We start from the raw sequence: 52,983 nt of genomic DNA on the forward strand, positions 1-52,983 counted from the left end.
TCAAAACCCCCACGAGATCAGTATCGTGGATAGCCTTAATCGTAACTTTAGCCATAGTCGAACACCGCCTCCCTAAGTCCCAGATAAGATAATCCTACTAAAAATAAAAAATAATAAGCCTTGCACATAATTACAGCCGAAAACCTCGCCTCACCCCTTTAGGGCGAGGATGTTGTCGATGCTTAATCTTTGATGTTAGCACTATAGCTAGGTGATGAGTAGCTATAAGCATGACAACCAAGCCCCCCGGATGACCATAGATGGGGGCTAACAACAATAGCCCCGAGCCCCCGAGAGGGGATAGGGGTAACACGCCCAAGACTGGGCGTAGGGCTAAACCAGGCAATAACATAGAATGATATAGAATGATCTATTATAGAATTGAAAGGGGAGGAGGTCAGCCTTCTAGCGCGAGGGAAAAAGATTGACTATCTCTAGATGCTGATCATATTTGAAATCGCTATTTGAAATATGCATATTGGAAGTATACTTGGAGGCCGCTTGGATATACAAATATACCTTCTAGCGATGACGATGCTGCGAAGAACTGTTTCTGTGTGTAGAGGAATATCCATGGTGCGTCTCTCCATATTATCTCTATAGCCTTTCTATATAGCTCTAATCTTCTTGTCTCGTTAAGCTCTCTTGAAGCCTCTCTAATTAGCTGATCTACCTGGGGATTGCAATACCTAGCCACATTAATCCCCTTAGGCGGTATCTGATCGCAGGTGAACTGGCTATTCAATGTGAAATACGCATCGGCAACAGGCGGGCCCACACCAACTAGGGCTGCATCCCATTCAAGCTGATCTGTGGGTTTTAGAAGTGATGCAATATAGTATGGCCAGTCACCTGTTTTAAGCTCAACCTGGATCCCTATCCTAGAGAGATATGCCTGGATAGCCTCTGCCTGTTGTTTATCCTGCACATACCCAGATCCTCCTATGGAGTGTAGAAGCACTATTTTGAAGCCATTGGGATAGCCGGCTTCTGCCAAGAGCTTCTTAGCCTTATCAGGATCATATGTATATGGCTCCATTGGGGAGTAGCCGAAGAAGTGGGGTGGGATGGGAGCATCAGCAGGTATGCCGAGGCCGAAGAGTACATTATCTATGATGGCCTTCTTATCTATGGCATAGTTGAGAGCCTGTCTAACCCTAGGATCTGCTAGGGGGCCCTTGGGAGCTAAAGCTACAAACATGATTAGATTACTTGCCGGCGTGATTATCTTTACCCTAGGATCTGTAGATAGCCTTGGAAGATCTGGTGCTGGAGCTGCATATATGAAATCCACATCACCTGCCAATAATGCTGCTAGTCTTGTAGATGCTTCTGGTATTACTAGCCACTCGATCCTCTTTATAGGTGGTTTTGGCCCCCAATAATCATCGTTCCTCTCCAAAACAACTCTCTTACCCTTCTCCCAAGAGACAAACTTATAAGGCCCAGTACCTACAACCTCAGTTATAGTCTGATTACCAAACCTCTTAATAACATCTAGACTAGTTATTAGCAGATAGCTCGTAAGGGCCCTCAGGAATGGCGCAAATGGCTCCTTCAGATAGATCTTAACGGTATATCTATCTACAACCTCCGCCCTCTCAACCGGGCCCAGCTGGCTTCTAAGAGGCACTCTTACCGTTGGATCTATCCACCTATCTATATTCGCCTTCACAACAGTCGCGTTAAATTCAGAGCCATCGTGGAATTTAACGCCCTTTCTAAGGTAGAATGTATATACCAACCCATCTGGCGATACCTCCCACCTCTCAGCAAGCCACGGAATAACATTACCCTTATCATCGAACCATACTAGAGTTTCATACACGTGTCTTAGAACATTGTGAACAGTGATCGACGTTTGTCCGTGAGGATCTACTGTGTCTAGATCTGTTCCTATTGCTATTTTGAGTATATCTTTTTTAGAGGTTATTGTCTGCTGAGGTGTTGTTATTATCTGTGTAGCTCCTCTAGCCTCTGTTCTAGCTGTTGTCTGAACCCCCGCACCAGCCTGTCCAGGGGCTTGCTGTAGCATGATTATAGATGCTGCTACAGCTATAACAACAACAGCTATTACAATCCCTGCAAGGGCAAGCCTCGATAGACCAGACACCATAGAGGAACCCGCAGATAGTATAGCTTAAAAGAATTAAAAGCAATTGAAATCCCTATTTTTCAAAACCGGCATTGTCGGTGCATCTGATAATCAGATATATACAACTATCAATCATATTCCTTAGCCTGTGGCTAGCGATGGAAACGATAAAAAGTATCTATAACATAACATGTATTCAGATCATGTGGAGACTAAGTAGGAGGGGGTTTAGTATCAGGATCGGTCTCGAGTGATCTATGCTTGCTGGATTTCTTACTGGGCTTATTAGCGGTGGGTCGTTAGGGGTTTTACAGGACTTTTTCCTAGCTTTGGCAATAAATATTATACTTATTATACTTAAATAAATATAATATAATTAATGTCTTCTCCCAATAGCAGGGCCCCTTATAATCTGGTATATATTAATGCCACTATTCAAAGGACTTATAGGAACATCAGCCCCGGTCTTCTCGGTGGTGGATATTGTGATATTTTCTTTCAATTATATTGTAGATCATCCCAGGCTCTCGTCTGGCCTAACCCTATGCTCGGTTTTAGGCGTGTTACCCCTATCCCCGTATAACACAGGGCCCGGGGTTATGGCTTTCTTCTTAGCTAGTGTCACGCTCTGGTGTTGGCGGGCATAGAGATACGGGGTCAGCGCTACATGCTAATCGCTAGGGGTTAGCCCGCCAACGCCCAGAAGAAATGGGAACAAAAGGATATAAATAACAAATATTCCCGCCCTAAAGAAGGGGGCTTTCAGTTGCAATTGCTCTTATGGTGCTATGGTATAGAATATGAGATATAATAAGCGATATTAACCCCCTTTATCGGATTATATAAAGCATAGGGAGCATTATAAAATAGTTATGGAGAAAATACCATGTCTCGGATGAGTGAGGAAGATGAGGTCCTTGTTGTAGATGGTGATTCAAAGGATAGATTTGATCTAGGTGATGTTTTGAATAGGGTTATTCATGGTGATTGCCTTGAGGTGTTGAGGAGGCTCCCCTCGGAAATTGTGGATATGGTTTTCTTCGATCCTCCATATTTTCTCCAGCTTCCTAGGAAGAGGCTTGTTAGGTGGGAGGTTAGGACTGTTGTTGAGAGTCCTGAGGAGCCTTGGGATTACTTCGATTCTTGGGATGAGTATGATTCCTTCATAGCGGGGGTTTTGAAGGAGGTTAGGAGGCTTATGAAGCCTAATGCAACTATATGGGCTATTGGGACCTATCATAATATCTATAGGATTGGGAAGATCATGCAGGATCTAGGCTTCTGGATATTGAACGATGTGATATGGTTTAAAACAAATCCAATGCCCAACTGGCTAGGGGTTAGAATGACAAACGCAACAGAAACACTCATATGGGCTGTCAAGGATAGAGGTGTTAAGAACTATACATTCAACATAGAGGAGGCAAGAAGATACAGCCTAAAGGACTGGGGCAACAAGCTAGCCTATAACGTCTGGAGAATACCCATATGCTCTGGAGAGGAGAGGCTGAAAGATGAAAAGGGAAAAAGGCTTCACCCAACACAGAAGCCAGAGGAGCTCCTAGAGAGAATAATACTAATATCAACAAAGCCAGGAGACATAATCCTAGACCCAATGGCGGGTACAGGAACAACAGGTGCTGTGGCTATGAGGCTAGGAAGAAGATTCATATTAATCGAGAAGGAGGAGAAATATGTTAAAGCTATAAGAGAGAGATTAAAAAGGGTCGAGATGGAGAGTATATCTGGGATATATTAGAATAGCATCTAAAAATCTGGTATGAGAGTCTTAAACCATTTTTGAGAAAAGAGTTAAAGGCAGGAGGGATTCAGAGGTTTAGAAGGATCATAGAGCTAAGATCAAAAGTCTCTATTGATCTAATATCATCTAGTTACCCAGCTGCTTTGGCTTCTAACCGTGATCATCGCATAGATCATGAGTGGGTATGTTATGAATAACCCCACAGCTCCTATTGCTAGTAGCTCTTTTAGCGATATCCTCCATAGCCCTAGCACGGCTCTCCTGATATAGCTTACTAGGGAGCTCCCAATTACTGCTAGGGCTATTGATAATGCGATATTGTTGATCCCCAGTATACTGTAGATCGACGGTGCTAGGATCGTGTCATGTATAATGGCTATTGTGAATGATATGGGCGATAGATAGTAGAGGAATAGGTGGAGGATATATAGAGGCCTCATCCCCAGGAAGGTGCCTGTATATATTTCTCTTATGAAGAATAGATAGCCGCTTCTAGCCCATCTCAACTGCTGCCCTATAAAAGCCCTCATCGTGGGCGGGCTCGCCGTTATGGCCACTGCGTTAGGCTGATATGCTGTGAGGTATCCCCTCCTATGTGCTAGCCATGTTAGCAGCCTATCATCCCCTATAGATGTTGATACACCAAGGAATCTATCTTCCAGGAATTCCTCTAGAACCTCGAGGAGATATTTCCTTCTCCAAGCATTGAATCTTCCATCCACTACTATTAAACCCCTACCCAGCGATCTACATACCAGATCTCTGCCCGAAATCCAAAGCAAGATCAGATGGGGAAACGCTTATAAACCCTTAAGAAAAATACTCTCAGAACAAAAATTGTAGACCCCAAACCACCCAGTTAGTAGCTGGGTGGGGGGAGATTGAAAGGTTCTGAATACCATGTTCCTACCCTGTACACCAACAACCCTGGGGTTGTCGAAGGGCTTCACAATCTCCTCGATAGCCCTTTCTGTGAGGATCGTGTCGCTGTCAACATGGACAACTATATCGCCTGAAGCTTCTCTCCAACCTATAGCTAATGCCCTTTTCTTCCCAACCCTCCCCTTAAGCGTTATCACCTTCGCCCCATATCTCCTCGCTATCATAGCTATCTCTTCAGATCCATCGTCATGAACGATTATAGCCTCATCTGGCTTATTCATAGCCACAGATCTCATGACCCTTTCAAAGATCTCTGGCTTCTCACCATACTCAGCTATGACGACGCTGACCCTCACATCCCCCCTTCTAAGGGATCTATATTCTATTGGCTTCCTAGACGTTGCAAGAGCTATCGATGTATGAAGTATAACGAATATAAGGAAGTGTATAGGGAGGTAGTAGAGGCCCTTACCTGTTATGGTTTCATATAGCTCTATAGTCTCTACTATCATCCTCGAGCTCCTCGTTAGATGCTAGGGCTGTTTTTAAAATGCTACTCCTCAAAGGCGAGACTCTGGCGAGATGCGCTAGATCCTTTGGAAGGCATTTACCGTTGAAAGGCCTTCCAGCAAGCTCAGGCTTCCTCCCCCACATTCCACCCTCTAGCCTATCTAGAATATCTGATGGTGATAGGATCTCGAAGACCTTTCTATAGTCAGCCCCAAATCTCCTAGCGATCATATATAGCTCGTTGTAAAAAGCTATAGCCACGGCCCTCAAGGCGTTTGTTCCCAGTTTCACAAGCTCAGCCTCCTCATAGCCTAGACAATATATCTCAGCCCCAGATTTTCTAGCCCATCTATATGCTAGTATATATCCCCATCCACTGGGGCATCTACCGTCTCTAGTACCTATAACTATCCTCCCAGGAGATCTCAGATCATCCTCCACATGCCTCTCCCTAAAGAAAAGGGGCATATAGATCACATCTCTTCCAAGCCCCCTAGTAGATCCTGGGGGCATGGTGCTATGGATCACCACATAGGATCCCTCTGGGATCTTCTTAACAACGCTGGGCACAGCGTCTTCGGGGACGCATATATGGTATATGTCAAAGCCGGAGACCCCATTCGCTCTACGTCCTATAGCGAGATCCTTGCTAGGATCTATGTCATAATAGTATGGCTCAACATCCATTAGATCGCTTATAAGGATAGATACAGCTCTACCACAGGATCCAGCCCCAATTATTAAAACCCTCTTGTCAGATAGATCTAGATAATCCCCAGCAAGGCCCTCTTCAACCCTTCTAAAGAGATACTGATCCCCCTCCTCAACCCGGTGAATAGGTAGATACTCAGCATTAGATCTATCCGTCATAGGGCTTCACATAGATAGGTGGCCAGCTAGATGCTTAGCTATAGGGTTTTAACATCCGTGGAACTCGTGAGAAACAGATCCCAAGGATCTATGTGCTTTAGAAGGGCAGAATTTGAACAGAGATGAACAACCTGTGAACGGGATAGAGGAACAAAACGCTGTCTAGCCCGTCGAGAATATCCTTGATAGGGATTCGAATACCCCTTCAACATAGCCCGCTGATAGTGGATATAGAGCTGTCCCCAGCAGTATGAATAATATATATGGCACACCCCATGTTACATAGATCCTCTCATCCCCTCTTAAGAGCCCCTTTTCAATTAGCTCCCTAACATTTCCTCTATATATGCTGGGATCCTCGTTTATATCGAATGACTCTCTACACCTCCATATAATAGATCCGTTTTCAAGGCTTGGATATATCAGGGGGTATAGAAATCTAGTAGCTATGAACCTCTCAGCCTTGATTGGGAAGCCTGTCATATGTACTATAACAGCTTTATAGAGGCTTCTACAGTGTCTCCTTATCTCCCCCATACTCCATAGATTCAGGATCGATATGGGGATCACTAAACCCACAACCATTAAGATCGTTGAGATGGCTAGGATTACAAGGGATGGGGGTAGAACTAGAGATCCTGGGGGCTTCGGTATTAGAAGTGCCACGATAGCCATCGCTATTGGATCTGCTAGACCCATCATCCCTATAAGGCTCATTGCTAGGAGAACCGCTGGTGAGATCATGCTTATAGCTATGTAGAGAGGTGTTGTCCCTGGATCGAGCTGATATCTATATATAGCTAGGGCTATTCCAATAGCTATGAATGGAAGCCATATCCTCGGATCTATCTCCCTCGTCCTCACATCTATATAGGAGGTTATCGCGAGCATTGTTATAGCTGTTGCATATCCTATATAGAATATCGCATCTAGATCCATCTAGAGCACCGTAGAAGATGTTATATTGGTGGAAATATATAGGTTTATTGCCTATTGAGAATGCCAAGCTTATATCTCTATATAGGGTTTAGACATATGGTGTATCTAACGTCTAGGGGTGGGAGCACCTCTATCTGGGCATGGCTCTTCACAGATATCTACCTCCCATCGATCATAGCTGCCATAGCTAGGGGCATGCTCTCCATATCCCTCCCACTATTTCTAATAGCAAGCAACCTAGATCCAATATATGTTGGCTTAGGAGCCGCTGCAGTCTCTATAGGCAATATGGCTATGGATATGCCTGGAGGGTATCTCCTAAGGGTTTTAGGTGAGAAGCGCCTAATGAGGATCTCCCTAGCTGTAGTGGCACTCTCGTCCCTCGGCATGGCATTGCTATCCAACCCATGGGCCGTGATCCTCTTTGCTACATTCTTCGGCGCTGGGAGGAGTATGTGGCTTCTCTCGAGGAGATATGTTATAACATATTACATCCCCTACAGCTATAGGGGAAGGGCATCATCCTTCATAGGGATGAGCGAGAGGCTTGGAAGCTTCATCGGGCCAGCCATAGTCTCTATGATCGTTGGCTATGGATATCAAATGGTCTTCATAGCATGCTCCATCCTAGCCTCCATAGCGGTTATACCAAATATATTTTCTAGGGAATACCACCCAGAGGCGGTTAACAATAGAGAAGCCCCTAGAATAGATGTTAAAAGCCATGGAAAGGAGGGTGGCGAGCCCGGGATCTTGTTCCTCGCAACAGCATCGATAGCGAATATAGCTATCCAGGGGGTGAGATCTAGTAGAAATATACTTCTAGCCTTAGTAGGAAAACACCTCTCTCTAAGCGATAGCAGTGTGAGCATAGCATCGAGCCTCTCAGGGGCATTAGATGTTATAGGTTCATACCCAGCAGGGGTTATAATGGATAGGAGGGGGAGGGATGCTGCTGTTGCGATAAGCTTCTCAATAATGGCTATAGGCTTCGCCCTCCTAGCATTCTCGAGCAGCGAATATATGTTCCTCATAGCATCCCTAGTAGTAGGCCTTGGAAACGGCTTCGGATCGGGTGTGTTGATAACAGTTGGAGCCGATATAGGGTCTAGGATGGAGAGTGGTAGAGGAGCCCTATTCCTAGCTATATGGCAGTTCATAGGAGATCTAGGGAGCGCTGTGTTCCCAGTATCAATAGGGCTTATATCATCCCTCCTAGGTGCTAGAGCCTCGTCGATAATCATAGCATCTATATCCACTCTCATCCCACCCATGTTTAGAAGAGTTGGTAAGGGGCTTGAGAATCGCCCACGATCTTTCTAGGCTATAAAATATATACCTTGGAGTATTACGATCTTTGGGGGCCGATGAGGTTCTCCATAGACTATAACGATCGAAAACCCCTGGGGAGAACCGGAGAGACGGTCCCGGCTATAGGGGTTGGGACTTGGAGGATAAATGACTATTCAAGGGCTGAGGCAGCCCTTATAAGGGCTGTCGAGCTTGGGATGAATATGATAGATACAGCTGAGATGTACGCTAATGGAGAGGCTGAGAGGCTCGTTGGAAGGGTTATAAAGGCTGTTGGTAGGGAGAATGTGTTTGTGATTACAAAGATACTCCCAGATAGATTCTCGGATCAGTCTAAGGTGCTCAGAGCATTAGAGGCCAGCCTTAGAAGGCTTGACACCTCCTACGTGGATCTAGTGCTTATCCACTGGCCAAGACCTGGAATACCTATTGAGAAACAGATCCAATATCTAGAGGCAACTGTTGAGACCGGGATGGCGAGGTATATGGGTGTAAGCAACTTCGGCCCAGAAAGCATTATGAGAGCCCTCAACGCTGTTAAGAAGCACGAGATAGTGGCTAACCAGGTTAAATACAGCGTTCTGGATAAACAGGTTGAGAGGGATCTCCTGGATATCTCTATAAAGAATGGGATCTTGATCCAAGCGTATACCCCTCTAGAGTGGGGAGGGGTTGCGAGGAACGATGTTGTGGTTAGGATAGCATCTAAATACGGCAAGACACCGGTGCAGGTGGCCCTCAACTACCTGATCTCGAGGCCCATGGTAACGGCTATACCTAAGTCTGAGAGGGTTGAGAGGATAGAGGAGTTCAGAGGAGCTATGGGGTGGAGGCTAAGCAAGGAGGATATAGAGGCTCTCGAGAATATATAGCTATATCAACAGCCTTATCCTAAGACCCCTCATCCTAGTGATCTCATGCACCTCGCTATATAGCTCAACACATGTGCTTGGCCTAGAACACTCTATAGATCCAACAGCTCTGAGAAGACCCCCAGGCTGTGGGAGAACCCCCCTTTCAAGGGGCTCTGAGAAAGCTACTCTAATCATCTCACTAGATCCTCCCCATACTAGTGAAGAGGATGTGAGTAGCGAGGCCCCTCCCCACCTACCCCTGATCCTCTTATCGAGATCCGATAGGAGATCCACCAGCTCCTGCGGTATGTTGAATAGTATCTCGAAGGATATTCTGAAGATCCCCTGCCCCCCTTGATCCTTGATATGCATCTCTAGAACACCTTATAGCCCTTTTCAATGAGCTTCTTAACCATCGCAGATCCCATATCCCTTGTGGGGACCTCGACTAGAAGATCTACTACTGCTCTTCCAGGGGGTATCTCTCTACCCCCTCTCCTATGTGTTATCTCCACAATGTTACCCCTATACTCGTAGATCACCTCTAAAACCCTCTTAAGCTCCCCCGGTGCGTCTAGGAGCTCTATCGATAGCTCCACCATCCTCCCCTCCGCTGTCAGGCCTCTAACAATGATCCTATATAGATCTGTTAGATCCACATTACCACCGCTTATAACAATAACACACCTCTTACCCCTTATATCAACCTTACCCTCTAGAAGGGCTGCGAGCCCTACAGCCCCAGCACCCTCCGCGATAACCTTGTTCCTCTGCATAAGGAGATACACAGCCCTGGCTATCGAGTCCTCTGAAACGGTTACTATATCATCAACATATCTCCTCACAAAATCAAAGGTTATATCTCCGGGCCTCTTAGCTAGAAGCCCATCGGCTAGGGAGGGTCTAACATCTACATCAACTATCCTGCCTGCTCTGAGGGATTCAAAGAATTTCGGGGCTGCCTCGGGCTCAACACCTACTACTCTCACCCTCCTCCCAGCCTCCTTCAGCACAGATGCTATTCCAGAGATGAGCCCTCCACCACCTACAGGTACTAGGATTACATCGAATTCCCCTAGCTGCTCCATAAGCTCAATAGATATTGTTCCCTGCCCAGCTATTATATCTAGATCGTTGAACGCATGTACAAGGGGGACCCCTTTCTCCTCAGAGTATCTCACAGCCTCTCGATATGCCTCATCGAATAGCCTGCCCCTAAGGATAACCCTAGCCCCATAGCTCTTCGTAGCCTCTATCTTCGCTATAGAGGCTGTCTCAGGCATATATATAGTTGCTTCAACACCATAGATAGAGGCTGCATATGCAACGCCCTGGGCATGGTTTCCAGAGGATGCTGCGACAACTTCTCTAACCCCTTGAGAGGCTAGCTTTCCTATCTTGTAGAGAGCCCCCCTAGCCTTGAAGGATCCTGATTTCTGTAGATTCTCATATTTCAGATAGACTTCACCGCCAAACATCTTCGAGAATGTGGTGCTCTTATCAAGAGGTGTTCTATGTATATAGCTGCTGATCATCTTAATAGCCTCTAGAGACCTCTGATACATCGATTCACCCGCCACAATAGCCACCCATGGATATCTCCTAGCCATGCTTATTTTTAGCGATGCATCGGAGACCGATTATAGATCCATTAGATATTATATGGCGACGCCATAGTATATCGCGATAGATATGGAGGATAGGCCTCTGCTGATCCTTGGAAGCGATCTACCGGTATCCATCCTCGTTAGAGAGCTATGTCTAGAGGGTATCACCAGGATCCTTGTTGTGGATGCCCATATAGAGCCCGGTGGATATCTAGGCACACAATATGGTGTGGGGTTTAGATATGAGAAGCTACCCCTCCTAATCCCAGAGGGATCCTCAAAGGCTTTTGAGAGGCATGGCTTTGAGATGGTGTGTAGAGATATAAGGGTTTGGATAGCTAAGCATGGAGATCATGTCTCCAAGGCTATGTGCTGGAAGAAATCAGATCTAAAGCCCTGGTGGTACCCCGAGCTAGGTGGGAGGCTCTGCTACCCTAGAAGGGGGTGGGGATCTGCGATAAGATCTATTGTTTCTAGTAGATGCTCCGAATATACATTCTACCTCCCCAGAAGAATTGATATAGCTAGGAGGATAGCTGTTCTTAGAAATGGAAGGGTTATAAGGTATAGGCTCTTAGTATCATCACTCCCACTACCGATCCTCCTAGAATCCCTATATAGCGAGGAAAAAGAGAAAGAGATCCAGGGGCTATTGCAGAGCCTAGACTGGGTTGATATGCTCAATGTATCGCTGGGGGTGAGGGGGAGATCACCTGAATATGAGATCGTTCTACACGGTACTAGAGCCTCTAGAACCCATACATTCTATATATGGTCAAACATAGATCCAACATCGTCTCCGCCAGAGCACTATCTCGTTGAGATGCTTATGAGCTATTGCAGAGAAAACCCACCCCCAACAGATCAGGTTTCAAGGGGTTTTGCAGAGGCTAGATGGGCGAAGCTGGTTTCTTCGAAGGAGTCTGTGGTATCTGAGAGAGTATATACAATACCATATATACAGCCCATCAAAGCCGATAAAGATCTCCTCAGAAGCTTGTCCGAATATCTCAGATCACAAGGCATATATCTAACAGGGGTTGGGGGAACCTGGGAGAATCTATCTCCAGAGAAGCAGTTAGAGCAGGGCCTCGAAATATCAAGGGAGATACTCTCACACAGCTAGCTACTAAGGTGTTTGTTAATAAGATGCCGACGCAATAATATAATGATGATCTTTGGGTAAATATAGGCTAGACCCCGAGTGGTGTGGGAAAGCCGATGTATTCCTTGAAGATGCTGCTAGACATCTCAGTGAGGGCCACTATTGGCTAGCTTGCTTTGAGGCGCATCAGGCCGCGGAGATTTATCTCAAATCCCTAATACTATCTTTAACAGCTTCACACCCATATACACATGATCTTGGAGAGCTCCTCGAGATCTTGGGGAAAATAGGGATCTCTATTGACGAGTCTCTAATGATCGCTGCAGATCTGCTGACGCCTCATTACACCCTATCTAGATATCCAAGTAGAAGATCTATTAGATATGATAGGGAGAGGGCTAGCAGATGTGTAGAGTCTGGTAGAAGGATTGTGGAGTGGGTTAGGAGGCTTGCAGATCCATGATCGACTATAGGGATAGATATTATAGAGAATTACGTAGGCATGTGGAGAAGTGGGAGGAGAGCTTTAGAGAGTTTATTGAGAACGTCTGTAGAAGCGGTTTTATAAAGACACTCCTGCTTGTAGGTTCTAGGGCTAGGGGTGATTATAGGGATTCAAGTGACTTCGATGTTATAGCCATTGTAGGGGATGATGAAGATGCTATAGAGATCATAACTAGGTTGAGGAGACTTGTTAAAGATAGGTTTCCCCTAGATCTTATAGCAATCCCAGAATCAGATCTTGGGGATCCTCTTTATAGAGAGATGCTAAAAGACTCTATAGATCTCTGTAAAGAGGAGAGGGATATAGATACTATGTTGAGATCTAAGATGATGGTATGAGGATCAGGATCTTCTTAATGGCTTTCCTAAGCCTATAGGATAGATTTGACTTTGGTATCCCCAGCTTCTCTGAGAGCTCTGAAAGCGATATCCTCCTAGGAGACTCGTAGAGACCTCTAGCCATCTTCAGAAGCATATTCTCCTCCTCCGTAAGCACCGGGCTCATAGGAAGCTCTTCAACAGAGGCTTTACACCTCCCCGAAATACTGCGTAGAAAGCCGTTGATCTCACTCTCCGGAACAGCTACGATCGCCACAACCCCTTCCCTCGTAACCCTTATAGAGTTAACATAGAAGTTGGTGAGGATATCCCTTAACACACACCCCCTTGACCTCAAAATAGTATATCCTCCTCTACGATACCTCCTCAGCCTTATGCCATGGGCACGATAAATATTTATAGCCTGTGTATTGTCTCCTCTATTCTGTTTTTCACCAGCTCTACCCATTAATATATGGATCATCTCGTTTCTAGATAATCTGAAACCAACATGATCATGATCCCTTAGGATCTCGCTCATAGTAGGGCATAGAGGGATCACAACTTTATAGAATTTCATTATAACCCTAACCAATGATTCTCTATCAAGGGTAAAAATGATATTAAAGATAATATTTATGTGCGATCTACCATGTCTTTGAGGCTTCTAGCTATAATGATCCTTCGAGATTATCTATGATCTTGTGTATATATAGATGTATGCAGATATACACATCCATATAGCATTAAACTCCAATGCATTATTGAACATGTTCAATCCACCTCTATCTTGCCACACACGGAATCATTTTAAGGTGATATAGGTGAGGAAACAGGTATTTGCAGAGCTCCTCGATAACCTATGGTTCTGGGGGGCTCTAGCACTAGCTATACTGGTGATCTATGGTGTGTGGGCTCTTCTAGAGGCTACCGGTATGCATGGCATGCCAGGGATTATTCCGAGGGGGTGGGGCTAGGTGGTTCTAACACCTAGAAGTCTGGAGGAGTGGTATAAGCCCTTTTCAAAGGAGGAGAAGATATGGTTCATACTAGCTATAGCAGTTGCCCTTACACTTGCAGCAACAACTCTCTCATGGCATATAGTAGATCCCTATCACCAGGTTCCAACAACAGCTATGGAGATCTCTCCGAGGGAGTTCTCCCAGAGGGCATCGGCCTTCATGGCTAACTACTCTGGGAAGGTTGTGCCAGAGGGTGTTGATATATATCTAGCAGCATCGCAATGGATTTGGAGACCATCTGAGATAAGGCTGAAGGCGGGTGTCACATATAGGATCTGGGTTTCGAGTACAGATGTGCTCCACGGCCTCTCAATAGTTGGCGAGGATGGGAGGGTTGTGTATAACATAATGGTTATGCCTGGCATGGCATATGCTATCCACATTAGATTCGACAAGCCCGGCACATATGAGATAATATGTAATGAATACTGTGGGATCGGGCATCAAGATATGCGTGGAAAGATCGTTGTTGTGGGGTGATATAGATGCATGCTCCACAGGCTATCCAGGGATTCAGAACATGCCCTGTAACAGGGCTTCTATGCCATATAGCAACTCTAAGGCTTATAACAGCTAACTATGCTATGGCCCTAATATCGATAGTCATAGGTGGGATCGCAGCTATATTCGTAGGCCTCTCAAGATCCTCTCTAGTCCTGCTAAGAGATCCAGGATCCTATTATCTATGGCTCACAGCCCATGGAGTCAACATGCTTATCTTCTGGATACTATGGTTCGAGGTGGCACTGCTATACTTCGTAGGCACGGTTCTCCTCAACGCACCAATATATAGTGTTAGAGCTGGGTGGACAGCCTTTGGGCTTATGCTGGTTGGCTGGATCTTGATCGAGTACACAGTGTTCTCTGGAAGGGCATCAGTGCTCTTCACAGCATATCCACCGCTAGCAGCAGATCCTCTATTCTATGCTGGGTACATCGTATATGTTCTAGGAGCAGGTTTTGCTGTGGTAACATTCTTCCTAACACTCTATAGAGCTAGGGTTGAGGGTAGATACAAAGGAAGCCTTCCCCTCGTAACATGGGGGGCTGCGGTTGCAGCGATTATAGCTGTTACAGTTGTTGTCCACGGCTTGATCGCTCTAGCATATACTGCAGCCTGGCTATCAGGATCTATACCTATGAATGTAATGATCTATAGGTGGTTCTTCTGGGGCCTGGGACATGATGCCCAATATGTTAATGTCACAGCTATGGTGGCTGTGTGGTATGCATTGCTAGCACTCTCAACAGGTTTAGCGGCAGCCAAATTCGTTAACGAGAGATATGCTAAGATAGCATTCGCAATGTATGTACTCTTCGTAGTCCCTGGTATAGGGCATCACATCCTAGTAGATCCTGGGTTCTCAACAGCCCTTAAACAGGCTAGCGGGAGCGTGGGGTCCCACTTCCTATCAATACCATCGATGCTCCACGCACTAGCCCTACTCGGAGGCCTCGAAGCCCTTTTAAGGGCCTCGGGATATTCTAGGGGTCTCTTCAGCTGGTTCAAAGCTATACCATGGAGGAATCCCGGGACAGCTGGTCTCCTCCTATCAATGCTCCTATTCGGCATCGGAGGAATTATAGCCCAGCCCCAAACAACCCTCCAGCCTAATCTGCTATTCCACAACACCATGTGGGTTCCAGCGCATTTCCACCTAACGGTGGTTGGGGGTACAACACTTGCGTTTATGGCTATATCCTACTATCTAATCCCACTAATAACTCTTAGAAGGCTTTTCAGCGTTTCAATAGCTAGGATCCAGATCTATCTGGCCTTCATAGGGATCCTCATCATGACGATCTCGATGAGCATACTAGGATGGCTCGGAGCACCCAGAAGAACCCTTATCCTACCAGAGGAATTCGCTGAACACCCATACTGGGTGGCACCAGCAACAGCCCTAGGGATAGGAGCTATTATCTTCATAGCATCCGGCGTGTTATATGTTCTCAACGCAATACTAACAATCCTAGCGGGGAGAAGAACAACTGACCCAAAGATCCTTATGGACGGACTGATAACCCCATACGAGGTTAAGGATCCATCTGCTGCGAGGAAAACAGGCTCCCTAGTAATAGTAATTATAATCCTAGTCATCGTATTGCTGGGCCTCTACTTCGCATCATTTATAAGGCTAGCATCGCTCCCACCGATATGGTAGTTTCGCATAGATCCATATTTCAATAGGGTTTTTTATTCTATATTTGATACAATAAAAATCTAATATCTAAGTTGAGCTGAATGAAGCGTTTCCCATTAGTAGCATTAGAACTCTCATATTAAATTCCACTATACATGGTTTCTGCATAGCTAGGCTATAGGGTAGATTATTGGAAAGCAATGTGAAACCATAATAAAGATAACAGGAAGATCCGCAAGATCTGTGATAAACTTTCCATATAAATCGTATAGTTGAGAACAATTCCTCAGAGTTCTGGTCGAATCTACTACTGTGTCGAGTGTCGCTCCCCATCTATTGACGGGAATAGGTGCCCATGCTATTCTATGTATTTTTAATAATTTTCCATGGTAGTCTCCCTAAGATGAAACCCATAGAGGTGGGAACCGTTAGAGGATAAGAATATACTCATTGCATAGAGGATAGGGTATCTAATCCCCTAGGTATAACATAGTAGGTTGACCTCCTCCCCGCCCTAGAAGGGTGAGGCTTTCAGCGGTAACAGATTCTCTCAGCTTAATATCCATATGTAGTCTTGGTCGCTTATCATAATATGGATTATGTATTGTTGGAGCTTTGCTTATGGATGATTTCCGGGTACTATGACCCCTATTGAGGATAAGTGGGTTTATATATTGTAAGTGGGACTATAATCTTAGGTGGGCTGTATGGAGGTTGTGGTGAGGGTTGATAGGAAGGGTCGTGTTTTGATCCCTAAACGTGTTAGAGAGGTTCTTGGAATAGATGAGGGGTCTACCCTGAAACTTAGGGTAGAGGAGGGTAGAATTGTGCTAGAGCCTATTGGGAGTATTGCTAGCAGGTTCTACGGGGTTTTCAAGGTAGAGAGGTGGCCTGAGGATCTAGATGAGTTCATTGTTGAGGCTGTGAGGAGTTGGTGGAGAGGAGGTACGTAGATGTTAATGTATTCGTTTATTGGCTTTCAGCTCATCCCATCTTCGGTGAGAGTGCTAGAAGGTGGGTTAACGAGATTGAGAAAGCCAAAGCCGGGGAGTATATTACATCGACCTTAACAGTATACGAGACTCTAGTTATCCTAGCTGGTTTAACCGGTAGGAGTCTAAAGGATGATGAGTATGTTGGCGTGGTGATGGAAGCTATAACAGGTCTAAGCAAGCTCGCCATAGAACCCTTAACCCTAGACGACATTGTTAGAGCGGTGGAGCATATGAAGACTTATAACTTGGACTACGAGGATGCCCTACACCTAGCTGTAGCATTAAGGAGTGGAGCTTCAAAGATAGTCTCGAATGATAGGGATTTCGATAAAACACCTCTCAAAAGGATCTTCTAGATGACCTTGGATAGCCTTTCAACTCCATATATCGATACTTCATCATAGATAGCGTCGCCTTAGCTTGTTTCGATCTGACCTCCTTCCCGCACTAGAAGGGTGAGGCTTTCAGCTATAGAAAGTCCTAATATCGAGTCTTATGCGAGACGAGCGTTGGTGATGGGCTAGAGACCTGGCGCGGGGCTAAACCCTTTTAAAGGGTATGTAGACCTAACCTCCTAGCATTTTAAGATGGGAAGAAGGTCGGGGAGATCTTCTTGACCATCTCTGCCTTCACACCAACAAGGCTGAGAAGATCATGGGCTCCTATATTGCTGGAAACAACATATATTACAGTTATTACATTAGATGGAGAGGCTCCGGAGGATTTATAATCATGGTTGGGTATTCTAGGTTGAGGTGCTAGAATGTCTTTGAAAGGCTATGGGGATCTGGTTTCCCGCGTTGATAGCTATAGAGGGTTTATCGTGAAGTTCCTCGAGGAGATCGTGGCTATACCAACTGTCTCGCCTTGGGGAGATGGCTATGGGGATTTTGCTAGGGTTGCTAAGGAGTTGCTGGAGAGTGTTGGGGTTTCAGTTGAGATCCATAGGGTTCCACAGGATTATGTAGATCCTAGGGTTCCTCCTGAGGGGAGGGGCAAGGCTAGATATATAGTGTTTGCCAGGGTAGGCTCTAGAGATAATGTTGTTATTCACTTCAACGGCCACTACGATGTGGTTCCAGGTGGGCCTGGCTGGAGGGTTACCGAGCCCTTCAAACCGAGGATCGTGGATAACAGGCTCTTCGGAAGGGGATCAACTGATATGAAGGGAGGCATAGCAGCGATAGCTGGTGCGTTGGCCTCCCTATCTAGCTATGCAGATCGCCTGGGAATCGGGGTTGAAGCAGCCTTCGTACCGGACGAGGAGATCGGTGGGAGCACGGGTACTGGATATATAGTTGAGAATAGACTTGTGAGGGGTAGATACGTGGTTATCGCCGAGCCAAGCAGCCTCTCACAGATCTATATAGGGCATAAGGGGGCTGTATGGGGTGAGGTAGTTGTGAAGGGGAAAACAGGCCATGGATCTACACCATGGCTAGGGGTAAATGCTTTTGAAAAAGCCGTGGCAATAGCTAAGGAGATGTTCGAGAAGCTCGTACCATCTATAGAGGCTAAGAGGAGCAGATATACATATGATCTTGAGGAGGGTAATAGGGGCACAATAATGATCGGGGGGTATCTAAGAGGTGGTGAGAAGATAAACCAGATACCAGGGGAGGTTGTCTTCAGCTTCGACAGAAGACTTATAGTGGAGGAGAGGGTTGAAGAGGCATGGAAAGAGATCAAGGAGTTCGTTGAGAACACAGCTAGAAGGGTGGGAGCCGAGGTAGAGGTAAGGCTAGTCCACACGATGGAGCCGGTGATAGTTGATCCAGAGGCAAGGATCTTCAAAGCGATAGAGGAGGCCTCAAAGATGGTAATAGGTTCAACACCGAGGAAAATAGTATGTATAGGAGGCCTCGACATGAGATACTATGTAGCAAAGGGCATAGAAACAGCAACATACGGCCCAGGAGTACTGGGGATGGCCCACGCACCAGATGAATATGTTGAGATAGATGATGTGGTTAGAGCAGCAAAGATCTACACCATCCTCCCCACAATACTCCATAGCAAAACATAGATCCAAAGCTATCTCTTATCAAGCCTCAAAACGGTTTCTAGAAGAACCCTGAGGCCATTGATCATATCCTCATCCCTAGTATATTCATCCCTACTATGGCTTCTACCACCAACAGATGGTACAAAGATCATACCTGTCTTCGAAATCCTAGCCATATGCTGAGCATCATGACCAGCCCAGCTCCACATCTTCTTATAGCGAAGCCCGAGGCTTCTACATGCATCCTCAATCGCAGAGACCACATCATCGTCAAACCTAACACCCCTTATCGTGAAAGCCTCTCTAAACTCGAACTCGATGCCCTCCTCATCAGCTATCGCAGCTCCCTGCCTACCCACAAACCCCTCGAAATCCTCTAAATATCTATCCTCGGGGCTCCTAGCCTCTAGGCTGAACCTAACCTCTCCCGGGATCACATTGTGTATCCCAGGATATACATCTACCCTCCCAACAGTAGCTCTCACAAGTTTTCTCCTCAAAGCATACTCTCTAACCCTCTGGACAAGCTTTGAAAACCCTATCAGCGGATCCCTCCTAGCCTCCATAGGAGTTGTGCCCGCATGATTGCTCTCTCCTCTGAACACGCACTCCCAATTTCTTATCGATACAATCCCCAGTGGGATCCCTATCTGATATCCCTCAGAATCTAGCTCGGGGCCCTGCTCTATGTGAAGCTCTAGATAATACTTGGGAGGCCTATTCACGAGGTTATTCCTTCTATCCCCCTTAAAACCAGATCTCTCCAACGCCTCTCCAAAGCTAATCCCATCTCGATCCCTTCTAGAATATATGTAATTAATATCATAGACTCCTGTGGATAGGCCTGAACCCATTAGAGAGGGGGTCCATCTAGAACCTTCTTCATTGGTAAAATCTATAAGCATGATCCTATGCCTAGTCTTGAGGCGAGAGAGACTTATTATTCTCAGAATCTCTAGCCCAGCTATAACCCCAAGAGCACCATCATATTTCCCACCGCCTGGTACAGAGTCTAGATGCGATCCTATTGCAATCACCTCATCCCCCTCTCTTATTTCTGCGATTATGTTCCCTGCTTCATCATATGATATGGAGGCTCCTATGGATCTTAGGATCTCTATTAAAAGCCTCCTAGCCCTTAGATCGCTTTCACTCAGAGAAAGCCTATACATACCCCTCTCACTATCCCACCCTATTTCGGAGAATCTTCTGAACGTTTCGAGAAACCTCTGCGGATCTAGGAGATCTTGGGGCAAGGAATCACCAACCCATCATATCCGAGGAGAAATATATCTCTGGATCTAGAAGCAATTTAAGTGGGATCAAATCCTTTCTCGTCAGATCGTTAAACCCTATAGAGGGGCTGCCATTAGATATGCATCCTCACCATCTAGATAGTAGCCCCTGAGGATCCTTACGACCTTGAAGCCAAGGGATCTATATAGGTTTATCGCAGGCTCATTACTGACCCTAACCTCTAGCACAACCTCTTGAGCGTTGTAGAGATTCTTCATCCTAGACATGCCCTCAATCATCAAGGCCCTACCAATACCCCTCCTCCTATAGTTCTCGAGAACAGCTATGCTGACAACATGCCCCCTCCTCACAAAATCCCCTTTGAAGAACCCCTCATCCTCCTCAATCCTATTCATCATATACCCAACAACCTCACCACCAACCTCAGCAACAAGGAAGATCCTGCCCCATTCAATTAGATGCTGCTCCCAGAAATACCTTGGATAATGCTCTGGAAGGCTCCTAAGATTGATCTCTATTATCCTATCAAGATCGCTCATCATAGCCTCCCTAATCCTATACCCAGAACTCGAAACATTTTTAGAAAACATCGAACCCCCAAGCAAATGGATATATGGAGAGTAAAAAATAAGATAGAGGTATCAGCATAAACCAGATAACATGGGGTATATAGGCTACAAACATAGGAACATAACCTCTATAAGCTCGATATATAGATATATTATTTGGGCGGGGGTGCCCGAGCCAGGTCAAAGGGGTCGGGCTCAGGACCCGATGGCGCAGGCCTGCGTGGGTTCAAATCCCACCCCCCGCACCTCATAACCTATATTCTTTATCTAGATCGACCAGCACACCCCACCAATGCTTAATAATGCCCTATAGAGCACAACTCGCTGGCCTACAGTGCTGGGGCTATCTGAACTCATTATGAGAATATCCTATTTCTTCTCAATATCCTTTGTAGATGATACAAGCCCATGGTATATCTTATAGCTTGGAGCCACTGTCTTTGGATGATTAGCCCTTACAGCATCTAGCCTTGATACTGATGTGTTTCTAGGTGATCCCTTTAATACAGAGGGATCTTTATATGCCTTCTCAGCTATTCTGTTTAAAGCCTCTGCATATATATCTATAACCTCTCTAGGCTCTGTCTCTGTAAACTCTATCATTAGGGCTTCGCCAACTATTAGTGGGAAGTATATTGTTGGTGCGTGGAGCCCCTCATCTAGAAGGGCCTTAGCTATATCCTCAGCCGTAACCCCCGTCTCCCTAGCTATCTTCGAGGCGCTTATCACAACCTCGTGCTTCCTAGGCTTCTCAGGGTTATATGGGATCTCGTAGTAGGGTTTCTCCAACAGCTTCTTTATAAAGTAGTTAGTGTTGATCACAGAGATCTCAGAGACCTCTCTAAGGCCTTGGGGGCCGAGCATGGATATATAGATAAATGTCCTTATAACAGGAACTATATTTCCATAGAATGCCTTTACCATCCCTATACACCTCTTACACTCATAATCCCAGAAATATCTATCGCCCTGCCTAGCTATGAGGGGCCTTGGGAGATAGTCAACAAGCTCTCCCCTAGCACATACAACCCCTCCCCCAGGACCTCCACTCCCATGAGGCGTTGCGAATGTCTTGTGCAGGTTTAGATGAACAATATCGAAGCCCATATCACCTGGCCTCGCAACCCCTAGGATACCGTTTAGATTCGCACCATCATAGTATAGAAGGCCTCCATAGCTGTGAACAAGATCAGATATCTCGAGGATCCTGCTCTCAAAGATCCCAAGGGTGTTTGGGTTTGTAAGCATGATCCCAGCTGTTCTAGGGCCTAACGCGGCCTTAAGAGCCTCCATAGATACCTCACCATCATCACCAGTTGGGATCCTAACCACCTTGAAGCCCGCCATTGCGGCGCTAGCAGAGTTAGATCCATGTGCTGAGTCTGGGATCAGCATCTCATCCCTATCCTCCCCCCTATCTAGGTGGTACTTCCTAATCATTATAGCCCCTGCAAGCTCGCCAGCAGATCCTGCTGGGGGTTGGAAGGAGCATCTATCCATCCCCGTTATCTCTGAGAGCCACCTCTCGGTAGTATATATTATCTCTAGAAGACCTTGAACCGTCTCTTCATCCTGGAGAGGATGTAGATCTGTGATCCTTGGGTCTAGGGCTATGAGATCCATGATCTTCGGGTTATACTTCATAGTACATGAGCCCAGGGGTACAGGGCCAACATCAACCCCGTAGGACATCTGTGATAGCCTTGTATAGTGCCTCACAACCTCGACCTCGGATAGAGATGGTATTGATGGTGGCTTCGCCCTAGCTATTTTGCCCGGGATCTCGATCTCTATATCCGTGAACTGATCCTCATAGGGTATCGAGGGCCCTTGGGAGGTATACCTCTCCATCTCTAGGATCAGCTTTTCATCCCATCTAGCCTGCCTCCACATCTCAAGCCACCTCTGCTAGCGCCTGGACAAGCCTATCTATATCATCCCTACTATGGATCTCTGAGAAGCAGTAGAGAGCACAATCCTCAAACCCCTTTAAAAGCCCTTTCAACCATAGCCCACCATGGATCCCTCTCTCGAGAAGATCCCTATGGATCTCACCATAGCTTTTCCCATGGAACCTCAGGGGGATCTCTCTATAGAATAGCCTGCTCCTCAAAGCTATTGAAACCTTTCCAGATAGTCTCCTCCTAATACTCTCTACAGCGTATTGTGTTCTCCTAAGAATCGATTCACCCAGCCTTCTAATTCCGTTACCCCCTAGATAGGCTATGTAGATCGTGGCCATTATAGCCATGAGCGAGGAGTTAGTAGTTATGTTACTCGTAGCCTTCTCCCTCCTTATATGCTGCTCCCTAGCCTGGAGGATCAACATATATCCCCTCCTACCATCAGCATCTACAGTAGCTCCCACAAGCCTCCCGGGTAGCTGTTTCAAGAGCTCCTGATCCATCCTTATCCCCAGAATCCCGAGACCTGGACCACCATAGTTAAGACCGAGCCCTAGGCTCTGGCCATCGCCAACAACTATGTCAGCCCCATATTCCCCGGGGGGTCTGAGGATCCCTAGGCTTGTTGGCTCTGAATATACTATGAATAGAGCCCTCTTCTTCCTAGCTATCTCCCCAACAGCCTCTGGATCCTCTATTATATTCCCCAGAAACCCTGGGTTCTCTAGATAGATCGCCGCTGTATTATCATCTACCCTCCCATATATATCCCCGAGATCTGGATCTCCCTTCTCATCAACCCTATACTCCTCCAGAACACCTCTAACAGGTGATAGCCATGTAGATGCAACAGATCTGTAGAAGGGGTTCATAGTGGCTGGAACAAGGATCTTACTCCTCTTAGTAGCCCTCATAGCGAGTCTGAAGGCCTCCGCAACAGCTGTAGATCCATCGTACATAGAGGCGTTAACAACATCAACACCATATAGCTCAGCCATTATACTCTGGTACTCGAATATAGCCTGGAGCACCCCCTGGTTGATCTCGGGCTGGTATGGAGTGTAAGAGGTATAGATCTCTCCTCTGAGGGCTAGAAACCTAACTATAGATGGTACATAGCCAGCACAGACCCCACCACCTATGAAGGGCGGGGGATCTCTGAAAACCCTGTTCCTAGATAAAATCCTATCAACAATCCTATAGACCTCATACTCAGAAAGCGGCCTGCCAAACCCAACCTTTAGAGGCTCTCTAAGCCTTATACTCTCCGGAATATCCCCAAAGAGATCCTCAACATCCTTGCCAATGAATCTCAGCATCTCCCTCTTAACAATGGGATCCGAATTCGGTATCCAGCTATGATACATATGGCTTCCACATAACTTCATCACAGCAAAAGCTAATAAAAAGCCTATGACAAGAGATCTTCAGCCCATGGGATCAGCCCCGGCCTCCTCCTAGCTAGCTTATAGATCCCCTATCACAACATGGATCAATAGATCTAATACCCCACTAGAAGGCCCCCACATCAACCCCCAATCCCCACCAACCTATTTAACACCACCTCATAGACATCATTACTTAGACCCCCGGCTTTCAAGACCTTTTACCCTATGATAGCATATAGCCTCCATATATTTTGATAAATCACCTATATCCTGATCTCTGAGCTCCCCACCGATTCTTGATCTGAGAACATAGATCGAGCCATACATGGCCCCATAGGCTTCATAGATACCATCAGCCAGCTTAATTGGTGAGAAGTATGTGAATACACAGAGCAGAATAGGGTTGAGGAGAAATGATAGTGGAAGAGCCCTGCCCCTAACCAGGTATATGGTAGAGCTCTTACCACTCGATGTATGCACGATCTCTCCAAGCACATCAACCCGCTTATCTCCAGCATATACATATTTCCTCCCAAAATATGACGTCTGGGGACATCCACGTATTCTATAGTATAGATACCCTGAAAGCACCATTATGAGATGGATGAGGAGGGGGATCAATATGATCACTAGCCAAATACTTAAGTAGATAGAAGCCACTATAAGGATTAGCGATACTGGGATGGTTAGCGAGAGCACCTTCGCAGAGCTCCACATACCCACTAATTAATTCCAAAGAACCTATATCTCTTTTGCAGAATCGATCTACGTATAGGGAAACATCATACCATAGACTAGGTAGCGATCCTCAACCAAGCCCTTCTAAGTAGGTTGGTTTTAATCATGCTATTCCTAGTTTCACGTTACCCTTCTAAATTTTATAGATGCTAGCCCACCGCTTAATTCGATCTCTGTGTCAACAATGCCCTTGGGGTTCTGCTGCACCATGAGCTCTCTATCGATATCTACCCTAGCCCAGCCACCTACTTTATCCAATCTATATATAACTCCAACACCGCTCGGGACCCTAGCCTCTAGATCTAGGATTCCGCCGGAGAGATCGATGCTCACCTTCGATTTCCCTTCAAATGCCGTGTAGCCTAGATCTATATCTATCTTTCCCCCAGCAACATCTATAGACAACTCTGAATCTCTTAAACCATCGATTCTAGTGTTTACTAGTCCACCTGAGAAGGATCCTCTGAATCTCTTGACACCATGTTGAATCTCTATAGAGATTTGAGCCCCGCTAGAATCTAAGAAAAGCTCGTCCAGCACTTTGCTAGGTGTTTTAACAGTAACGCTACATCCCGAAGCGCTGATCTTTAGAGTATTACTTCTCATAGAAACATCATAATCACATCTATTATCCCCATATATAGATACCTCAGCCTCCGAACCCTCTCCATCCTTTATCTCAATCCTCGCCCCGCTGAGGTCTAGATGTACGGAGTTGACACCCTGATACTTCTCTCTATATATCAGGGTCTGATCCTTGGATATGGATCTCGATATAGATGATGTAACAGCATTGAGTATGCTCGGCACTATGGAAGATATGGTGGAGCTAACAGCCTCGATCACCTGTGACACCATTTCAGCCGAGGCTATTCTAGATGCTCCCGTCTTTATGGATACAACATTCCTTGCCTTGGCCTGGACTATAGATCTTAGTTTCTCGGGGACGGTTAGGGATATCACATTGCTTATTTCCTCAACAACCTCGTTAAAGAGATCTGGATCGATGTCTTCGGCAACCTCAACCCTTAGAGCGTCTTTTACTAGAAGCCTCTTCCCCCTAGATCTTATACTCTCTAGAAGGCCTCTATCTATAATAAGCCTGAGAGCATCGCCCAGTATAACTAGATCGTTGCCCTTCCCAGTCTTTGCCACCGCCTCCACAGCCTCTCCAGGCTTTGAAGGCTCTCTAGATGTTGCCTCTTCCCCCCTAATCATCTTGATCGCGTTATAAGCCTTTCTACCGAGATCCGTTAGCTCGTAGAGCCCCTTCTCATTCTTCCTTATAAATCCAGCCATTTTTCTTAGATGAAAAGTCATTGTCCCAGTATCCCTTACATCTGCATCGTCCATAAGCTCGGTAAAGCTTCTAGGGCCCTTCTCGGCTATGCTCTCTATAATAGCCCTTCTAATTCTATGGCTTATCACCTCGAATATCTTCTCTGTATCGTCGCTCGACATGATATCTCCACTATATAGGGGTGGCTCGTCAAGCTTATAGATTATGCAGAGCCGTCTCGGCATAGGATTTGGATTGTATTTGCAGAGTCTTCTCCGCATCAGCCTTATAGATGACGATTTTGATCAAAAAGCGTGGTGAAACCATTGGAGGCCGTGGTCGCCGAGTCCCTTGCAAAGCAATATGAAAACAATGTATGGGGAGCTAGGGATATCAGCTTCACAGCAGGCTATGGAGAGGTAACAGTGCTTCTAGGACCCAACGGCGCTGGGAAAACAACCACTATCAAGATGCTCACAACCATTATAAGGCCTACCAGGGGTAGGGGCTTTGTAGCGGGTTATGATATATATAGGGATTGGAGGAAGATCAGAAGAAACATAGCCCTTATGCCCCAGAACAGCGATCCAGACCCCAACTGGACCCCATACGAGGCTGTTAAATGGTATCTCGTTACAAGGGGTTTTTCTATATCAGATGCGGGTAGAGAGGCTAGGCATTGGCTTGAGGAGCTAGGGCTCTGGGATCAGAGGAATAGGTCTCTCTGGGGGCTGAGCGGTGGTCAGGGGAGAAGGGTTCTCGCAGCAATGGTTCTAGCGAGTGGAGCACAGATTGTTTTTCTTGATGAGCCGAGCTCTGGACTGGATGTCGAGGCTAAATATAAGATCTGGGGGTCTATTAGAAGGGCTTGCAGATATGGGAGGGCTATAATATATACTACTCACGAAATGAGAGAGGCCGAGATCCTAGCCGATAAGGTGGTTATAATAAGCAATGGGGTTGTAAGAGCCATCGGAGATCCTCGAAAGCTTGTGGAGACCCTACCATATAGATATAAAATATTGGTGAGAGACGGCGGTGAAGCCCCTAACCCTGTTGCCAAAGCGAGGGTTGGAGATGTTCTCATAGCATATTATGCAAATAGATCTGACGCCCTCTCAGCTATCGAGGCCTCCTCAGCTGATAGGATCTCTATAGAGCCTGTTAGCCTCGAGGATGCCTATCTATACTATATAGGGGTGGTGGGGAGTGATTAGAATTTTAAAAGCCATTAGATCGGTTATCGGCATAGCTAGGCTGGTTATGGCTTTCTCTATAAGGCAGCCTGCATGGATTATCCAGAGCATCTTCATACAAATCTCTATAGCTATAATACTCTGGATCTGGGGAGGTTCTCGGGGTTTTGAGTATTTCATAACGGGTGGCACAATCATGACAGCATTTGGCTATGGAATCAACATAGTAGGCCAGGTGATTGGATGGCACAAGGTGGCGAGGATACTCGAGCTATTCATAGTATCACCAACATCGCTAAGGCTATACACCATCGGCATCTTCCTAGGCGGCATATTGTTTGTGATCCCAAGCCTCCTGGTCTTCATAGGCCTGGGAGTTGTGGTTGGCTATACATGGCTTGCAATTATATCTATAGTAACATCGATCCCTGTTATGATGGTATCAGCATTGATAGGGGTTGCCATAGCACTAAGTATCAGAAAACCTGGGAATGTATCGGCCATAACAAATCCAATAGCATCTGTATTATCATTCCTCCCACCCGTACTATACCCAGCAACAACCCTCCCAGAATACCTCAGATACCCATCGCTACTAATACCAACCGTGGCTGGAGCCGAGCTTGCGAGGAGCATAGGAGGCTTGGGAGCAGCTGCAGATCCACAGATTCTAGTAGGAATCCTATTAATATGGATCACCATAATTCTAGTTATAATAAATAGATTAGGTGTGAAGACCCTTTAGCTGCATCGGTTAAAAGGAGGCACATTGCTAGAGCCATCTATAATCCACTCTATACAATCAATATCCACTTCGATCTATGTTTATATATCTCTCTTCTTAACATATGAATATGGCGATGCATCTGGAAAATGATCGAATCGAAAAAAGATAGTAGAGGATCTAAAGGCGGTGTTAAGACCTTGGGTAGGTATTTGATGATGAGTGGTGAGCATCTAGAGAAGCTTTTAGATGGGAGGAAGAAGACAACGATAAGGCTTGGAAGAATAGTTCCTAAGTATAAGGAAATCATCATCCATAGCAGGGGTAGGCCAGCATGTATCGCAGAGATCATAGGCTATAGATTTAAAAGGGTATCCGAGCTAAGTGATGATGATGCCCAGAGAGACGGGTTCAGATCTCTGGAGGAGCTGATTAGAGAGCTGAGGAGGAGATATGGAGACATTTCTCTTGAGGATGAGGTAACAATCATAGAGCTCAGGGTATTGAATAAGATCCCTTCAGAGGCTGTTAGAGATCCATATAGAGGTTTAAAACCCCATGTGATAGCTAGGCTAGCGCTGGAGAGATATAGAGATGAGCTAGATGCGGAGGAGATCAGGGTGTTGGAGGAGATTTTGAGGAGCAGGAGTATTCGGAGGGCTTCTATAAGGCTATATGGCTCTATAGAGGCTAGGAGGAGGATTAGGCGTATTCTTAGGAGGATGGCGGAGAGGATCTCAAGAGATGGTGCTTTAATGGAGAAGCGTTCTAAAGCATCCTAGGATAATCTGTCCTTCCCATTGTTGGGGCTATATCGGTAGGTTCATAGATGCAAGAGCTGTTTCCACAGCTATTGCTATTAGGAAGCCCAGGAATATTGAGAACCAGAATTTCACCGGATCCCCCCTCAGCTGACCCATGGCCGAGAGGTTCATGTTAAACACAGAATATATTATCGAGGCCGCTGCAGATGTCATAGCAACATCTATTATAAGCTCGTTGGGAGGTGCTGATGATAGTATTAGGGCTCCAACAGCTGTTGGTCCACCAGCTATGAGGCCCAGGATCAGGAGCTTCGTAACAAGCCCCCTAGATGTTATAGCTATCGCCTGCTCACCATTTGGGAGCGTCTTTGCCAGCCTCACAGCTAGGAGGGGTGATGAGATCGCGAACCCCTCTGTCACATTATGTATCGCGAATCCTATGGAGAGCAGTATTGCTAGCCCTAGATCTGCTATGGATAGAGCCGAGCCTATCCCTAGCCCCTCACCCAGGTTATGTATTCCAAGGCCTATGGAGAGTAGGAGGCTCAGAGTCCATGGATCCATTCTGAGGCCGAGCTTAGCCCACTCCTTCGCCGCTGCACTCCTCGTCTTAAGCCTCCTCTCGATATACGCTAGGATCAGGAGGGTTGCTATCAATGCTATACTAGTTGTTACAGCATATACTGTGTAATCCAACCACCTACCCTCCCTAGCCATCTCCTCAGGCTTCTCAACAAGCTCCACAGAGATCTCTGCAAAGAGATATCCCAGAAGACCCCCGGCCATGGCGTTTAGCATTCCCAGCCTCTCCCTACTTATATTCCTAATAGCGAGGATTGCGAAGCCCAGATATACCGTTAGCCCTGCGTAGAGGCCCATCGCAACTCCTAGGAGGTTCAAATACTCTCCCAATGATTAAAGCTGTTATGGGGCTAATATTTACTACTCCGAGGATCAGTAACCATTACCCATTGATCCCAGCTATTCTCTGCCCTTGAGGATATCCTCTATAGACATTACATGCCTCTTACCATCCCTACCCTGTAGAACCACCTCATTACCTGAGACGCTTTCAACTATATATGGGTTGCCCCCCACCTTTATATACATCCCCTCCCTCAGATCCGCTATTCTGAGGCTTATAACCAGCTTAGACCTCTTATTACCCCTCATACCACCTCTAATCTCGCCCTCCTCAGATGTCTTGATAACCCCTCCCAACTCCTTCCTAATGGTATTTGCTATTGAGTGCGCAGCCTGTCTAGATGCGAGCTTAAGATCTATCCCCTCTCTAGATGATTTGAACTCAACCACCATAGATCTTATTGCCTCTGGCATGCCAGCGATTATATTCTCAACCCTCCTCCTAAGATCCTCACCCATCGATGGATGCCCTCTGATCTGGAGGATAGCCTGGTAACCCCCACCCCTAGCCATATGACATACAGGGCATAGCCTCCTAACCCTGGAGAGTCTAAGTCTTCTAGACAGCGTATAGATCCTACCTCTGATAGATACCCTCAGCCTAGCCTCCATAGCCTCTCCATATTCAGTGCTATATACCCTGAGATCCTCCACCTCAGCTGATTCAAAACCCTCTGGCATGGATATGCTCTCCTCAACAATATATGCTAGCAAAACCCTCTCCTCACCCCCAATATCTATAGGGGCTATCCATCTATCGCCAATCCTATAGCTACCACATGATGGGCATTGAACAAGATCAATAGATCTGGGCACTAGATCGACTCCATAGAGCTCGAGATAGCATTCAACACATAGATGTCTAACCATGGGGATAACAGACTCCTCCCTCCCACATCGAGAGCAGAACCTCATCCACAGAGCTCCATATGTATACAGATATGAGAGGATATATCTTTCCAAAACATAGATAACATGGATGATTAGAGAACCCGGACCTGAGGAGTGATGAGGTCCCGCATATATGACTAAGGCTATTCACAGCTCTACAGCTCTATAGTTATCATCACAATCATATCTATTATCAATAATGTTTTTACAGCATCAAGGGCTAGGACCCTGTGCTTTTAGAAGTAGAGGTTGGAACTCACACAATAGAATCTATATTCTTTTCAGAAATAGGATTGCTCCTTATCGTATGCATTTTTATATGCCTTCTTATATTATATAGGATCCTCTCGATACCTGCTATGCTTCTAAATAGCTCCACAGCGTTCTTTATATGATCGCCGAGCTCAATCCTCTGGATGAATATCTCATAGGGTGCTCCATCCCTCTCCTCAACTCTATAGAGATCTGCTACTATGTTAAGCGGGTTCTCCATACACCATATCACCAGCTTTCTATCGCCTATAATAGCTTCTAGATAGCTGTGACCATAGTTGATCCCTGCTATTTTTTCTAATAGCCTCTCCACCTCTCTATATAGATCTGTGCAGGGGCTGGGCATCGCTTCACCCCTAGCCCTGCTAGCGACCCTCGGGTCTCTGTGGATTTGTTATCAATAACTCATCTGTTATCTTCATAGCCTTCGATGCACCCCTTATAAGGGATTTTTCTCTTGGGATCTATATTTATGTCTTTCCCCTAATGAGCCCTTCTAACCTCTTTCGCTTCAGGCCTAAACATCTCTATTGATCCATACTATTTCTGCCTTAGATTTGGCTATGCCATGTATATTATGGGATGGGGCTGGAGGGGCTTATAGAGATCTCTAGGAGGATTCTTAAGAGCTATTCTCTATGTGATAGGTGTTTGGGTAGGCTATATGCTCGTCTCGGCTATGGATGGGATAATGCTGAGAGGGGCTCTGCTGTTAAGACAATGCTTGTGATGAGATATCACCAGGCTATAGAGATGGGGGATGCTGGTGCTAGGGAGGAGTTTCTCGAGATGGCTCCTAGGATTGGTGTTAGGGCCTCTGGCCTATATAGAAGGCTGACAGGCTCTGATCTATCCCTTGTTCCATGCTCGATATGCGGTGGATCCCTGGATCTATTTATAGAGGAAGCAGCTAGAAAGGCTATGGATCTTCTGAGGAGCTGGGATATCTCGAGATTCCTAGTAGGGGTTGTTGTTGAGGAGCCTGTAAAGTCTATCGAGGCTGAGATCATCAGGGCCTCTGGATCTATCTATTATGAGGAGCTCAAGGATGAGATAAGCAGGGAGATAGGCAAGAGGGTAGAAGCCCTCGGAGGGTTTACAGCTGATTTAAGGGATCCTGAGGCAACCATTGTTGTGAGATATCCTAGCGGAGGGATCGATATAGAGGTTAGAAGCATATTGATAAGGGCTAGGTATTGGAAGAAGTGGAGGATGATAAGCCAGTCAACCATATTGAAGAACGGAAACCCCAAGTACTTCTCGGTACAGGAGGCATCGAAACCCCTGGCAGAGCTCTTCAGAGGATCCGAGGTAGTTGTGCATGCCTTCGGGAGGGAGGATATAGATGCTAGGATGCTTGGAACCGGTAGGGGAGCTGTGATCGAGGTTAGATCTCCTAGGAGGAGAAGAGCCAGCCTAGAAGAAGTTCAGGAAGCCCTAAACAGATATAGAGAACTAGTGGAGTTCAAGGTAGAGGGATGGGGCAGGAAAGGCGAGGTAAGGATAAACAAGAGGAGATCCAGCATTGCAAGGAAGATCTATAGAATCCTAGTGCTAGCCGAAAGAGAAGTGGGGGAAGAGGAGATCAGGAGACTCGAGAAGGAGATGAGAAACAGAACAATAAGGCAGAGAACACCAACAAGAGCACTCCACAGGAGAAAAGATATAGAGAGGATAAAACACGTATACCAAGTAAAATGCACCAAGATAGCCGATAACCTCCTCGAATGCCTAGTAGAAGCCTCAGGAGGACTATATATAAAGGAGCTGGTAAGCGGTGACGACGGAAGAACAAAGCCCAGCTTCGCAGAAATATTAGGGACAGATGTAACATGTATAGAGCTAGATGTGGTTTGGACGGAACTCTAAAACCTATTCAGATCGACTAAGCCAACAACAAAAACTATTAAAGCTATATTATTTATTAAATATATTTATAAGGTATCAACGAGGTCAAGCTAGTATATGGTGTGAACGGAAAAGCCTCAATGAAAGAAGGGCATTGATAAAGCATTACTTAGGTATATCCTCTTAACCAAGAATAGCTCGAGAGGAGAGGGATACTAAGTGAGATATTATCATAGGAAGTCCTAGAATACTTTGAATACCTTGGAGACTTGCTGGCTTTAGAATGCTTTTAGTTATTGGCTCAAAGATTGATGTATAGGGTATTTGTGGTTTATAGGGGTGGCTACGATAATAGCCTGGGAGAAGGATCTTGATCTCTGTGGGGGGTTCTGAGAGTTTCTTGGCTACGGCCTATGAGTTTCTATCTAAACTCCCTGGGAAAATAGGTCTAGGAGATATATGCTCAGTAGTGGTCTTCGGTTCAGCTGCAAGACCCTCTGACTTTGTGCCAGGGGTCAGCGATATCGATGTTCTAGTTCTGGTGGAGAAAGCTCCGGAGAAGCGCTTCCACTTCTTAGAGTTTATGGGTACTAGAGTCAACATAGTTGTCTTCACTCCAGAGGATCTGAATCTCTTGATCGAGAAGGGTGATCCCCTGGGCTTCATGCTTAGATACTCCATAGTCCTACTAGATCGTGGATGCCTTGCTCTGATAAAGTCTAGGCCCAGAATAACCCAGTATACTATAAGGACTCTGAGGAAATCAATTTTCGCGGCTCTAGGGCTAGCAGTAGAAAGTTACTATCTAGAAACGCCTAAAGAATCTGTCTCATACCTCTACCACTCGGTGAGGCATCTAGCTAGATATCTCTACTCGCTCAAAGGCGATGAAGAGGGCTTTCCAGTCTCTGATGAGGAGCTGCTATCCAGAAGCCCAGAGGATCTGAGGGAGCTCCTCAAAAAGCTCATCGAAATGAGAAGAAGAGAAACCAGGACAGAAGAACTTAGAAAAGCTATAGAAGAGTCGATAGAGTTGATAGCAAGAAAGCTAGGCCTAGAGAAGACGGGGATCGAAGTGCTTGACAGCCTTGCAGACAAGCTATTAGCAGTAGTAGCCTGTGAAGAGGATACATGGCTTGTATTCCGTGTTGAGTTAATGAGCACTACAGGTTTAAAGAGACTGAGGCTCAGAGGATCCGAGGCTACAGAGGTAGAGGATATCTTATGCAATCAAAATTAACGTGTTCAACACAAATGCCTCCAGATCCGATAGGCTATAAAGAGAACCATCTAAGTTAGAATGCTCCCGACGTAATTAACATACTATATAGCCCTATAAAACATTTATAGGGGGAATTATTTGACAGAGCAATGCGACATTCTCATAAAGAATGCGCGTATAAGGGGCTATCCAAGTGACAAGATGTTTAACATAGCGGTTTCTGGAGACAAGATAATCTATATAGGTGAGACTATACCCTGCAGAGCATCTATCGAGATAGATGCTAGAGGAAACCTAGTTACTGAATCTCTTGCAAATCCACATATACATCTATGCAAGGTATATACTCTTGATTTCGTAGGGGATGAGGCTCTTAAGCGTTATCAGAGCAATATGATGGAGGATTCATTGTTGGCAATCGAAATTGCTAGTCGCGTAAAAGAGAGATATAGAGAGGATTGGATCTATAGAAATGCTAGAAGAGCTATAGCTGAGATGATCAGATATGGAGTTCTGCATGTGAGAGCCTTTGCTGATACAGATAGCAAAGCCAGGTTAGAAGCTGTAAAAGCCCTTCTAAAGCTTAGAGAGGAGTTAAGGGGTATAGTAGATCTTCAGGTAGTGGCATTTCCCCAGGAAGGCCTTGTAAGGGATGAAATGGCTTATGAATATGTAGCTAAAGCCTTAGAGATGGGGGCAGATGTCGTAGGAGGGATCCCATGGATAGAGTTCGAGGAAGATGTGGAAGAACATATAGAGAGAGCCTTTACCCTTGCGAAGAGTTTCAATAGAGATATAGCTATGCTTACAGATGATGCGGGAGATCCGGGCCTTAGAACAACTGCTAAGCTGGCTAGAGCTACTATAAGGAATCAGTGGTTTGGAAGGGTATCAGCATACCATGCCAGGGCTCTAGCACTGTATCCAAAGCCCTATTTACACAAGGTGATCGAGCTGTCTAAGCTTGCAGGCATCTCATATGTTATAGCCCCACATACAGGGCCCCTCTATGCCCCATACAGATCTATGTTGGCCTCAGGGATCAACGTTGCGTTAGGGCAGGACGATATTGAAGACGCATATTACCCTTATGGCAGGGGCAACATGCTCGAAATAGCATTCCTGGCTAGCCATATAACAAGGTCTATGGGGATGAGCGATATAGAAATTCTCATGGACATGATAACATGGAGGGCCAAGGCGGCAATGAATCTAGGTAGATGCGGTCTTAACGTGGGATGCGAAGCCCTAATCGTAGTCCATAGGGCTAAGAACACGCGCGAAGCCATATCAAGGCACGATGCACCACTATACGTTATAAGAGGCAGTAAAATAGTTGCCGAAAATGAAGAGATATCTAGATTATATATAAAAGGTTGGACTTCATAGAGGCTAATGCATTTTGATATTAGACCTCTGCCTTTACCTCTTACAGTCCTCACCCCTTCCATCGGGATCCTTTAGCGATCTAGCAAAGACTCCGCAGGAGTATATAGAGTACTCAGAAAGAGGCTTCTATATGGTAGATCTTGCCTCGAGAAGCCCTATGCATCAGCATGTATGATCATATGAGATAGCTGGGCATGGAATACACAGCAAGGTATCTGACCTCCTCCCTGCCTCGAAGGGCTGGTTTCCCTTGGGGCGGTTCACTGGTTTGTGGTTTACCGCTATCGTTCTCATTAGCTTAGCTAGATGATATCCTGGTTTAAGCTATTAGCTTGAGCTTAAAGTCATAACCTAGCTCTTTATCCATTGTGGCTAGCTCTTCTCTAAGCCTTATTGCTAAGCTGCTATGATAAGGTCTGTTGCTTGTTGAGGTTTGCCTTTCTCTATTAGTTTTAGCTATAGCCTGCGGGCTAAAATACAGTCTTCTCCCACTGGAAACTTTATGCTACCTTTAAATTTCCTGTAATAGATTCAATAGATTATCTTCGGGTATTCGACTAGCGTTATGGCTGTTATATCTCCATCTATGGATTCCCCCTTTCTAGCTCTATCCATTACTACATATTTATCGTATATGCTCAAGGCTTGTACGGACTCTTCAACCTCTCCTTTCCCTCAAGCTCCATCCAATCAATGGCTCTAGTCGATCCACATGCAGAACCTTCTATAGCCTATTATGATCAGCTAGCCCTGTGATCCTTGCTAGTTATCATTCTCAGCCTATTCAGAAGCCCCCTAAGATCTTCTCTAGCTACTGCTTTCCTAGATCCAACGCTACCCTGACAATTCCCGAGGATATCTTCCTTTGGCGATCATCTAGGATGTTTCTGGCTCTCCTATGGTATGCTCTGAATCTGTTGAGTATATCCTTTCTCCTCCTCTAAGCCTGTGTCAGGCGATGAGTACTTGGCTTGCAGAGCCTCAGCCAACAGGACGTATCTATATGCTCTCTCGATCCCAGTATTCATTTCAAATGTATGTTCTCATCCCCATAAACGATTTTCCTCTCATTAAAATCCATTGCAGTGGCATCCTTGGAGATACACTCAGATTGTTTCGGGATCCTCTTTGAGATCCAGAGGATCATCTTTCTATCTTTATAGACAAGCATTGCCTCCCCGTTCTCATACTGATCGTATCTCCTGTCCCAGCCGATGAGCTTAAGCCCCCCTACCCACGATCTCCACATAGCCATCCTCAACCCTATAGCTAGATCCCGGGCGAAGCATCATCGATAGCTCCTTAACTCTTGGTTTCTTTCCCCTCTAGGCTTCCTCTACCAAGACATGGCTATTGCCAGTGCATCCCTATAGCAGTCCAAAGCCATTTTCAATGGTAATCCGAAGACCTCCTTTGATCTCTCTGTAGAAGGCTCTGTAGACATATCCCTAAGTGTTTTTAAGTTTGAGCTCAGGATCTTATAGAGGACATACTTCAGGGCCACCCTGTATCTCTCAAGGAGCTCCACAGTCCCCAGCTCTGGACTACCCTCACACCTATTGAAAAGGATTAGCCTCCTCAACACTAGAGACCATAGAGCATCTAGAAGGAAATCTTAGAAGCCTTAGAAGCATCTATCCCTGTCATAAATGTCAGGGCTTCCAGTTATAATTGAGTCGATCGAGGATAGACCCTTCGTCGAGACGCTAGAGTTTGAGTATAGGAACAAGAATAGGCTAATTGCTATTTCTTTCCAGTAATAAAATTAGCTGGTATATAGCTATGGAAGAGGTATCCATAGAATTTTCTATAGTCTCTTAATTTCATGAAGTGATTGTGCTCATTTTCTCATTAATATCACTCCTATATGTCACTATTGCAACCTCAAACCCCATTAACCACTTTAATAACTTCTAAGCGCAATACATAAAAATATGTAGAAAGCAGCATATAATTCTCATAATATATATTATATAATTTGTATATTATATAATTATTAATGGTCAAGGCGTTAACTATAGAATCAACTATGAAGTGATTATAAAGTACTCACCACAAGAGCCAGGTCTATTGGGGTGCCACTGTTACAGGGAACTAATATTGTGGCCAAGCAAATCTAGGTCTCATGAGTCTCGGAACTTCAGGTTCGCTACTAGCACTAGGTTTTAGATGCCCAACTATAACTAAACACAAGTTCACAGTATTAGTGTATTGTAATTATTTAGAGTATAGGATCTTATATTAAGGCATTTTATCTAGCGTGCCTCTAAGATCTGACCCTTCTGCTCATTATCTCCTTAAGATCTCCGTGGTACTTCAGTAAGGTTTGATACTCGTTCTCGTAATATATCTCAATAGATCTAGATGTGTACTTCTTGGCTATCTCTAAAACAAATCTAGATGCTGGTTCTAAGGAGCTTAAATCTGTTACCCCCGTAGCAGATCCAGGTATAACGCTCTCAGAAGTTATTGCAACACCCATCACTGGTGTATCTGTATATAGCCATGGTTGTAGAATGCTGTTAATATGTTTCACAGGTGTTGAAAAGGGGACTATATCTTGCATAGTTATAGGCACAAGGATCGGGGGCCTACCAGCTATCCAGCTATATATCTCAAGCACCTCTTCAGTAGGCCTCAAGATCCACCCCCTGACAACCACAGGTGTTATGGCGAACCCCCTTATCTTTATAACCTTATTCCCCTTGGTGGCATCGATCGAGATATGGGCGTCGACACTCTCATCGACTTCCCTCATTAACAGCTGATCTAGATCCACCGGTGAATCCATCATGGGAGCAGGCTTCTCGGGCCTTATAGGCGAGTTTGTAGATATATGAGTCGCTATAACAAATCTACCCATAAGCTCTTCTCCCCGAGAGCACATTCTCCCAAGCTTTTCTGCAACAGCGAGAGCCACTATAGCCCCATCAGCATCCGACACCATGCCTATTAAATGGGGTCTAGCACCCACACCTCCTAATCTACCTATGATACCTATTCCCCTTCCCCCGCCGAAGTCGAATACTATTTTCGTAAATAGGGTTTCTCCTTTTTCACCTTTTAATCTCTCGAAATGTATTGATGCTTCTCTGCACCCACTCACCAACTGTTCTATATCCTCTTCACCAACTCTTGGCGCGTCGAGGATATCTATTACTCTGATCACGCTCGGTGCCATAGACATTGCTATCCCACCAGGAGCTCCTTCAAATAGACCCTTATATCTCTTCCAATAGCCCTTACCACCTGATCGTAGGATTCCGGATATCTCAGCCCAGAGCCTAGTCTAAGTTTCTTCCACCTTATTACTACTATATTGAATCTAGATCCTTCTTTCAGATCTTTGCTCAATAGGGGAAGCCCAGTTGTTAGATCGATCATGGATATGAGATCAGGAAATACAGCTATAATCCCACTAGAATCTTCTAGATATATGTTTTCATTAGCATATACTAATATATAGTCCATATTACCACATTTAATTCTCACTCTCCCATAGTCCAGGCCTTCTCTTATCTCAGAGAAACTTTCAATAACTTGACACCCCTCTATAACTGCTCCAGAGTATTTCTCAGCTATTCTATAGCTAAGCTCCAGGGGATCTGATCTATAATTAGAGATCATAGATCCTAGCTCGAAGGCTAGGGCAATAGCTCCGGGAGCACCGTTATCCTTGACATAGCTAATATATATAGGGTTTCTCGCAGTAGCCACCACACCCTTCATGGATACTATGCTTCTGAGTATATTGATGACTTCTTCCAGAGAACCCTTTAATACAGCAGATCCTCGGGATCGATCCCCAGCTATTCCCCACCTAGCAGCGATAATCGACACATAGCCTGAGAGCCTTTGGAGCCCCATAGAACCCATTAAAACTGTTGGATGAGCTCTGCCATTACATGGTGCATCTATAACTGGGATTTCCAGTAAAATAGATGCTGGGAAAGGAGATAACGTGTTCACAGCACCTATTTCAGAGCTTATTAAACCATCAATAGGTTTTCCAATAGCTTTCTCCAAATCTCTAACCGATCCTACAAGGTTAGCTATTAAGGAGGATCTTGTCCATGTATCTATGCTCTGAGGCCCCACAATAGATGTGGTAACTACTATCGCATCTGGCCTTACCTCATCCACAGATCTTATCTCAACATATCCTAGTCTAGCAAATATCTTGGCTAGCTCAAGCCCAAGCACTAGATCGCCCCCACCTCCACCGCCAAGAAATGCTGAGCCGAGTACAAGCTTTTCCATCTTATCCTCGCTATCTATGAGAAGAACCATTTTATATCCTCCATATACCTTTCTCTATTATGATTTTTCTATCAGCATATAATGTAGGTTTTAAGAGAACCATATCTATGTGGATCCCTGCTTTTACCCTACCCCCAAAGGTGCTGTTATCGCCCAAAGCTAGATGTACAGTTCCAAAAATCTTCTCATCCTCAAGAACAACACCGCTCAACCTTGCTGCGGAGTTGCATCCTATGCCAAGCTCAGCTGGAAAGTTAAAGGCGTCTTCGCTTCTCATAGATGCTAATAACTCATATAGTCTTCTAGCCTCGGAACCTCCACTGATTTCCTTGGCACGCCCACGCTCCACAATAATTTTAACATGTTCTTTAACCACCCCTATTCCTCCTGAAATGCTTCCATCAACAACAACGACACCATTAGCTGTCCCCTCAAGAGGTGCCACATAAACCTCACCAGCAGGTAGATTTCCCCACATGCCAGGCTTATCATATATGCCCCCGTCTAGATGGAATTCTCTACCACTAACAGAGAAGGATATATCTGTTCCCTGCTCACTCGTTATCCTTATCTCGGAGCATCCCTTCAGAGCCTCAAAAAGCTTTTCGCATAGAGGTATAACATCGGCTTTATAGTTAATCGAAAGTGTTCTAAGAAATATTTCTTCAGTTATACCTGGCATCGTAGCTCCTCTAGATCCTTTATCTGTAACCTGTCTCCTAGCTTGGGTATGTGTTAAACTATATTTAGTAGGCGCTATAAATACATCGCTTTCTAGCCACGCTGCCCTTACAGGGTCTGGAGGCTCCTCACCATTCCTGCTTCTCGGCTTCATAGTTATTAAAACGGCTTCAGCCCCTAGCTCGAGACCTGCTTGGAAGAGGGCATAGCCGATGTTAATCTTCTCTGTGTCTGTGATTACTAGAAACCTCTCTCCTGCTGATAGGCCTAGATTTATTTTAACTATATTTTTCGCTATATCTAGAAGATCCTTTCTATGAATGCTTAAAACCTGGGTCATCGATCTTACCCTAATATCTTCTAAGTTTTTTATCTAACTCGACTAGATCTCTATGAACGAATCTACCGCCACTTGCTATAAGCTCATCATCGTAGTAGACGTCCGGATTATAGACGCCAAGATCTGTATGTGCCTTAGCCAGCCCTATTTTCCCTTTGAATTTAAGGCTCTGCGATCCGAAGCCAAATTCTATTCCACCATATATCCTTTCATCCTCTAGCGGGAGGCCTCTTAGCCTTGCTCTTGGATGAAAGCCCCATGAAACGTGTGCGATATAATACATTTTATCATCTTTAAAGGAGGCTAGCCATTTCTCAAATATCTTGGCTTCGATACCCCCCTCAATCTTTACAATCCTTCCTTCCTTAACAACCAACTTGACAGGGTTCTTCAGAACTCCTAGATCACTTGGAGGCCATATAAATGTATCAGCCACTATTACGCCTTCAAAACTATCCTCCTTAGGCGCCCATGATATTTGACCTCCTAGAGGCTTGTAGATCCCCTTCTCACGTAATATTCCATCGTTGTGGAATACAGGTCTCGATGGATCGTTCTCAAAAGCTATATCTGTTCCAGACACACTTTTAATTCTAATAATCTTCGCTTGCCTAGTAAGCTCTGTTAACTTATCACCTAGTTCACACATTGTGCTATAATCAACCCTCCCTATAAGTCTGATCATCATATCAGGATCCATCCCCGTGAGCTCTAATATCCTAGCCCCCGCTCTCATTGCTTCATTATATGCTTTTGTATGCAGTATATACATGAGTGGCAAGCTTATTATCACATCGCTGGATCTCATCGCCTCTGCAACATGCCTAGGAGGCTCGATATCTACTTCATCTCTCGTCTCATATATCGTGATCGATGGTTCTGCACCAAGTGTATACGATGCAGATGCTAAGGCTTTAATCATCTCCCAATCAATAGCTGTATCTGCTAATATCAAAATGTTTTCTCCTTGCTTCACAAGAGCTAGATCCTTTACAGTTTTCATAGCCGCCTTGTAGAGCTCCATGAAGTAGCTCATATAGACCGCCGAGATTCAATAATAGACCAGGAATATATATTATATTGTGATTATAATTATAGCATAGTTAGTTATTCTCAGCTATTTAAGAGAAGAGGTTCCCATTATACATTGGCATATATTTATTACATCTAAGGACTATGTATTGCGTGGGGAACCATATGGTAAGAATAGGTCTTGTTACAATAGGTCAGTCACCTAGAAAAGATATAACGGATGATCTGATCAAGATCCTGCCTCCAGAAGTAGAACTAGTAGAGGCTGGAGCGCTAGATGATCTCACATTAGAAGAGATTAAGAGGAAACTGTCTCCTGACCCTGGAGATGTTGTATATGTAACGCGGTTGAGGGATGGAACAGAGGTTAAGGTTTCAAAAGAGAAGATCTTAGATCTGATGAGAGTTAAGATAGATCTTTTAGACTCAAAGGGAGTCGATATAATAGCTATACTCTGCTCTGGTGAGTTCCCAGAATTTAAAGCAAGTGTTCCAATACTATATCCAGATAAAATATTGAAAGGCATAGTATCAGGAGTTAAATATAGAGGCAAAACAGCGGTTCTAATACCGGCTAGAGAACAGATAAGCTATGCAAGGGATAAGTGGTCTCCATATCTAGAAAATCCAGATATAATAGCAATATCGCCATATACCTCTACACCAGAGGATTTTATTAGAATTGGAAGAACATTTAAAGAGCATATGGTTGGATTTGCCGTTATGGATTGTATGGGGTATTCACTAAATCATAAGAGGATCATAAAACAGATATCACCACTAACAAGGATTATAACCTCGAGAGGAGCCTTAGCCAGAGCTCTTTCAGAGATGGTTGATAGCCTGAATCTAAATAAGTAAATAAAAACAGTTGCAATTGAAAGTTAAAAGCTCATCTCCTTCTTAGTCTAAGTGCTATAAACAGCGCTACTATTATAACTATAATTGCTATAGCGATATAGATCATCGTGTTAGCTGTGGGGGCACCTATTAGAGGTGTTAGAGTTGGGGTAGGTGTTAATGCCGCTGTAAGAGTAGCTGTAGCTATGGGTCCAGGTGCTGGTGTAGTGGTAGCTATAGGTGTAGGTGTTTGTGTCGCTAGTGTCTTTAGAAATACCTTTTCAGGTCTCATGTAGTTTGTACCAAATCCGTTCTCCCATACACCTGGCTGTAGCTCGTCCGAAAATGCTGCATTTAGTAGTGCTACAAAGGTTCTCGAAACAAGCCACACAGCTGGCTGGTCATTAACTATTATATTTAGGGCTTGTCTGACAAGCTCTATCTGCTTAGCTCTATCCAGCTCTTTCTCAGCTGCGAAAAGTAATTGCTCGGCCTTTGGATTGCTATATCCCATCGCATTCGACCAGGATGCCCTTACTATACCTCTGCTCGTGTAATACTGGATAAAGTACGCAGGGCCTGGGCCGTGTACGAATGGGAATATACTCATATCGAAATCCCAGTTTCTGAAAACCGTTTGATGCCATGCAGCAGTATCTAATGTTATTATTTGCACATCTATTCCAACCTGCCTTAGAAAGTCTCTTATAAGTTCTGCCTCCTTTACATACCATGGGTAAGATGTTGAATCTATTGTTAGTCTCAGCTTAAATCTTATTCCGTCAGGACCTCTCTTATATCCTGCCTCATCTAGAAGCCTGTTAGCCTCTTCAGGATTATAGCTGGGCTGCTTAGCATCTGGATAGAACATTGCGGTAGCAGGTGCTCGTGAAACCATAGTGTCTAGAGGTTCTACCTTGCCAAAATATACGACCTCAGCAATCGCTGATCTATTTATAGCCATCGCAATAGCCTTCCTAACCCTTACATCCTTCAACGGTGCAGCCCCTTCTGGATGTAGGTTGAATCCCAGCACATCTAGCGAGCCTCCAGGGCTTGGGAAGAACCAAACCTTCTTTCCAGGTAACTTACCCTCTTTTATCATCCTTTCTAGTTGTACAGCATGTGCAAAGGTTATACCGTAGTTCCATACAAAGTCTATCTCTCCTCGTTGGAATGCTAGCATCATAGCCTCAGAGCTCGGTATTATTTTATAAATAATCCTGTCGAGATATGGAAGACCCTTCTTCCAATACTTATCATTCCTCTCAAGAACTATATATTGTCCCTTAACCCATTCTTTAAATTTAAAAGGTCCAGTTCCTACGGGCTTTGTATTATATGGATTAGTAGCTATATCTGTCCCCTCATAGAGGTGCTTAGGACTTATACATGTGCCCGACCCTCCGAAATATCCTGGATAGAGGATTAACCCCCATGTTGTGTTAAACCTAAATACAACTGTATAGTTGTCAGGTGTATCTATACCCTCGAGATATTTCCACATACCAGCTATAAAGCTATTAAAGACAGGCCCTATTTTCTCATATGAGAACTTAACGTCTTGGGATGTAAATGGCACGCCATCATGCCATGTAGCGTTTCTCACAAGGTAGAAGACCACGAGCATTTTGCTATCGTTGGTCTTTATAATCTGCCATGATTCCGCTAGATCTGGAACCCATTCAAGAGTTTGTGGATCGAAATCTACTAGCGAGTTACAGATAGGAGTTACAACCTGGTAGTAAGTCCATGTAGGGCTTCCTGTGAGGACTAGGTTGGGGGGTTCAGAAGGTATGCCTATAACAAGGGTGCCACCATATACAGGAGTTACACTTTGAGATTCAGCATTAATAGTATTTATAGCTATTCCCATCCCCATTATTAATGCTAATATACTTAATATCCCAAGGATCTTTATATATGGTCTAGATCCAACGATACCTCTTCACCATGTTAAGTATTAAATAGTCCCTTAATATACTTAGTTATAGATCTTCTGAGGGGTTAGTGGGAAAAGCCTATCGAACCCTTAAACGAGGATTTATATAATCTATTAATCCATCTCCGAGTAAGTTAAAGCCTATTATAAGCAAAGATAGTATAAGCCCTGGAAAGGCTGCTATCCACCAGGATGTTGTGAGGTATTGCTGGGCTATATTTAGAAGCTGTCCTAGGCTAGGGATATTGGGATCACTAATGCCTAAGAAGCCTAAACCTGCCTCTATAAGTATATTATTGCTCATTTGGAGAACAACATAGGGTATTATAGCTGGTAATGAATTAGGTAATATATGTACAAATATGATCCTACGATCACTGACCCCTAATGCTCTTGCAACCTCCACAAAAGCTTGTTCTTTCACTCTTAGAAACTCTGCTCGTGTCATTCTCGCAATCCCTGGCCAACTTGTAACCCCTATCGCAAGCATTATATTATATATATTCGGGCCAAGTATAGTTGCTATTAATAGAGCTAAGAGGAAGGACGGAATTATAAAGGCCATATCGGTTATCCTCATAAGCACGTCTCCCAGAACCCTTCCATAATAACCTGCCACAGCTCCTATCAATATTCCTATTAATGTTGCTATTGTTGTTGATAAAGCTCCCACAATAAGAGAGGTTCTTAATCCATAAATAGAATTAGTATAGATATCCCTACCGAGATCATCTGTGCCAAACGGGTTACTCGGGTTAGGAGGTAGAAATGGATTTGCTACAAGGGTCTTAAGCGGTGGATACCAGGTTATTAGGGGTGCTGCAGCAGCTATAATTATTAAAGACGATACAATTGTTGCTCCTGTTAAGATTCTTTTGTTTGATAAAATAGCCTGTGTCAATATTGAGAAAAAATATATCGTCTTTTTCATAAGCTTTTTCATGCTTCTCACTACACCCCCCTCCTAGTCCTTGGATCTAGGATCATATATAGAAGATCAACTATGAAATTAGCAATAATTATTATTAGGGATCCATAGATGAATATCCCAAGCATTACCGGATAATCCCTAAGCTTTAACGAGCTATAGAGAAGCGATCCCATACCTGGCCATGAGAATACGGTCTCCGTCACTATCGCTCCTACTAGTAAAACTCCTGTGTTAAACCCTATGAAAGTAGTTATAGGTATGAGGGCTCCTCTTAAGGCATATCTATATAGGATCTTTTTTTCAGACATTCCTATGGCTCTCACGGTTGTTATATAGTCTTGAGCTAGCTCATTGATTATGGCCCCTCTTGTTATCTTAGTAACATACGCTATGTTGAATATAGCAAGTGTTGTGGCTGGGAGGAAGAGATGATATAGTATATCGATATAATATAGTATACCCTCATAGCTCCCTCTGACAGATGTCATCCCTCCTGTAGGAAAGAGACCTAAATATACTGCAAAAGCTATGAGCATAATCTGGCCAAGCCAAAAATATGGTATAGATATTCCTACAATAGATGTTATTGATATGAAGGTATCGATAGCCCCTTTTCTAGAGGCTGCGAGCACCCCTAAGAATATTCCTAGAGCTGATGCTATGGCCATGGCGCTAAATACTAAAAGAAATGTAGCTGGAATCCTACTTATTATAAGAGATACTACAGGCTCTGATCTCAGATATGAATAACCCAAGTCTCCTCTAAGCACATTTCCTATGTATATGAGAAGCTGTTCATGTAAAGGTTTATCAAGGCCAAATTTCTCCCTTACAGATCTTATAAACTTTTCATCTGTAACCTCACCAGCAAGTACATATGTTGGATCTCCAGGTGCTAAATGTATTAATATGAATGTAACTACTATAACTCCAAAGAATAGAGCTATATAGAGAATCGCCCTCCTAAGAATAAATGATCTAATAGCTGACAATTATAAGCCCCTGCTATAGTAAATAATACGTCTTAATATATTCTTCTAAAACATAACAGCTATAAAAATTACCACGGATAGAAACCTGCATAATTCAAGACACTAGGATAAGAAATAGAGCTATTCCTCCTTAATAATAAAACACATTTTGAAGCACAAAGGAAATTCTAGTAACGAGTCACAGCTAAGCCTATAGAGACCCTCCTACTTTTAAAGATGCTAAGAAGATCTAGAGTTAGAATCAATTTCTATAAGCTAGTTGTCCTGCTCGATTTGATTTAAAAGGGTATTCACGTAATTCCACTTGGTGCTTCTATGGTTCTTCTGATTTCTGAGGGGGATGTTCTAAGGCTCTTGGATTTTAGCGATGCTATTGAGGCTATTGAAAATGCTACTCGTATGCAGTCTGAGGGTGTTGCCCATGTTAATCCAAGGTCTAGGGTTTATTCTAAGTCCTCTGTGCTTCATGTTATGTCATCTACTATCGAGCCTCTGGGTGTTAGTGGTGTTAAGGCCTATCTCTCTACCCCTGCCAGGACTGTTTTTGTGATCCTCCTATATAGTATCGAGGATTCTAGGTTGTTGGCTGTGATTGAGGGTGATATTCTGAGTAGGATTAGGACTGGGGCTGCGAGTGCCCTTGCAACTAGGTATCTAGCTAGAAGGGGTGCCTCTAGGCTTGGGATCATTGGTTCTGGGAGGCAGGCATATACACAGGCTCTAGCTATTGCCAAGGTTATGGATCCCGAGAGAATCCTTATATACTCCCTCAACAGGGATCACGCGGATTCCATGGCTAGAAAGCTCTCTGAGAAGGGTTTGAAGGCCCTTGTAGCCCAGAGCTATAGGGAGGTTATAAGCTCGAGCGATGTGATCTCAACAGCTACAAACTCTAGAGAGCCCTTTGTAAGGGCTGAGTGGGTTGAAAAGGGCTCCCATATAAACCTCGTGGGATCTAACCACCCCTCGAGATCGGAGGCCTATCCAGAGGTATTCCAAAAAGCAGATCTGGTTGTAACTGATAACAAGGAGCAGGCCCAGAGAGAGTCTGGGGATATAATAAATGCTGTGAGCACGGGCTATATATCGTGGGACAGGGTTTACGAGCTCTGGGAGGTTGTTACTGGCAGGGTTGGCAGGGGCTCTGAGGATGATATAACGATCTTCAAGTCCCACGGAATAGCACTATGGGATGTAGCTGTTGCAAAGCTAGTCTATGACAGGGCTAGGGAGAGGGGGTTGGGGAGGGAGGTTGAGTTCAAGGGCTACTGGGAGGATAGGTTCTTCTAACACAGTTATAAGCCCTCTAACACCTGAGGCAATGGGATAGAATCTATTTGAAGATGAAGATCCCAGCAGACTATAGATTCATGAGGACATCAGATAGAGAGCTAGCAGTATCCGAGATGTTCAAGAGCTACCAGGGGGAGGGGCCCACAGCTGGCTACCCAGCTATATTCCTAAGACTCCAGGGATGCAACCTACTATGTAGATGGTGTGATACAATAGATATATGGGTTAGGGGTGAGATATACAGCATAGATCATATACTAGATATGTGGGAGGCGAGAGGCTGGATCAAGGATCTATTGAATGGATATATGCTAGTAATAACAGGTGGAGAACCCCTCATGAGGCAGAGCTCAATAACAACCCTTCTAAAAACATTTATAGAGAGATATGGCTTCAAACCAAGGGTAGAGATCGAGACGAACGGCACTATAGAGCCTCGGAGAGAGCTGATAGAGCTTGTAGATCAGTTCAACGTATCACCAAAACTATCCAACTCAGGTATGCCCCTCAGCATAAGATATAGAGAAGCCCCTCTGAGAACCCTGGTAAATAGTGGGAAGGCGATATTCAAATTCGTAGTTATGGATGAGAGCGATATAGAGGAGGTTCTCTGGTACATAGATAGCGTGCCACTGCCAAGGGATAGGGTGTACTTAATGCCTGAGTCCAGATCCAGGGAGGAGTATCTCTCTAGGGTGGAGATGGTTGAGAAGCTATGCAGAGAATATGGTTTCAAGCTATCTCCAAGGCTACACCTGGTATATGGGTGGAAATAGTATATAGAGCTGAATAAGGGCTAGAATAGTTATAGAGGATCCAATGAGATCTGAGAGCCCCTAGAATAAAATATTTTAAGTCAATGTTTTGTGTAGAGGCTGAATGGGATGAGATACGATATAGTTATTAAAAATGGAATCATAGTCGATGGAACAGGATCCCCTCCCTTCAGAGCTGATATAGGTATTGTTGGTGATACTATAGCGGCTATAAAGGATCTCTCAGGCGTAGAAGCAGAGATCACTATAGATGCTAGGGGCCTCTATATATCACCTGGATTTATCGATATCCATAACCACAGCGATCTATCGATAATGGAGATCCCGACTGCGGATAACTATGTGTTGCAGGGAGTCACTACGATTGTAACGGGTAACTGTGGATCCTCGCCAGCCCCTCTAAGCGATCTAAATAGGGATGAGTATACGAAGAATGTTAACAGAATACATCCGAATATAGATATTAGATGGAGGAGCTTCGGAGAATACCTAGACGCTCTTGAAGATGTAGAGCCTGGCATCAACATCGCCCCTCTAGTTGGGCATGGAGCCATAAGATCAGCTGTTCTGGGCTATAGCGATATAAAGCCTAGCGAGAGAGAGCTTGAGGAGATGAAGAGATATGTTGAGGAGGCGATGAGATCCGGGGCCTTCGGGCTGAGCACCGGGCTTATATATGTGCCCAGCATGTTTGGAGATGCTAGGGAGATTATAGAGCTTGCAAAGGTTGCCGCGAGGTTCGGCGGGTTATATGCAACCCATATGAGGAACGAGGGTGTAGGTCTCATAGACTCTATCATTGAATCTATAGGTGTTGGTTTAGAGACAGGGATCTCGGTGGAGATCTCCCATCTAAAGGCTAGTGGGAGGCCTGCATGGGGTAAGATCACGGTAGCTCTAGATCTGATCTCGGAGTATGTATCAAGGGGATATGATATATCTGCTGATGCATATCCATATACAGCATCTTCAACCAGCATGACAGCACTACTCCCTAAACACATTAGAGAAGGGGCTGGGGAGGAGGTTCTAGAAAGGCTTAGAGATCCCAGGGTTATCAACTATATTAGGGAGAACCTAGGAGGAGAGATCATAGAGGGGAGATATCTATCCTGGTCAGATATCTCGATCTCGTTCTCCCCAAGGCATAGAGAGTATGAGGGCATGAGGATCGATAAGATCGCGGAGAAGCTAGGTCTAGACCCGGTTGAGGCGATCGTGAAAATACTCGTGGAGGATGAGCTCAGCACAAGAATAATTATATATGGTATGAGGGAGGAGGATGTGGAAAAGGTTATCTCACACCCACTTATAGCAATTGGAAGCGATGGATCCATAACGAGGCAAGGAGTAGGAAAGCCCCATCCAAGAAGCTATGGGACATTTCCGAGGATTATAGCTAGATATGTTAGGGAGAAGAAGCTGATATCGCTCCAAGAGGCTATAAGGAAGATGACATCGCTACCAGCAAGAAAACTAAGACTGCTCGATAGAGGGATCCTTAGGCCAGGGATGAAGGCAGATATAACTATATTTGACTATTATAAGGTAGAAGATACTGCTACATATGAGAACCCCCATTCATATCCCAAGGGGATTATATATGTCATTATAAATGGATGCATAGCAGTTGATAATGGAAGGCTAGTGGGTAGGAAGAGATGTGGGAGGGTATTGAGACTAGGAAAAGCCTAGATGAGAACATATTCCCCACGCTAAAGACATCTATGGCTAGAGATCTACAATTGCTTCTCAGATAATAACGCTAGATCAAGTGATGCTGTGAGTGGTTTAAGAATTTCAGAGCTACAGTAGCATTTATCATAAACTATCTTATTAATATGGTGGATAGGGGGCTTATGTTGTGTCTAGCGGGAAGAGGCTGAGGTTCTTCGCAACCACTATCCCGGGTATTGAGGATATTGCTGCTGAGGAGCTCTCATCACTCGATGCATCGATCCGTGGGTATGGCCGTAGTAAGGTTTTTTTCGAGGGTTATCTCGAGGATATCTATAGGCTTAACTTCTCTGCCAGAACGATCAACAAGATCTTTATAGAGCTTGCCCATGAGAGGTTCGAGAGGCTAGAAGATATATATAGAGTTGCAAGGGGTATCGAATATACAGGGATCCTAGATCCTGGCAGGAGTTTTGCTGTTAGATGTGAGAGGCTGGGCGAGCATAGCTTCACGAGCATAGATGTTGCTAGGGTTGTTGGTGCAGCTGTGATAGACTCCTACCTATCTAGTAAAGGCGTTAGACCTAGGGTAGATCTCGAGAACCCCGATGTCCTTATCGAGGTCTTTGTAAGAGATGATGAGGTTTTAATCGGTGTGAACACCACTGGAGAGACCCTCGCTAGGAGGAGATATAGGGTTTATAACCACCCCGCAGCTTTGAAGACCCTTCTAGCAGCGGCTATGATCAGGCTAAGCGGTTATAAGGGCGAGCCCCTCCTAGACCCTCTCTGCGGCGGCGCCACAATACCTATCGAGGCCGCCCACATGGCTAGAAAAATACCCACGGTGCTCTTTAGACAGGACTATCTATTTAGAAAGCTACCGCTATACGACCCCCTGCTCGAGAGGGAGATCGCGACAAAGCTGATCGGGGAGATTCGGATGGATAGCTATAAGATAACATGCCTAGATATAAGTCCTCAACACCTAGCAGGGGCTTATGAGAATGCTAGATCAGCTAAGGTTATAGATACAATAAAATTTGTCCTTGGAGATGCTACGAGGAGAGAGAGCTATAAAGATATAGATGCTGAGGTCATCGTAACAAACCCACCCTATGGAATGAGATCCCATAGGCTGGAGAAGATAGATAAATTCTACACAGATCTACTCGAAACGTTGAAGAACCTCTACAGAGGATCTAGATTAGTTCTGATAACAGCATCAACAAAGCAGTTCGAAGAGGCATCCCAAAGAGCTGATGTAGAGATAAAGGCTTCTAGGGATGTGATGCACGGAGGCCTATGGGCAAAGATATATAGTTTAAAGCTCTAGATACAATCAACACTGAAGATCTTCTAAAATCTCTATAGCTGTAAAACACCTTAGAACCGCCCCTACGACCCATTCTAAATAGTGTTGACTTTAAAAGGATCTGTAGCTGAAGACCTAGCCCTTTGGGCTGAAAAGAGATCAGCAATATAAATAGCGGCTGGGAAACCCTGGAAAATCCTAATCAAGCCAGCCTTCTATGGCCTTCTGACCAAGGCTTCTACAAGTCTGTTTATTATCAGGTCTCTCAGGCTATCCATGCTTGCCCTCAACTGCTTCATATCAGTCTCCAAGCCCTCAACCCTTTTCTCTAGGAGCTCGATCCTCATGGTTAGGTTCTTCTCAACCTCCCCAATCCTCTTCTCAAGCATATCCATCCTCTTCTCAATAGAATTCATTCTCTCTGATAGACTCTTCTCAAGAGACTCCATCCTAGTCTTCAGGCTCTCTTCAAGGCCTGCCATTCTCTTCTCAATAGCATCCATTCTAGCCTCTAAGGTCCTCCTAGTAGCCTCCATAAGTAGGAAGCCTACCTCCCAGTCACTTAGCTTCTCACCCCTAACAGCCTTATCAATGATCTTCTTAGCATACTCTGTAAGGATAGAAGCTATAACATCTAACCCGATAGATGTAACATGCTCAGCCATAGACCTCATAGAGATAGATGCTATAAGAGTTAATAAAAAACATAGCCTCTCTATGCCAAGAAGATCTCCGGACTTAGAGAGAACTTATAGGCATTTACCTAACTTTATACATAGTTGTTAGGCTTGGTCAAACGAATAGGGTTTATTAATGGTCTTTCTAGATGTTATTAGGGGTATTCTATATGCCGTTTACATCATATCACATCGCATCTGGTTTACTGGCTGGCTTGCCTATTAAGAGATGGATCCATCTACCTACCTTATTGATAGTAACGGCTATTATTGTTGATATAGAGCCTATCATGGTTATGCTCGGCGTTATTGAGGGTAGGGTTCACGGCTATTCCCATACTCTCTTACTAGGGGTGTTTATGGGATCTATAGCTGGATCTGCTATGTATTTTCTTGAGAGGCGCGTTGGTTTTCTAAGAGCTCTATATAGATCCCTGTATCTATCCCATGGATCTGAGGGGCTTTTCAGCTATATCTTCGCAGGGATCTTGGGATGGCTATTACATATTATCCTCGATTCTCTCATCTATAGCGATATTAGGCCTTTAGAGCCTTTCATATCGGGTTATAACCCTCTTAATATATCGCATATCATACCCCTTCCCATGGTATATCTCTCATATGATGTGATCCTATTTGCTGGCCTCTCACTCTATACAGTCTATTTCCTCCGATCCTCTCTCACTGAAGACGGCTTTGCCCTCGCATTATTTAGAATAGGTATTTTGGCTATACTGGTATCGCTGATCATAGCTCCTGTTGAGATCAATAGAGAAGATGATCTCCATAGTGTGCTTATAGCTGCGGCACCTGCGACAATAGTGCTGGGTGTTCTAGGCATCGCTATATCAGCATCATCGCTATATATCCTAAACCTTCTCTCTATCAGGAGATTAATAGCTATTCTATCTATACTCTCCATAATAGCCCTTTTCTCC

Annotated in this window: 52 protein-coding genes and 1 tRNA gene; 26 read left to right on the plus strand and 27 right to left on the minus strand. The window is 44.8% G+C overall.

Annotated features, from left to right (window positions below; genetic code table 11):
- Positions 1 to 460: 460 nt before the first annotated feature.
- Complete coding sequence (locus QXE01_01440; protein ID MEM4969896.1) at positions 461 to 2,116, minus strand: ABC transporter substrate-binding protein; 1,656 nt, start codon at positions 2,114 to 2,116, stop codon at positions 461 to 463.
- 865 nt (positions 2,117 to 2,981) lie between these two features.
- Here QXE01_01440 and QXE01_01445 point away from each other — a divergent pair.
- Positions 2,982 to 3,854: a DNA methyltransferase gene (locus tag QXE01_01445; GenBank protein MEM4969897.1), complete on the plus strand. Its 873-nt coding sequence runs from the start codon at positions 2,982 to 2,984 to the stop codon at positions 3,852 to 3,854.
- A 125-nt stretch (positions 3,855 to 3,979) separates the two neighbouring features.
- On the opposite strand, the gene QXE01_01450 is transcribed toward QXE01_01445, so the two are convergent.
- From QXE01_01450 to QXE01_01465, 4 genes are all read right to left on the minus strand, one after another.
- Complete coding sequence (locus QXE01_01450) at positions 3,980 to 4,639, minus strand: glycosyltransferase (GenBank protein ID MEM4969898.1); 660 nt, start codon at positions 4,637 to 4,639, stop codon at positions 3,980 to 3,982.
- An 18-nt stretch (positions 4,640 to 4,657) separates the two neighbouring features.
- Complete coding sequence (locus QXE01_01455; protein ID MEM4969899.1) at positions 4,658 to 5,251, minus strand: glycosyltransferase; 594 nt, start codon at positions 5,249 to 5,251, stop codon at positions 4,658 to 4,660.
- Positions 5,223 to 6,119, minus strand: coding sequence for a hypothetical protein (locus tag QXE01_01460; protein MEM4969900.1), 897 nt, complete (start codon positions 6,117 to 6,119; stop codon positions 5,223 to 5,225). The genes QXE01_01455 and QXE01_01460 overlap by 29 nt, the downstream gene beginning before the upstream one ends.
- A gap of 162 nt (positions 6,120 to 6,281) precedes the next feature.
- On the minus strand, positions 6,282 to 7,058 hold the full coding sequence (locus QXE01_01465) for an A24 family peptidase C-terminal domain-containing protein (GenBank protein MEM4969901.1): 777 nt from the start codon (positions 7,056 to 7,058) through the stop codon (positions 6,282 to 6,284).
- A gap of 96 nt (positions 7,059 to 7,154) precedes the next feature.
- Between QXE01_01465 and QXE01_01470 the strand changes: the two genes are divergently transcribed.
- Positions 7,155 to 8,381, plus strand: coding sequence for an MFS transporter (locus QXE01_01470; protein MEM4969902.1), 1,227 nt, complete (start codon positions 7,155 to 7,157; stop codon positions 8,379 to 8,381).
- A 44-nt stretch (positions 8,382 to 8,425) separates the two neighbouring features.
- Positions 8,426 to 9,241: an aldo/keto reductase gene (locus QXE01_01475; GenBank protein ID MEM4969903.1), complete on the plus strand. Its 816-nt coding sequence runs from the start codon at positions 8,426 to 8,428 to the stop codon at positions 9,239 to 9,241.
- Here QXE01_01475 and QXE01_01480 read toward each other — a convergent pair whose 3' ends face one another.
- Positions 9,242 to 9,595, minus strand: coding sequence for a hypothetical protein (locus QXE01_01480; GenBank protein MEM4969904.1), 354 nt, complete (start codon positions 9,593 to 9,595; stop codon positions 9,242 to 9,244).
- 2 nt (positions 9,596 to 9,597) lie between these two features.
- Positions 9,598 to 10,803, minus strand: a complete 1,206-nt coding sequence (ilvA, locus tag QXE01_01485) for a threonine ammonia-lyase (protein ID MEM4969905.1) — start codon at positions 10,801 to 10,803, stop codon at positions 9,598 to 9,600.
- Between the two features lie 112 nt (positions 10,804 to 10,915).
- Between ilvA and QXE01_01490 the strand changes: the two genes are divergently transcribed.
- Genes QXE01_01490 through QXE01_01500 form a run of 3 tightly spaced genes read left to right on the plus strand, consistent with a single transcriptional unit; the run spans position 10,916 to position 12,778 of the window.
- A complete protein-coding gene (locus QXE01_01490) occupies positions 10,916 to 11,956 on the plus strand; it encodes a hypothetical protein (protein MEM4969906.1) in 1,041 nt (346 codons plus the stop codon).
- Between the two features lie 52 nt (positions 11,957 to 12,008).
- Positions 12,009 to 12,398 carry a HEPN domain-containing protein gene (locus tag QXE01_01495; GenBank protein MEM4969907.1) on the plus strand — a complete coding sequence of 130 codons (390 nt, stop codon included), beginning with the start codon at positions 12,009 to 12,011 and terminating at the stop codon, positions 12,396 to 12,398.
- On the plus strand, positions 12,395 to 12,778 hold the full coding sequence (locus QXE01_01500; GenBank protein ID MEM4969908.1) for a nucleotidyltransferase domain-containing protein: 384 nt from the start codon (positions 12,395 to 12,397) through the stop codon (positions 12,776 to 12,778). The genes QXE01_01495 and QXE01_01500 overlap by 4 nt, the downstream gene beginning before the upstream one ends.
- Here the strand turns inward: QXE01_01500 and QXE01_01505 are convergent.
- The gene (locus QXE01_01505; protein MEM4969909.1) at positions 12,762 to 13,337 is read right to left on the minus strand and encodes a helix-turn-helix domain-containing protein; all 576 of its coding nucleotides are present in this window, start codon (positions 13,335 to 13,337) and stop codon (positions 12,762 to 12,764) included. The two genes, QXE01_01500 and QXE01_01505, sit on opposite strands and share 17 nt — an antisense overlap.
- Positions 13,338 to 13,581: 244 nt before the next feature.
- Here QXE01_01505 and QXE01_01510 point away from each other — a divergent pair, with 244 nt between their 5' ends.
- The 6 genes from QXE01_01510 to QXE01_01535 all read left to right on the plus strand — a co-directional run bounded on the left by QXE01_01510 (position 13,582) and on the right by QXE01_01535 (position 18,944).
- On the plus strand, positions 13,582 to 13,734 hold the full coding sequence (locus QXE01_01510) for a hypothetical protein (protein ID MEM4969910.1): 153 nt from the start codon (positions 13,582 to 13,584) through the stop codon (positions 13,732 to 13,734).
- On the plus strand, positions 13,735 to 14,259 hold the full coding sequence (locus tag QXE01_01515) for a hypothetical protein (GenBank protein MEM4969911.1): 525 nt from the start codon (positions 13,735 to 13,737) through the stop codon (positions 14,257 to 14,259). It abuts the gene before it with no gap.
- Between the two features lie 5 nt (positions 14,260 to 14,264).
- On the plus strand, positions 14,265 to 15,944 hold the full coding sequence (locus QXE01_01520; GenBank protein ID MEM4969912.1) for a cbb3-type cytochrome c oxidase subunit I: 1,680 nt from the start codon (positions 14,265 to 14,267) through the stop codon (positions 15,942 to 15,944).
- A 686-nt stretch (positions 15,945 to 16,630) separates the two neighbouring features.
- The gene (locus tag QXE01_01525) at positions 16,631 to 16,876 is read left to right on the plus strand and encodes an AbrB/MazE/SpoVT family DNA-binding domain-containing protein (GenBank protein ID MEM4969913.1); all 246 of its coding nucleotides are present in this window, start codon (positions 16,631 to 16,633) and stop codon (positions 16,874 to 16,876) included.
- A complete protein-coding gene (locus tag QXE01_01530; GenBank protein ID MEM4969914.1) occupies positions 16,858 to 17,274 on the plus strand; it encodes a type II toxin-antitoxin system VapC family toxin in 417 nt (138 codons plus the stop codon). The genes QXE01_01525 and QXE01_01530 overlap by 19 nt, the downstream gene beginning before the upstream one ends.
- A 407-nt stretch (positions 17,275 to 17,681) precedes the next feature.
- A complete protein-coding gene (locus QXE01_01535; protein MEM4969915.1) occupies positions 17,682 to 18,944 on the plus strand; it encodes a M20 family metallopeptidase in 1,263 nt (420 codons plus the stop codon).
- 8 nt (positions 18,945 to 18,952) lie between these two features.
- Here the strand turns inward: QXE01_01535 and QXE01_01540 are convergent, their stop codons facing one another.
- Positions 18,953 to 20,179, minus strand: a complete 1,227-nt coding sequence (locus QXE01_01540) for a Zn-dependent hydrolase (GenBank protein MEM4969916.1) — start codon at positions 20,177 to 20,179, stop codon at positions 18,953 to 18,955.
- A 96-nt stretch (positions 20,180 to 20,275) separates the two neighbouring features.
- Positions 20,276 to 20,770 (minus strand): ribosomal protein S18-alanine N-acetyltransferase, encoded by a 495-nt coding sequence (gene rimI / locus QXE01_01545; protein MEM4969917.1) that lies wholly within the window; start codon positions 20,768 to 20,770, stop codon positions 20,276 to 20,278.
- A 139-nt stretch (positions 20,771 to 20,909) separates the two neighbouring features.
- Here rimI and QXE01_01550 point away from each other — a divergent pair.
- Positions 20,910 to 20,994 (plus strand) — tRNA-Leu (locus tag QXE01_01550).
- Between the two features lie 124 nt (positions 20,995 to 21,118).
- Here the strand turns inward: QXE01_01550 and gcvPB are convergent.
- The 4 genes from gcvPB to QXE01_01570 all read right to left on the minus strand — a co-directional run bounded on the left by gcvPB (position 21,119) and on the right by QXE01_01570 (position 26,240).
- Complete coding sequence (gene gcvPB, locus QXE01_01555) at positions 21,119 to 22,642, minus strand: aminomethyl-transferring glycine dehydrogenase subunit GcvPB (GenBank protein ID MEM4969918.1); 1,524 nt, start codon at positions 22,640 to 22,642, stop codon at positions 21,119 to 21,121.
- 1 nt (position 22,643) lies between these two features.
- Positions 22,644 to 24,020: an aminomethyl-transferring glycine dehydrogenase subunit GcvPA gene (gene gcvPA / locus QXE01_01560; protein MEM4969919.1), complete on the minus strand. Its 1,377-nt coding sequence runs from the start codon at positions 24,018 to 24,020 to the stop codon at positions 22,644 to 22,646.
- A 210-nt stretch (positions 24,021 to 24,230) separates the two neighbouring features.
- Positions 24,231 to 24,758, minus strand: a complete 528-nt coding sequence (locus QXE01_01565) for a hypothetical protein (GenBank protein ID MEM4969920.1) — start codon at positions 24,756 to 24,758, stop codon at positions 24,231 to 24,233.
- A 141-nt stretch (positions 24,759 to 24,899) separates the two neighbouring features.
- Positions 24,900 to 26,240, minus strand: coding sequence for a helix-turn-helix domain-containing protein (locus tag QXE01_01570; GenBank protein ID MEM4969921.1), 1,341 nt, complete (start codon positions 26,238 to 26,240; stop codon positions 24,900 to 24,902).
- A 153-nt stretch (positions 26,241 to 26,393) separates the two neighbouring features.
- On the opposite strand from QXE01_01570, the gene QXE01_01575 reads away from it, so the two are divergent.
- From QXE01_01575 to QXE01_01585, 3 genes are all read left to right on the plus strand, one after another.
- Positions 26,394 to 27,275 (plus strand): ABC transporter ATP-binding protein, encoded by an 882-nt coding sequence (locus QXE01_01575; GenBank protein MEM4969922.1) that lies wholly within the window; start codon positions 26,394 to 26,396, stop codon positions 27,273 to 27,275.
- The gene (locus QXE01_01580) at positions 27,268 to 27,999 is read left to right on the plus strand and encodes an ABC transporter permease (protein MEM4969923.1); all 732 of its coding nucleotides are present in this window, start codon (positions 27,268 to 27,270) and stop codon (positions 27,997 to 27,999) included. Before QXE01_01575 ends, QXE01_01580 begins: the two co-directional genes overlap by 8 nt.
- A gap of 128 nt (positions 28,000 to 28,127) precedes the next feature.
- Positions 28,128 to 28,760, plus strand: coding sequence for an ASCH domain-containing protein (locus QXE01_01585; GenBank protein ID MEM4969924.1), 633 nt, complete (start codon positions 28,128 to 28,130; stop codon positions 28,758 to 28,760).
- A gap of 27 nt (positions 28,761 to 28,787) precedes the next feature.
- On the opposite strand, the gene QXE01_01590 is transcribed toward QXE01_01585, so the two are convergent.
- From QXE01_01590 to QXE01_01600, 3 genes are all read right to left on the minus strand, one after another.
- Entirely contained in the window at positions 28,788 to 29,642 is an 855-nt protein-coding gene (locus tag QXE01_01590; protein MEM4969925.1) for a hypothetical protein, read from the minus strand.
- Between the two features lie 81 nt (positions 29,643 to 29,723).
- Positions 29,724 to 30,581: a 60S ribosomal export protein NMD3 gene (locus QXE01_01595; GenBank protein MEM4969926.1), complete on the minus strand. Its 858-nt coding sequence runs from the start codon at positions 30,579 to 30,581 to the stop codon at positions 29,724 to 29,726.
- 232 nt (positions 30,582 to 30,813) lie between these two features.
- Positions 30,814 to 31,176: a hypothetical protein gene (locus QXE01_01600; GenBank protein ID MEM4969927.1), complete on the minus strand. Its 363-nt coding sequence runs from the start codon at positions 31,174 to 31,176 to the stop codon at positions 30,814 to 30,816.
- 236 nt (positions 31,177 to 31,412) lie between these two features.
- Here QXE01_01600 and QXE01_01605 point away from each other — a divergent pair, with 236 nt between their 5' ends.
- The 4 genes from QXE01_01605 to QXE01_01620 all read left to right on the plus strand — a co-directional run bounded on the left by QXE01_01605 (position 31,413) and on the right by QXE01_01620 (position 35,464).
- Positions 31,413 to 32,699, plus strand: a complete 1,287-nt coding sequence (locus tag QXE01_01605) for a tRNA pseudouridine(54/55) synthase Pus10 (GenBank protein MEM4969928.1) — start codon at positions 31,413 to 31,415, stop codon at positions 32,697 to 32,699.
- A 379-nt stretch (positions 32,700 to 33,078) separates the two neighbouring features.
- A complete protein-coding gene (locus QXE01_01610) occupies positions 33,079 to 33,918 on the plus strand; it encodes a nucleotidyltransferase domain-containing protein (protein MEM4969929.1) in 840 nt (279 codons plus the stop codon).
- A gap of 120 nt (positions 33,919 to 34,038) precedes the next feature.
- Positions 34,039 to 35,289, plus strand: a complete 1,251-nt coding sequence (locus tag QXE01_01615) for an amidohydrolase family protein (GenBank protein MEM4969930.1) — start codon at positions 34,039 to 34,041, stop codon at positions 35,287 to 35,289.
- A gap of 13 nt (positions 35,290 to 35,302) precedes the next feature.
- Entirely contained in the window at positions 35,303 to 35,464 is a 162-nt protein-coding gene (locus QXE01_01620) for a hypothetical protein (GenBank protein ID MEM4969931.1), read from the plus strand.
- 849 nt (positions 35,465 to 36,313) lie between these two features.
- On the opposite strand, the gene QXE01_01625 is transcribed toward QXE01_01620, so the two are convergent.
- The 6 genes from QXE01_01625 to QXE01_01650 form a co-directional block, all read right to left on the minus strand.
- Positions 36,314 to 36,538, minus strand: a complete 225-nt coding sequence (locus QXE01_01625; GenBank protein MEM4969932.1) for a hypothetical protein — start codon at positions 36,536 to 36,538, stop codon at positions 36,314 to 36,316.
- Between the two features lie 87 nt (positions 36,539 to 36,625).
- Entirely contained in the window at positions 36,626 to 36,871 is a 246-nt protein-coding gene (locus QXE01_01630; protein ID MEM4969933.1) for a hypothetical protein, read from the minus strand.
- Positions 36,872 to 37,555: 684 nt separating this feature from the next.
- Complete coding sequence (locus tag QXE01_01635) at positions 37,556 to 38,476, minus strand: DUF1177 family protein (GenBank protein MEM4969934.1); 921 nt, start codon at positions 38,474 to 38,476, stop codon at positions 37,556 to 37,558.
- 2 nt (positions 38,477 to 38,478) lie between these two features.
- The gene (locus tag QXE01_01640) at positions 38,479 to 39,579 is read right to left on the minus strand and encodes a DUF917 family protein (protein MEM4969935.1); all 1,101 of its coding nucleotides are present in this window, start codon (positions 39,577 to 39,579) and stop codon (positions 38,479 to 38,481) included.
- Between the two features lies 1 nt (position 39,580).
- Positions 39,581 to 40,570 (minus strand): aminopeptidase, encoded by a 990-nt coding sequence (locus tag QXE01_01645; protein MEM4969936.1) that lies wholly within the window; start codon positions 40,568 to 40,570, stop codon positions 39,581 to 39,583.
- A 10-nt stretch (positions 40,571 to 40,580) separates the two neighbouring features.
- Positions 40,581 to 41,606 carry a hypothetical protein gene (locus QXE01_01650; GenBank protein ID MEM4969937.1) on the minus strand — a complete coding sequence of 342 codons (1,026 nt, stop codon included), beginning with the start codon at positions 41,604 to 41,606 and terminating at the stop codon, positions 40,581 to 40,583.
- A 161-nt stretch (positions 41,607 to 41,767) separates the two neighbouring features.
- Between QXE01_01650 and QXE01_01655 the strand changes: the two genes are divergently transcribed.
- Positions 41,768 to 42,463: an AroM family protein gene (locus QXE01_01655; GenBank protein MEM4969938.1), complete on the plus strand. Its 696-nt coding sequence runs from the start codon at positions 41,768 to 41,770 to the stop codon at positions 42,461 to 42,463.
- Between the two features lie 31 nt (positions 42,464 to 42,494).
- Here QXE01_01655 and QXE01_01660 read toward each other — a convergent pair whose 3' ends face one another.
- The 3 genes from QXE01_01660 to QXE01_01670 all read right to left on the minus strand — a co-directional run bounded on the left by QXE01_01660 (position 42,495) and on the right by QXE01_01670 (position 46,307).
- On the minus strand, positions 42,495 to 44,318 hold the full coding sequence (locus QXE01_01660) for an ABC transporter substrate-binding protein (GenBank protein MEM4969939.1): 1,824 nt from the start codon (positions 44,316 to 44,318) through the stop codon (positions 42,495 to 42,497).
- A gap of 145 nt (positions 44,319 to 44,463) precedes the next feature.
- The gene (locus QXE01_01665; protein ID MEM4969940.1) at positions 44,464 to 45,327 is read right to left on the minus strand and encodes an ABC transporter permease; all 864 of its coding nucleotides are present in this window, start codon (positions 45,325 to 45,327) and stop codon (positions 44,464 to 44,466) included.
- An 8-nt stretch (positions 45,328 to 45,335) separates the two neighbouring features.
- On the minus strand, positions 45,336 to 46,307 hold the full coding sequence (locus QXE01_01670; GenBank protein ID MEM4969941.1) for an ABC transporter permease: 972 nt from the start codon (positions 46,305 to 46,307) through the stop codon (positions 45,336 to 45,338).
- Between the two features lie 315 nt (positions 46,308 to 46,622).
- Here QXE01_01670 and QXE01_01675 point away from each other — a divergent pair, with 315 nt between their 5' ends.
- The 4 genes from QXE01_01675 to trm14 all read left to right on the plus strand — a co-directional run bounded on the left by QXE01_01675 (position 46,623) and on the right by trm14 (position 51,389).
- Positions 46,623 to 47,597 (plus strand): ornithine cyclodeaminase family protein, encoded by a 975-nt coding sequence (locus tag QXE01_01675; protein MEM4969942.1) that lies wholly within the window; start codon positions 46,623 to 46,625, stop codon positions 47,595 to 47,597.
- A 53-nt stretch (positions 47,598 to 47,650) separates the two neighbouring features.
- Positions 47,651 to 48,376: a 7-carboxy-7-deazaguanine synthase QueE gene (locus QXE01_01680; protein MEM4969943.1), complete on the plus strand. Its 726-nt coding sequence runs from the start codon at positions 47,651 to 47,653 to the stop codon at positions 48,374 to 48,376.
- Between the two features lie 108 nt (positions 48,377 to 48,484).
- Entirely contained in the window at positions 48,485 to 50,071 is a 1,587-nt protein-coding gene (locus QXE01_01685; GenBank protein ID MEM4969944.1) for a D-aminoacylase, read from the plus strand.
- A 169-nt stretch (positions 50,072 to 50,240) separates the two neighbouring features.
- A complete protein-coding gene (gene trm14, locus QXE01_01690) occupies positions 50,241 to 51,389 on the plus strand; it encodes a tRNA (guanine(6)-N2)-methyltransferase (protein ID MEM4969945.1) in 1,149 nt (382 codons plus the stop codon).
- Between the two features lie 194 nt (positions 51,390 to 51,583).
- Here the strand turns inward: trm14 and QXE01_01695 are convergent, their stop codons facing one another.
- Entirely contained in the window at positions 51,584 to 52,033 is a 450-nt protein-coding gene (locus QXE01_01695; GenBank protein MEM4969946.1) for a hypothetical protein, read from the minus strand.
- A 182-nt stretch (positions 52,034 to 52,215) separates the two neighbouring features.
- On the opposite strand from QXE01_01695, the gene QXE01_01700 reads away from it, so the two are divergent.
- Positions 52,216 to 52,983, plus strand: a 768-nt coding sequence (locus tag QXE01_01700; protein MEM4969947.1) for a hypothetical protein, incomplete at its 3' end; no start/stop codon positions are given.

It is taken from the genome of Sulfolobales archaeon (genome assembly GCA_038897115.1).
GTDB lineage: Archaea > Thermoproteota > Thermoprotei_A > Sulfolobales > AG1 > AG1.

Excerpts from the sequence above, each read along its gene's own strand:
- QXE01_01635 (MEM4969934.1), bottom strand. The coding sequence starts at position 38,476 with ATGTCTATGGCACCGAGCGTGATCAGAGTAATAGATATCCTCGACGCG.
- QXE01_01640 (MEM4969935.1), bottom strand. The coding sequence starts at position 39,579 with ATGGTTCTTCTCATAGATAGCGAGGATAAGATGGAAAAGCTTGTACTC.
- rimI (MEM4969917.1), bottom strand. The coding sequence starts at position 20,770 with ATGTTTTCTAAAAATGTTTCGAGTTCTGGGTATAGGATTAGGGAGGCT.
- QXE01_01500 (MEM4969908.1), top strand. The coding sequence starts at position 12,395 with ATGATCGACTATAGGGATAGATATTATAGAGAATTACGTAGGCATGTG.
- QXE01_01650 (MEM4969937.1), bottom strand. The coding sequence starts at position 41,606 with ATGAGCTACTTCATGGAGCTCTACAAGGCGGCTATGAAAACTGTAAAG.
- QXE01_01480 (MEM4969904.1), bottom strand. The coding sequence starts at position 9,595 with ATGCATATCAAGGATCAAGGGGGGCAGGGGATCTTCAGAATATCCTTC.
- QXE01_01685 (MEM4969944.1), top strand. The coding sequence starts at position 48,485 with ATGAGATACGATATAGTTATTAAAAATGGAATCATAGTCGATGGAACA.
- QXE01_01665 (MEM4969940.1), bottom strand. The coding sequence starts at position 45,327 with ATGAAAAAGCTTATGAAAAAGACGATATATTTTTTCTCAATATTGACA.
- QXE01_01585 (MEM4969924.1), top strand. The coding sequence starts at position 28,128 with ATGATCGAATCGAAAAAAGATAGTAGAGGATCTAAAGGCGGTGTTAAG.
- QXE01_01565 (MEM4969920.1), bottom strand. The coding sequence starts at position 24,758 with ATGTGGAGCTCTGCGAAGGTGCTCTCGCTAACCATCCCAGTATCGCTA.
- QXE01_01470 (MEM4969902.1), top strand. The coding sequence starts at position 7,155 with ATGGTGTATCTAACGTCTAGGGGTGGGAGCACCTCTATCTGGGCATGG.
- QXE01_01570 (MEM4969921.1), bottom strand. The coding sequence starts at position 26,240 with ATGTCGAGCGACGATACAGAGAAGATATTCGAGGTGATAAGCCATAGA.
- QXE01_01525 (MEM4969913.1), top strand. The coding sequence starts at position 16,631 with ATGGAGGTTGTGGTGAGGGTTGATAGGAAGGGTCGTGTTTTGATCCCT.
- QXE01_01600 (MEM4969927.1), bottom strand. The coding sequence starts at position 31,176 with ATGCCCAGCCCCTGCACAGATCTATATAGAGAGGTGGAGAGGCTATTA.
- QXE01_01625 (MEM4969932.1), bottom strand. The coding sequence starts at position 36,538 with ATGTGGAGATCGTGGGTAGGGGGGCTTAAGCTCATCGGCTGGGACAGG.
- gcvPB (MEM4969918.1), bottom strand. The coding sequence starts at position 22,642 with ATGTGGAGGCAGGCTAGATGGGATGAAAAGCTGATCCTAGAGATGGAG.
- QXE01_01595 (MEM4969926.1), bottom strand. The coding sequence starts at position 30,581 with ATGAGGTTCTGCTCTCGATGTGGGAGGGAGGAGTCTGTTATCCCCATG.
- QXE01_01535 (MEM4969915.1), top strand. The coding sequence starts at position 17,682 with ATGTCTTTGAAAGGCTATGGGGATCTGGTTTCCCGCGTTGATAGCTAT.
- QXE01_01645 (MEM4969936.1), bottom strand. The coding sequence starts at position 40,570 with ATGACCCAGGTTTTAAGCATTCATAGAAAGGATCTTCTAGATATAGCG.
- QXE01_01460 (MEM4969900.1), bottom strand. The coding sequence starts at position 6,119 with ATGACGGATAGATCTAATGCTGAGTATCTACCTATTCACCGGGTTGAG.
- QXE01_01455 (MEM4969899.1), bottom strand. The coding sequence starts at position 5,251 with ATGATAGTAGAGACTATAGAGCTATATGAAACCATAACAGGTAAGGGC.
- QXE01_01605 (MEM4969928.1), top strand. The coding sequence starts at position 31,413 with ATGGGGCTGGAGGGGCTTATAGAGATCTCTAGGAGGATTCTTAAGAGC.
- QXE01_01695 (MEM4969946.1), bottom strand. The coding sequence starts at position 52,033 with ATGGCTGAGCATGTTACATCTATCGGGTTAGATGTTATAGCTTCTATC.
- QXE01_01505 (MEM4969909.1), bottom strand. The coding sequence starts at position 13,337 with ATGAAATTCTATAAAGTTGTGATCCCTCTATGCCCTACTATGAGCGAG.
- QXE01_01660 (MEM4969939.1), bottom strand. The coding sequence starts at position 44,318 with ATGGGAATAGCTATAAATACTATTAATGCTGAATCTCAAAGTGTAACT.
- QXE01_01675 (MEM4969942.1), top strand. The coding sequence starts at position 46,623 with ATGGTTCTTCTGATTTCTGAGGGGGATGTTCTAAGGCTCTTGGATTTT.
- QXE01_01465 (MEM4969901.1), bottom strand. The coding sequence starts at position 7,058 with ATGGATCTAGATGCGATATTCTATATAGGATATGCAACAGCTATAACA.
- gcvPA (MEM4969919.1), bottom strand. The coding sequence starts at position 24,020 with ATGTATCATAGCTGGATACCGAATTCGGATCCCATTGTTAAGAGGGAG.
- QXE01_01655 (MEM4969938.1), top strand. The coding sequence starts at position 41,768 with ATGGTAAGAATAGGTCTTGTTACAATAGGTCAGTCACCTAGAAAAGAT.
- QXE01_01440 (MEM4969896.1), bottom strand. The coding sequence starts at position 2,116 with ATGGTGTCTGGTCTATCGAGGCTTGCCCTTGCAGGGATTGTAATAGCT.
- QXE01_01680 (MEM4969943.1), top strand. The coding sequence starts at position 47,651 with ATGAAGATCCCAGCAGACTATAGATTCATGAGGACATCAGATAGAGAG.
- QXE01_01490 (MEM4969906.1), top strand. The coding sequence starts at position 10,916 with ATGGAGGATAGGCCTCTGCTGATCCTTGGAAGCGATCTACCGGTATCC.
- QXE01_01445 (MEM4969897.1), top strand. The coding sequence starts at position 2,982 with ATGTCTCGGATGAGTGAGGAAGATGAGGTCCTTGTTGTAGATGGTGAT.
- QXE01_01520 (MEM4969912.1), top strand. The coding sequence starts at position 14,265 with ATGCATGCTCCACAGGCTATCCAGGGATTCAGAACATGCCCTGTAACA.
- QXE01_01475 (MEM4969903.1), top strand. The coding sequence starts at position 8,426 with ATGAGGTTCTCCATAGACTATAACGATCGAAAACCCCTGGGGAGAACC.